Raw genomic sequence first — 54,649 nt, forward strand, 5'->3', positions numbered from 1 at the left:
CAGAGAGGACCCGGCCCCACCCGCCTGATGAGGTCCGATACGGAAGCCGTCTGTTTGGTCTCCAAACCGGCAGAGCGCAGGGTTACATACGTCACGCCCGGAATCCGTTGTGCTCCCCGTCGTATTGCCGCGCCGCTTTTCAAGTCCGCCTGGAGTCAACTGGTGACAAAGACCATTGAAGCGGAATCCATATGATCTTTTGCGTCTAGCTCCACAAGAAGGCCCAGCCGCTCAGGGACAGGGTTGAAGGTCACCATACCCGCCGCATCAGCGCCACGCCGAAGCTCAGCTGCTGGCCCAGCAGGGCAGGTGGCCGGTCAGAGGTCAACCCTTCTGTGACCCTCTGTGCGCTGCAAACAGCACCCGCGTAAAGGCGTAATACAGGCTCTCGCCAGGAAATGCCGCCTTCAGCCGGGCGCGGTAAGCCGCCAGAAAACGCTCGCCTGCCGCCTCATCCAGCCGCGACAGATACGGCACCAGCGCCGTGCCGCGCGTCCAGTCAATCAGCCCTTCGGCGCCGTCCAGCACCACTGGATAGACCTTGCTCAGGGCCGTGATGTGCTGCCCTCCCAGGGCGTCCAGCATCTCGGCGTAAGCGGCAGGCGTCAGCACCGGCGAGGCGCCGTGGGCAGTGCCAAACCGGCTGTAGCCGCCCAGCCCAGCGGCAAACTCGTCGGCCGTCTCGCCCAGCAGGCGGTGACTGGGGTGGTCATGGTTGGCCGGCACCTGCACCGCCAGCACGCCGCCTGGTCTCAAGTGGCTCCACAGCCGCGCCAGCAGGGCCGGGTGGTCCGGCAGCCACTGCAACGAGGCGTTGGCGTGAATCAGGTCAAAGTGGCCCTGCAACCCAGCGATATCGCCCTGCACGAACGTCAGATTTGGGGCGGCGCCGTGCGGTGCGCGCGCCAGCATCTCGGGGCTGCTGTCCAGCCCGGTCACCTGCGCCCCCGGAAAGCGCCGCGCCAGGGTCAGGGTGTGGTCGCCCGCGCCGCAGCCCAGGTCAATGATCTGCTCGTACGGCTGGTCTGGAATCAGCGCGTGGAGGTCGGCCACAGGAGCGCTGCGGGCCACTTTGAACTGGTCATAGGTCGCTGGATTCCAGGTCATAATCTCAGCGTAGGCTCGTCCAGAGCCGGGGTGTCAGTACCCTGGTAGTTACAAGGGATAGGCCATAAAAAATCCCGCGCAGAGGCGGGATTCGCAGGCTTAGATTTACAGCAGCCGGGCCAGGGTGCCGCCCAGCAGCATGAGCAGCAGCAGGGACGCCGTGAAGGTCAGCAGTTGGCGCGACCCTGGGGGACTCCGCTCATCGCTGCGCCGAATCATGCCGCGCGCCCTGTCTGGGGAGCGCTGGGGTGCAGGCTGCCCAGGGCGGCCTTCAGGTGCTTGTACACCTCGCGCTGGAGGTCCAGGTCCTCGGGCAGTTCGTAGCGCAGCTGCTCCATAGCCTGCATCAGGTGGGCGCCGCCGGGGGTGCGCTCGTGGTCAGGGCGGGCCCAGTCGGGCAGTTCGGGGGAACTGACGGGCGCGCGCTTCGTGTCGTCCCAGTCGGCCCAGGTTTTGGGCAGGTCGTACAGGTAACGGCCGATGCCAAAATGCACGGCGCAGCGCTTCAGGGCGTCACTGGCGGCGGCCTTCAGGGTGCCCAGGTCGCCTTCGGGCGCCTCGCCAATGTCCTCACGGGTGACGCCCAGCACGGTCAGGCGGCCCTTGACAGTGGGCAGGCGGGTGCCGGCCACCACTTCGACCTCAAAGCTCCAGGCGTCGGGGCAGATGGCGTCCAGGCGGTCCTGCACTGCGCGGGCATCGATATGGGCCAGGAGCATCGCCCGCGTGCGGTCTTTGCTGATGGCGCCCGGCTTCCACCCCACCAGGTGAGCGGGAAACGGGGCCTGAAGTCGTTTCTGAACATCGCTCAGTTTCATATATTTAGTTTATAACAGAATGGGATTACGGTCAAGACAGAACGGGACTCTGCTTCTTCTGCCGTTTGCCCGTCTGGATGTTCGACAGGTCCGTGCCTCTGGCCTCTAGCGCCGCTAGCATAGGCGGCATGAGCCGTGCGGCCACCGTGACCCGAACCACCAGTGAGACGGACATCAGCGTTCGTCTGGACCTTGACAGCGCCGCCTACAGCCACCCCGAGACGGGCCACGGCTTCTTTGACCATATGCTGGACGCCCTGGCCCGCCACGCCCGCCTGGGCCTTACAGTCAAGGCGACTGGGGACCTGCACATCGAGCCGCATCACCTGATCGAAGACACCGGCATCACGCTGGGGCAGGCGCTTACGCAGGCGCTGGGGGACCGCAGGGGTATAGAGCGTTACGGCAGCGCCTTTGTGCCCATGGACGAGACGCTGGCGCACGTGGTTGTGGACCTCTCGGGCCGGGCCCACCTGGCTTTTGAGCCGGAGACGCTGGACGTGTGGGGCACGGCGGGCGGCATGACCCACTACCACCTGCGCGAGTTTCTGCGGGGGCTGTGCAACCACGGCGGCGTGACGCTGCATGTGCGGTTGCTGGCTGGGCGCGAGGCCCACCACGTCATTGAGGCCGTCGTGAAAGCCTTGGCCCGCGCCCTGCGTGACGCGGTGGCGCTGACCTCAGATGCCCTGCCCAGCACCAAGGGCCGCCTGTGAGCGCGCCTGAAGTCCTGCTGCTGGATTACGGTGCAGGGAACGTGCGCAGTGCCGCCAAAGCCCTGGAGCGCGCGGGCATGGCCGTCAAGGTCAGTGCTGATCCGGCGGACGTGGCGGGGGCGCGCGCCGTGGTGGTGCCTGGTCAGGGCCATTTCCGGCAGGTGATGGAGGCGTTTGACGAAAGTGGCTTCCGCGCGCCGGTGCTGGCCGCCGCGCAGGCGGGTACGCCCCTGCTGGGCATCTGTGTGGGCATGCAGATGCTGCTCGAAGGTTCCGAGGAGGCTCCCGGCGTGGCGGGCCTGGGCCTGATTGGCGGCACGGTGCGCCGCTTTGAGCATGTGCCGGGGAAGGTGCCCCAGATGGGCTGGAACAGTCTGGACAAGGTGGGGGACAGCCCCCTGCTGCGCGACCTGGCCTGCCCGGCCTATGCCTACTTCGTTCACAGTTTTTACGTCCCCATCGAGACAGAGGTGGACGCTGGGGCCATCACAGAGTACGGCGTGCCCTTCTGGGCGGCGCTGAGCCAGGGCAACCTCCACGCCACGCAGTTTCACCCCGAGAAAAGCGGCGCGGTGGGGCTGGCGATTCTGGACCGGTTCCGGCGGTATGTGCTGGAGGAAAGAGAAGAAAGGGGGCGCGGCACCGTCGCGTTTTAACGGGTGCCTTAGCCCAGCCGCTGAGCCTGGGCTGAGGCAGTGTTCTCTTGCAGTTCCTCCTGCGGTGCTGCCGAGAAGACGCTGGGTGGTGCTCTGAGAGGGTGGGGAGTCCAGTAACAAAAGGGCTCGGCCTTGCCAGCTATGGCGATCTTCCACCACTGTCCGGCCTTCTCGCCTGCCCCCATTGGCCTGGCCCCCCACTCTGCGGGACAATGGCGCCATGACGAGCCAGACCCCCGCCGCCCGCCCGCCTGTGAATCTCGACTGGTCCACGCTGGGTTTCAGCTATATCCGCACCGATGAGCGGTATCTGTCACACTGGCGCGGCGGCGCCTGGGACAGTGGCACGCTCACCCTGGACAACGTGCTGCACATCAGCGAGGGGTCCACGGCGCTGCACTACGGCCAGCAGTGCTTCGAGGGCCTCAAGGCCTACCGCGCCGCCGACGGCAGCGTGAATCTGTTTCGGCCCGACCGCAACGCCGCGCGCATGCAGGAAAGCTGCCGCCGCGTCCTGATGCCCGAAGTCAGCACCGAGCAGTTTATTGAGGCCTGCCGCCAGGTGGTCAGGGCCAACGACCACTGGATTCCCCCCCACGGCACCGGCGGCGCGCTGTATCTGCGGCCCTACGTGATTGGCGTGGGTGACAACATCGGCGTGCGCTCGGCGCCCGAGTTCCTGTTCGGCGTGTTTGCTATTCCTGTCGGGGCCTACTTCAAGGGTGGGCTGACGCCCCACAACTTCATCACGTCCGGGTATGACCGCGCCGCGCCGCAGGGGACCGGCGCCGCCAAGGTGGGCGGCAACTACGCTGCCAGCCTGCTGCCGGGCCTGGAAGCCAAGCAGCGCCAGTTCGCCGACGCCATCTACCTGGACCCCGCCACCCACACCAAGATTGAAGAGGTGGGGGCGGCCAACTTCTTTGCCATTACCAGGGACGGGCAGAGCTTCGTGACCCCCCAGTCGCCCAGCATCCTGCCCAGCATCACCAAGTACAGCCTGCTGCACCTGGCGGAGCACCGCCTGGGCCTGAAGGTGGTTGAAGGCGACGTGCTCATTGACGACCTCGACCGGTACAGCGAGGCGGGGGCGTGTGGCACGGCCGCTGTCATCACGCCCATCGGCGGCATTCAGCACGGCGACGACTTTCACGTTTTCTACAGCGAAACCGAGGTTGGCCCGGTCACCCGCCGCCTGTACGACGAACTGACCGGCATCCAGTTTGGCGACCGCCCCGCGCCCGAAGGCTGGCTCGTCCAGGTGTAAAGCAGAGTGGGGGAGGTCGGGCGTGGGAGGGGAGACCTAACCGAGCCCTGTCTCTGGAAGAACGAGAGACCTGCCGTTCATGTCTGGCAGGTCTCTCGCGTCCTCTCTCCTGGCTTTTTACCTCACCTGCTCACGCGCCGTCGCCTCCGGGGCCAGGGCGCCGTGCATCAGGAGGCTAAAGCGCTCCTGCCAGTCACGCAGCACATCACGCTGATCGCGGTGGCCACCGTGTAACAGGGCCAGAATAAAGGCGTCCACCAGCAGGGCGCTCAGCATCTGCACGTTGGCTTCGGGGCGCAGGCGACCCTGGGCCTGCATGGCCAGCAGGACCGGTTGCACCAGCGCCGCTAGGGTGATGGCGGTGCGCAGGCCGTCGCCGGGGCGGGTGGTGGGGACGGTAGGGCCTTCGGGCGGGGCGCCCAGCACCGCCTGGCCCACCGCGCCCACCAGATGCCGGTAGCGCACCCCCAGGTCCGCCATGCGGGCGGTGACCTTGTCCCAGACGAGCTGGGGGTTGGCCCCGGCGGTGAGGCGCTCCAGGGCGTCGTCGCGGCTGGCCTGCACCGCCTTTTCAAAGTGGGCCAGGAGCATATGCACCTTGCTGGGAAAATAGCGGTAGAGGTTGGTGCGGCTGACATACGCCGCCTGCGCGATGTCCTGCGCGCTAATAGCGTCCAGGCCGCTGCGCGCAAACAGTTCAAAGGCCGCCCGCGCGATGCGCTCGCGCCGGGCCTCGTCCTGTTCCTGCCGGTCCACCTTCACAGGCCCAGTGTAGCGCTGCCCCCGGTCCTTGCCAGTGAGCAGGCCTTCACGCAGCCGGGGTACCGCCGGGGGAGGCGCACTCCACTCCGGAGCATACCCCGTCACCTGTGGCCAGCGCTGTAAGAGAACCGCATGACAGTCTCATGACCTTGGGCCTAGAGTGGGTCACCGGAGCCTACCCTTCCCTCCGGCAAAAGGACGAGGTGAAAGCCGTGCATATCTATAAGCTGTCGGGCCGGAACGTTGATGTCACTGACGCCATGCGGGACTACGTCGAGGAGAAGCTCTCTCGCCTAGACCGTTTCAATGACCAGATTACCGACGCCAGGGTCACCCTCACGGTGCGGGACGTGCGCGACGCCGCGCGGCGCAACCGGGTTGAGGTACAGCTGAACGTTCCACACGGCATTATCCGCGCCGAAGAACACCACGCCGACATGTACGCAGCCATTGACCGCGCCGGCGACGTGCTGGAGCGGCAACTGCGCAAGTTCAAGACCCGGTATCTCAAGCACCGCCACGACGCCGCGCCCCAGCCCGAGCCGGGCCCTGCCGAGGCCGATGTGGACGCGGGCCTGGACGACGTGACCGAGTTCGTGCCCGAAATTGTGCGCCAGAAGCGCTTTGACCTGCGCCCCATGAGCCCAGAGGACGCCGTGGCCCAGATGGAAGCCCTGGGCCACGACTTTTACGTGTTCATGCATATGGACACCGGCAGCTGCGGCGTGGTGTACCGCCGCAAAGACGGCCACTACGGCCTGATTGAACCCAATGCCTGATTGAACCGAGCGCCTGATTGAAAAGTGTCTGAGCGCGCCGGGCTGAGTGGGGGCACCTTTCGGGGGTGTCCCCGCCGCCCTGTGGCGAGTGCCTATCTGCTACGCTGCGGCGTTGTGATCGCCCACGTGATCAATCCCGGAACCAGCGGCGTGAAACTCGCGTGCGCAACCCTTAGGCCCAGTGTCAACCCAGCGCTGCCCGGCCAGCTGCACCTGGAGTTGACCCGCGCCGAGCTGCCGCTGGCCGCGCCCCCCAGCGCCGCCCAGGTGCCCGAACTGGCCCAGGCCATCCTGGCCCTGACGGCGGCCTGGCCGGCCCCGGACGCGGTGGTGGGCCGGGGCGGGTTTATTGGCCGGGTGCCCACCGGCACCTACCGCGTGACCGACGAACTGGCCGCCTACGCGGTGCGCGGTGAGGGCGCCTTTGATCCGCCCAACCTGGGCGGGCCGCTGGCGCTGGCGCTGGCGGGCCACTGGGGCGTGCCAGCATTTATCGTGGACCCGCAAAGCGCCGACGAACTGCTGCCCGAGGCCCGCGCCACCGGCCTGCGCGGCGTGACGCGGCGCGGTGAGTTTCACGCCCTGAACGCCCGCGCGGTGGCCCGGCGCGCGGCGCACGAGGTCGGGAAACGCTTTCACGAGGCCCGCGTGGTCGTGGCGCACCTGGGGGCCACGACCAGCGTGACCGCCTTTGACCAGGGCCGGGCGGTGGACACCACCGGCTCGGGGTCGGACGGCGGGCCGCTGGGCGCCATGCAAAGTGGCCCTGTGCCGCCACGCGCCCTGGTGCGCCTGGCCCAGACCCACGGCGACCGCACCCTGACCCACCTGGCCTGTGAGGGCGGCTTTCTGGCTCTGACTGGCAGCGCCAACCTGCGTGACCTGGAAGCCCGCGCCCCCGGCGACCCTGAAGTGCAGGCGGCGGCCGCCACCTTCGTGCATCAGGTGGCCAAGGCCATCGGCGAGCAGACCGGCGCCCTCAGTGGCCGCCCCGACGCCCTGGTGCTGACGGGCGGCATTGCCCGTTGGGACGACCTGGCTGACCGCATCGAGCGCCGGGTGGCCTGGATGGCCCCGGTGTTCATCATTCCCGGCGAACTGGAACTGGAAGCGCTGGCCGAGGGTGCCGGGCGCGTGTTGCTGGGGCTGGAAGCGGCGCGGGACTGGACGCCGCCTGCTGGGCCTGGGGAAAAGCCTGTGGTCGCTGGAGACAGCCGTGGCCCGGCGTAGACCCTCGCGCGCGCCAGACCCCATTCGGGCGACCAGCATGTGGCGCGTGGACCAGGTGTTTTTGACGCGGCGCGGTGTGCGCGTGGAGGTCATCTGTTCGCTGGTCAATGACCAGGGGGGGCTGCGCAACCTGTCGGTGACGGCGCCCACCGATGACCCGGTGACAGCCGTGCGCCACGCTGCGCGCTTTATCGCGGGCAAGGGCAACGTCAGCGGCGCGCGGCAAGCCCGCGTGCGCTGGGCGCGCGAGCAGGCCACCACCGAGCAGGACGCCCTGATCCGGGACCGGCTGCTGGAAGATGAATTTCTAGACGAGTTTGAAGAGACCCTGTCGGCAGTCCGCGACCAGCAGCGCTAACAACTGACAGCGAAACCTGCTTATGGTCTTGTTTCGATAAACGCTCATGGTGAGCGGGGGTCGTATGGATGCCGTCTGTTTCGTTGACAAACCAAGAGAGCGCTGGTCTGCTCGCTCCACGCCCGTCAGCCCGCCTTTGCTCCCACTCGCTCGCAAGTCCGCTCGGATTCAAGCGTTTCTGGCCTGGCTCTGGAACGTTGGTCATGCCGTTCATTGGACGAAGCGAGCAGAGTGGTTTTGCGGAGAAGCTGGAGTAATCGGCTGCTGTTTCAGGCCTGTTATGCAGAGAACTCCTTGGGTCCGTGGGGTGCCAGATCAGGAAAGGACGGCCGCTAGCCGCCTTGCTGATAAGGCTTTCGACCCCGGAGTTTGCAACATTGGTTCAATTCGAGTGATCCTAAAAAGCTAAGCAGCAGCTAGAGGTGAAGAAATCAAATCAACGGACGTGACGTTGGCAACCCCATTCCATTTCAAGGTCTGAACAGAACAGATGGAATCCGTCTAACGGCGCGGCCACACGCCTTACCATGCGCCTTGGCTTTCCCCTGCTACACTCCGCCGGTGACTGAGTTGTCCCTCGCCTCTGGCTCCCGGCTGATTCTGGGCATTGATACCTCCTGCGATGATACCGGCGTGGGAATAGTTGAACTGAAGCCAGGCGGCGGCGTGCAGGTACGGGCCAACCGCGTGTGGTCACAAACCGTTCACGCGCAGTACGGCGGCGTCATGCCCGAACTGGCCAGCCGCGAGCATGTCGAGCGCATTGACGGCATTCTGGGTGAGGCGCTGGGCGAGGCCGGCGTGACCCTGCGCGATCTGGACGCGGTGGCTGCCACCTCTGGCCCCGGCCTGGTGGGCGCGTTGCTGGTGGGGCTGATGTACGGCAAGGGGCTGGCGCAGGCGCTGGACGTGCCCTTTTTTGCCTCGCATCACCTGGAAGGCCACATCTATGCCGCCGCCAGCGAGGCCGAGCTGAGCGCGCCGTATCTGGCGCTGGTGGTGAGTGGAGGCCACACGCATCTGTTTGACGTACCGCAGGCCGGGCACTATGTCCTGATGGGCGCTACCCGAGATGACGCGGCGGGCGAGGCGTTTGACAAGGTGGCCCGCCTGGCCGGGCTGGGCTATCCCGGTGGCCCCGCCATCAGCGAGGCGGCCACGCGCGGCGACCCCGGCGCGGTGCCCTTCAAAGAGCCGCTCAAGGGCCAGACGGGCTTTGACTTCAGCTTTAGTGGCCTCAAGACCGCCGCCCTGCTGGCCCACCGTGCCGGGGCAGCGCCAGACGACCTGGCCGCCAGTTTTCAGCGGGCGGCGGTGCAGACCCTGGTGAAGACCACTGTGCGCGCCGCCCAGGCAGCGGGGCGTCAGACGGTCGTGGTGTCGGGCGGGGTAGCCGCCAACCGCGCCCTGCGCGAAGCTTTTGGCGCTACCAGCCTGCGCGTCGTCTTTCCCGGCCAGGGCCTGAACACCGACAACGGCGCCATGATCGCCCTGGCCGCCGCCGCCGCCATCGAAGCGGGCCGCGCGCCCAGCCCGCTGGGGGAAGGGGCGGTGGCCTACGCGCCGCTGGCACATGGGCAGTGGCCTGCGGCAAGTCCGAAGTAGAACAATCAGAGAGGTGGGGCGCGGCACTCAAGTTGCCGCGCCCCACCTTCAGCTGATCCCACTCACCACTGCCTACGCTCCACTTCCCGTTTACGCGCTCTTTGCCCCACTCTGCGCGTCCCGGGCTTCCTGGGCCAGCTGGCGGCGCAGAATCTTCATGGCGGCGGTTTTGGGCAGTTCACTGCGGAATTCCACGCTGCGGGGCACCTTGTAGGGGCTCAGCACCGCCTTGCAGTGGGCGATAATCTCGGCTTCGGTGGCGTTCTGGCCAGGCTTCAGGGCCACCACGGCGTGGACACTCTCGCCCCGGTAGGCGTCGGGCAGGCCCACGGCGGCCGCTTCTAGCACCGCCGGATGGCTCATCAGGACCTCTTCGACCTCGCGGGGGTAGATGTTGAAGCCGCCCGCGATAATCAGGTCCTTCTTGCGGTCCACAATCCGGAAATAGCCCTGGTCGTCGGCCGTGGCCATGTCGCCGGTCATCAGCCAGGTCTGCCCGAACGCCTCGCGCAGGGTCTTGGCGGTTTCGTCGGGGCGCTGCCAGTAGCCCTTCATCACCATCGGGCCGGCCACCCACAGCTCGCCCACCTCGCCCGCCGGGACCGGCTGGCCGTCGTCGCCCACCACCACCGCGTCCACACCGGGCATGGGCAGGCCGATGCTGCCTTCTTTCTGGTTGCCGAAAATGGGGTTGGTGTGGGTAATCGGGCTGGCCTCGGTCAGGCCGTAGCCTTCGACCAGATTGGCGCCGCCCGTGATTTCTTTGAACTTGCGCGCCGTTTCCAGCAGCAGCGGCGCCGATCCGCTGATACAGGCGCGGATAGAGGTCAGGTCATGCTTGGGGGTATCGGGGTGATTGTTGATGGCGTTGTACAGGGTGGGCACGCCGGGAAACAGGGTCGCCCCCGAGGCCGAGATCTGCGACAGCACCATCTTGATGTCGCGCGCATTGGGCACCAGGGCAATGGTCGCGCCAATCAGGATGCTCAGGTTCATGGCGACCGTCATGCCGTATACATGGAAAAACGGAATGGCCGCCAGCGTGATTTCGTGGCCCTCGCGCAGGTCGGTCATCCAGCCCCGGGCCTGCTCACAGTTGGCGACCAGATTGGCGTGGGTCAGCATGGCGCCCTTGGGCACGCCCGTCGTGCCGCCCGTGTACTGCAGCAGCGCCACGTCCTGCGCGCTGACGCTCACCGGCTGCGGGGTGGGCGCCTGCGAGGCCACCACCTTTTTCATGGACAGCACGCGCTCGCCGTAGGGAACAGCCACCCAGGTGCCCTCTTTGCGGGCCTTGACGGGATACAGCAGGTTTTTCGGGAAAGGCAGGGCGTCCTGAATACCGGCCACCAGCACGCGCTTGACCGGCACACGGCCCTGAATCTCGGCGTAACGCGGGTAAAAAGCGTCCATGATCACCAGCGTTTCGCTGCCGCTGTCCTTGAGCTGGTGTTCCAGTTCGGTTGCGGTGTACATGGGGCTGGTGTTGACGGCCACCGCGCCGGCCAGCAGGGCGCCGTAAAACGCCACCACAAACTGCGGCATGTTGGGCAGCATGATAGACACGCGGTCGCCCGGCTGCACGCCCATCTTTTGCAGCGCGCTGGCAAAGCGCCCGGCGTCCTGCCACAGCTGGCGGTAGGTGGTGTTGGCCCCCAGAAAGGTCAGGGCCACGCGGTCAGGGTATTTGCTGGCGGTGCGTTCCAGCAGGGCCGGCAAGGTCAGGCCGCTGGGGGTAAAGCTGCGGGGCACGCCGGCTTCGTAGCGGCCAAGCCAGGGACGGGACAGGGTGGGTTGGGTCATGAAGCGCTCCTTTGTGGGGGGACACACGGCCCCACGGGGGGTGCGTGCCGGGGGCACCGGGCGGGTGATTGCGGCCAATCAGGGCAGGTGAACCAGGAATGAAATTAGACTCAGTATAAGGTAAACTTATGCGGCCGCAAGGGTTTCCCCCGCCAGGGGAGGGGCGGCGGCCCTGGGCACCGCCGTCCCAGAAGGCGCGTCCACGTGGGGTAGAAGGGACAGCGGCGCCTCTGGGTTCGCAGCGGCAGATGAACAGATGCTCAGGCCATAGGCGGCGGCCGGCTGGCACACTTGGCCCATGGCTGTCTCCCTTCCCGACCTTGACCACGTCCGTTATCTGCGCGCTGCTCTGGCCCTGGCCCGCGAAGCCCAGGCGGCGGGCAGCGCCCCCGTGGGTGCCGTGCTGGTGGACGCCCAGGGGCAGGTCGTGGCCCGTGGGCGCAACCGCGTGGGCGAACCCCAGAGCGCCGACCATGTAGGCCAGGCCAGTGTGGCGCACGCCGAAATGGACCTATTTTTTCAGGTGGGCGAGGTGCAGAACCCTGAGACCCTGACCCTCTACACCAGCTTGGAACCGTGCCTGATGTGTGGCGGAGCCAGCGCGCTGCTGGGGGTCGGCCGCCTGGTCTGGGCGACGGCCGACCCCTGGGGTGGGTCCGGACGGCTGCTGCGCTGGGCCGATCACCCCGCCATGCAGCATACCGAGGTGGTGCCCACCCCCGACCCGGCGCTGGAACATGAGGGTGCCCTGCTGTTCGCCCCGGAAGCCCGGCGCGCCTTTCCAGACGAAGGCTGGGCCCTGTGGCGCCAGCATTACCCCGAAGAAACGGCAGGAGTCTGAGACGCGTGGGCGTGCTCGTGGTGGGCAGTATCAATGCAGACCTGACGGTGACCGCTCCTCATATTCCGGCCCCCGGAGAGACCGTGCTGGGCCGGGAACTGCGGGTCGGTCCTGGCGGCAAGGGGGCCAATCAGGCGGTGGCGGCGGCGCGGGCGGGTGCCAGGGTGAGCCTCGTGGGGGCTGTGGGCCAGGACAGCTTTCAGGCCAATGCACTGCGGCTCCTGCAAGCCGCTGGGGTCAACCTGAGCGGCGTGCAGGTGCGCCCAGAGGCGACGGGCGTGGCTCTGATTACCGTTTCGGCCGGCGGAGAAAACGCCATCACGGTGGCCAGCGGGGCCAATGCGGCCCTCACACCAGACGATCTGCCCGCCGACCTCAGCCTGTGGACCCACCTGCTGCTGCAACAGGAGCTGCCGCCGGACATCACTCTGGCGGCGGCGCAGCGGGCCCACGCGGCCGGCCTGCACGTTACCCTGAACGCCGCGCCCAGCCGGGAAAGGACCCCGGCGCTGCTGGCCTGCACCACCCATCTGATTGTCAATGAGCACGAACTGGCGGCACTGGCTGGAGAAGACAAAGACGTGGCCGAAGTGGCGCGCGCGCTGCTGACCGCAGGCCCCCACGCCGTGACCGTCACTCTGGGCGCGCAGGGCAGCCTGACGGTCACCGCCGACGGCGAAACGCACCGCCTGGCGGCGTTTCCCGTGACGGCTCTGGACACGACGGGCGCGGGCGATACCTTCTGCGGCGTCCTGGTCGCGCGGCTGGCCCAGGGCGAGGCGCTGCGCTCGGCGCTGCACTGGGCCGGGGTGGCCGCCGCCCTGACCTGCACCCGCCCCGGCGCGCAGGCGGCCATGCCGGATTGGGCCGAAGTTCAGCAGGCGGGCGCGAGCGACTAGCAGGGCCGTCTTGCTTGGTGCCACTGCCTTCTTCCACGCAGGCATCTGGAGGGCAAATGCTCTAGCCTGCCGCCATGCGGTACCGCACCTTTGGTGAACAGGATTACGTCTCCTTGCAAGCACTGGATTTGCTCGCCCAGCGGACTGCTGATCCAGCCTTTGACACCCTGCCTGCGCGTGAGCAGGAGGGCCGCCTGCACACCAGCCTGCCGGCCCTGAAGTTCTATGAGCGCAGCGAGCATTCTTTTGTGGCCGAGGAAGACGGTCAGCTGCACGGCGTCGTGCTGGCGCAGTCAGTTTGGCAGGGTGACCGGCCCACCGTGCTGGTCCGCACCCTGACCACCCGCCCCGGCGCGGCGCCCGAAGTGGCGGCCAGTCTGCTGCACGCCACCGTGAAAAGCGCCTATGACGCGGCTGTCTACGAGGTGCATTTTGCCCTGACCCCTGACCTGGCTGGGGCCGCCCTTCAAGAAGAGGCGGTGGTCACGGGCTGTTACGCGGTCTGCCATCTGGGCACCCGCGCGCAGACCGCGCCTGGCGTGCGGCTGGGCACGCCGGGGGTAGGTGACGCATAATGACGGGCATGACCCCGAAAGCCACCCGCGTGCTGCTGGGCGTGCGCGGCATGAGTCGCGACGCTGGAACCACTGTTTCTCAGGCGCTGGCCGCCCTCCCCGGCGTGGTGAAAGCCACCCCCGACGAAGGCCAGATTGAAGTGCATTACGACCCCTCGCAGCTGACCGTCATGGACCTCGTGCGCGCCGTGCGCCGTCAGGGTTTCCTGGCCGGGATGCTCTAGGCGCGGCCGTGGCCCTGGGCTACGTGGGCGTCCTGACCATCCGGGTCGAGATGCCCTGGGTTGGCAACCTGAAAGAAAAGCGGGCCCTGGTAAGGCCGGTCGTCGAGCGCCTGAAAAGCCGCTTTCCCCTGACGGTGGCCCGCCTGGACGGTCTGGATGCCCACGACTGGGAAGTGCTGGGGGTGGCGACCATCAGCAACGATTACGGCTGGGTCGAGGAAACCCTGAAAATGGCCGCCGACTACATCGCCAAGGAAGGGCCGTACCGCGTGACCAGCGAGCAGGTCGAGATCACGGTGCTGGGCGAAGCCGAAGACGCGGAAGACGAGGAGTAGTTAAGAGCCAGCAGCGGGCCGCAGAGGAACTGTCTCTGCGGCCCGCGCTGCGTCTGGGTTATTTGTTCAGGGCGTTTTGCAAGTCGGTGAAGGCGGCGGGGCGATTGAGTGCGCGCCAGTTCAGCTCGTCTTTGCCGCTCAGCTCCTTGACCGATTCCGAGGAGCAGTCATAGGTGGCAGTGGCCTTGCGCATAATCGGCCAGATCACGGCGGCGGCGCGGCCGGCGATGTCTCTTCGTGGCACCGGCCCAAACAGGCGAGAATCCTCGCTGCCCCGCTCTGTGCGGTTGTCACCCATCACAAAGTAGGTGCCAGCGGGCACCGTGATTTCCGGCTGGTCAGGCATCACGCCATTGGCGCTGCTGGTGGCCTGGGTGGCCAGGGAGCTTTCAGTGTCCCAGCAGCCCTGCTGCTGCCAGTAGGCGGTGGTCCAGCTGGAGTCCAGCTTCACCCCGTTGACTGTCACCTCGCCGGCCTCTACCCGAATGGTATCGCCGGGCAGACCGATCAGGCGCTTGATCAAGAAGGGCCGGTACGTCCACAGATTCAGAGGCGCCGACTTGGTGAGGTTGGGAATCTTGGCGCTCGCCTCGCGGGGGGGTTTGAAAATCAGGATGTCGCCGCGTTTAAACTCGCCCACGCCCGCCTTGTGCAGCCAGGTTTCGTACTTGGGCACAAAGACGCGCTCACGGTCACGCAGGTTGGGCATCATGCTCACGCCATCCACGCCCACCAGGGTGGCCACGAACTGCGTAATCACCACCGCGAACACGATGGGTTCCAGCAGTTCCTTCCACAGTTTCTGGAGAGGGGTTTGGGCGGGCTTCACAGGTTGGGTCATGCACCGCGCAGAATACCGGATGCCAGCGGCCAGCTTCTCTCATCTGCTGCGTGGGGGTGAGGTGCCCAGCGCCGCCGGGGCTCACCGTGGAGTTTGTGCGGGCGTTCCGCCGACGTCAGCATCAGCGTCTGGGGCTGGGGTCAGGGTCAGCAGACGCGGCAGCTGGGTCAGGGCGGCCTCACGTCCGGCGGCAATGGCCTGCTCGGTGCGGCCAAAGGTAATGAGGTCAATGTCCCCCAGCTGGGGACGCAGCTGCACGTCCGGACGGTAGAGGTTCACGCGGGCGTCGGTCAGCTGCGCCTGCATGATTTCCACAGCCCGGCGCAGGGCGCGCACCGGTCCCAGACTGGCCTCGCGCCGCCACAGCAGCACCCGCCGCTCCTGAAGTTCCAGGGGGTCGGGGGCCGTGACATTCACTGCCAGCACCTGCCGCGCGCCCAGAAACAGGGCGGCGTCCACTGGCAGCTGGTTCAGAATGCCGCCGTCCGACAGCAGCATGTCCTCGTAAGGCACCGGTTCCAGGGCGCCGGGATAGGCGGTGGTGGCCCGCAGCGCGTCGTGAAGGTTGCCGCGCGTGAGGTACACCGCGCGCCCGGACAGCAGGTCGGTGGCGGTGATGGCCAGCGGGGTGGACAGCTCTTCAAAGGTCTCGGGCAGATGATGGCTCAGCCAGGCCCTCAGCGCCGACTGCCGGAGCAATCCGGGGCTGGGCCGGAAATCCAGCAGGCGCCGCCAGGACACGCCGCGGGCGAGGCGTTCCAGGTCGGCGGCGCTGTACCCAGCGGCGATAAAGGCGCCGACCAGGCCGCCCATACTGGTGCCTGCCACCACGCCGGGGCGCAGCCCGTGAGCCTGCAGCACCTCCCACACCCCCACATGCGCCAGGCCCCGCGCGCCGCCGCCGCCCAGCACCAGGCCGTAGCCTTTCACGGGGCCCTCCGGGGAACGGGCGGCCAGCTGGGGGCCGGAAAGACGGCTGTCGTGGGCTGCGAGCAGGAGGGCATATTCGGATTGTAGGCACTTCTTGAACTGAGTTCAGGAGGCGTGCTCCCCCGCCGCAGGGGGCGGGGCCTCCCCCCAGGGGCTAGGCGCCGCCCCCCCTGCGTGGTGTAGTTTGAACAGGATGCCTCTGGCGGGACAGGTGGTGGGAAACGGCGTGCGGCTGGTCAGGCCGGTGGGCCGTGGCTCGCACAGCCTGGTGTATTTCGCCGTGGACAGGGGCGGGCAGCCGTGTGCGGTCAAGATTTTTCCGGCGCATCTGGAAGGCTACGCCGACCGCGAGTATCAGCATGGGCACGCCCTGGAGCACCCCCGGCTGGTGCGTGTGATGGCGCGCGCAACCGTTGACGAGCAGCCCGCGCTCATCAGTACCCTGGCCCGCGGCGAGGTGTTGTTTCAGCGGTATGCCCAGCGCCCGGCCGTCTCGACAGAGCGTCGCCCCTTCCTGCTGACGATGGTGCATTTGCTGGACGCCCTGGGGTATCTGCACGCCCTGGGTCTGGTTCACCGCGACATCAAGCCGGAAAACGTGATGGTCGAGGACGACGGCAGCGCCAAACTGGTGGATTACGACCTGTCTGGTCCCGCTTTCGAGACCTTCAGCACGCCCCTGCGCATGGGGACGGCCGCTTTTCAGAGCCCAGAGGCAGCGCGCGGTGAGGCCCTGGGGCCAGAAAGCGACCTGTATGGCGTGGGCATCCTGCTGGGCTGGGGGATTCACGGCGCCCTGCCCGACCCGGAAGAACCTTACCCGCTCAGCGCCGACCCGCTGGGCGCGCTGCATCTGGCCCTGACGAGTGCTGACCGGCACGCGCGCCCCAACGATGCCGCCCGCGTACGCCAGGAACTTCTCAGACTGGCAAGCCTGCCGTATTGAAGAAAGACCCAGCGTCAATCTCAAGCGAGCACGGCTTGTAGGAGGGCGGAGGACGACTGCTGAGCATGGTCTTCGGCGTCATGGCTCTCCATCAAGCGGGCAGAAGGCAGCTGTTCGCCTGTGACTATTCCAGTCTGATACGGAGGCCGTCTTTCTCTCCACACACAGGAGCAGAAACGCTGCGCTCCTGTGTGCTGCGTGCGCATCTACTCGGGCTGAACCTAAGTTTGCTTCTGCTGTAGCCGGAATCTGTCTAAGCCGGATTCAGATTCATGACGGCATAGCAGAGAAAGGTACCGTCTGCGTCTCTATAACAGCAGCATCCGGCTGTTCTCCTTCTCTCTCTGTTCGGCGTGAATCCAGCAGTCTACCTGGTTCAATCAGGACCTCTCTGAGGTGTGCGGCCCGGCCACCACGGCAAAAACCGTTCGGAGCCGAGGCGATGTTCTGCCCCGGCTCCAGCTGCTCCTTTCAGGTTTCAGCGCAGAATCCGGGCCTCGTGGGGGCGCAGGGGCGCGCCGCTTCCCGGCTGGTCGCCGTGACTGCTCAGGAGGGTCTGGCCTATGGTCAGTTCGGGCAGGTCGGCGCTGTCGCCCGTGAAGTTCAGCAGCACCGTCAGGCGCTCGCCGTCGCCCTCGCGGTAAAAGGCAAAGACACCAGGGGCCGCGTCCACGCTGCGGTAGGTGCCGCCCACCAGGGCCGGGTGGTCTGCGCGCAGCCGGGTCAGGGTGCGGAAGTAATGCAGGTCGCTGGCAGGGTCGGCTTCCTGCGCCTGCACATTGACCTGCGCGGCGTCACCGGCCAGGGGTAGCCAGGGCTGGGTGCCCGGCGCGCTAAAGCCTGCATTGGGCGTGGCGTCCCACTGCATGGGGGTGCGCTCGGGGTCGCGGCCAGCAGCGGGGCTGTCGGGTTGTTGCAGGCCCGCCGGGTCCACCATCTGCTCGTAGGGAATCGGCACGTTTTCCATGCCAATCTCGTCGCCGTAGTACACGGTGGGGGTGCCGCGCAGGGTCAGCAGCAGGGTCTGGGCCACGCGGTACTGCGCCGCGCCCACCCGCGTCTTAAAGCGGTGCTGGTCGTGGTTGCCCAGCACCCAGTTGGGCCAGCTGCGGGCGTCCAGACACGCCGCGTCGTAGCTGTCGGCAAAGGCGCGCACGCCCGATGCCTCCCAGGCCATCAGAATCAGGTGAAAGTTAAACGGCAGATGTACCATTTGAGCGTCTTCCCGGCCGGCGTAGGGCAGCAGGCGCTCTACGGGCAGGTAGATCTCGCCGACCATCATCCGGTCATCGAACTCGTCCAGAACGGCGCGCATCTCGCGGATGTACTCGTGGGTCTCGGGCTGGTCCTGGGTGTAGGGATGCAGCAGTCGCCAGTGTTCCGGCTGGCCGACCTGCCACTCCGGGTTTTCGGGTTCGTCCAAGTAGCGGTCGTCCTCGGCCAGCAGCCAGATCACGTCCACCCGGAAGCCGTCCACGCCCCGGCGCATCCAGAAGCGCAGGGCCTCGAACATGGCGGCCCGCACCGCCGGGTTGCGCCAGTTCAGATCTGGCTGGCTGGGCAGGAACTGGTGCAGGTAATACTGGCCGCTCGCTTCGTCCAGGGTCCAGGCAGGGCCGCCAAAAAAGGACCGCCAGTTGTTGGGCACGCCGCCGTCCGGGGCTGGGTCGCGCCACACGTACCAGTCGCGTTTCTCGCTGTCTCGGCCCTCCAGCGCCGCCTGAAACCACTTGTGGTCTGAGGAGCTGTGGTTGGGGACATAGTCCAGCATGACCTTCAGGCCCAGTCGGTGCGCTTCTTGCACCAGGGCGTCAAAGTCGGCCAAAGTACCGAACAGCGGGTCAATATCGCAGTAGTCGGCCACATCGTAGCCAAAGTCGCGCATGGGACTGGTAAAGATAGGCGAGAGCCATACCGCCCGCACGCCCAGGCTGGCCACATACGGCAGCCGCCGCGTGATGCCGCGCAGGTCGCCTACGCCGTCCCCGCTGTCATCCTGAAACGAGCGCGGGTAAATCTGGTAGATGATGCCGCTTTGCCACCATTTCAGCTCGCCAGTCAGTGGGGAAGAGGAAGTCATGTGAGCAGGGTAACAGGCAACGGCAAGGGACTAAATCGTTTCAGAAAAGTCTGTCTAGGCAAGGTGACTGACCCAAGCGAAACGTATGACGGCCTACTGCGCTAGTTGAGGGTGGTAGTCGTTTTCACAGCAAGGTTTCCTTACATTGAGGGTATGAAACGCCCCCTCCACCCTCAACAGCTCACGGCCAGGCTCATTCGTTTGAGGGCTACGCTCAGGCGCACGGCAACGCTGAGCGCCTCTTATTCCGCTGGTGTATCGCTGCCCAGACGCACAGTCACGTCGGCTCCAGACGCCCCCGAGGCCTGCGAGACGGCGCCATGCCCCACATCCTGTAACACTCGGGCGGCCGCCGCGCCAGTGGCTGTGGTCGTGGCGGGCCCGCGCGCCTCGTTGACAATCCAGACGTTGGTGTACCCCAGACCTTCCAGCCGAGCCTTGAGGCGCCGGGCGCTGCCGTCGGGGGCGTCGGTGTTCACGACAGCCACCCCCAGGCTGCGCGGGTCGTTGGGGTCGCGGAAGTGCTGAGCGATGGTAGCGTTCAGTCCGGCGCGGTCCACTTCCCAGATGCTGGCTGATCCCCGGAAGCTGGGACGGCCAGGCACGCTGTAAGTCATGAGTTTGGCGCCGCCCAGGCCAGCGCCCGTCAGGGCCGCCACCTGCGTGCGCGTCAGGTTGCTTTTCATGTTGCGGTCAGCAGCGCCGATCATGCCCGGCAGGCGCCACCAATTCAGCGGGCTTTTGGCCTGTGCCGTCAGTGCGGAAAGAAATTGCTGCTGCCGGGCAATGCGGCCAATGTCGCCCAGATTGTCTTTGCGAAAGCGCAGGAAGCCCACCGCCTGTTCTCCCTTCAGGCGCTGCGTTCCCGCCTTCAGGTCAATGTGGAGGTTGCCGGCATTGTCGTCGTACTTCATGGCCTGCTCGATGTTGACAGTCACGCCTCCCGCCGCGTCGGTCAGGGCGGGGAGGGCGTTGAGGCTGAGCAGCACGTAGGCGTCCACCGGCACGCCGGTCAGGGCCTGGACTGCTCCCATCAGCATCTCGGGGCCGCCGTGGACATTGGCGCCGTTGATTTTCCCCCAGCCGTAGTCCGGCATATTCACCCAGGAATCGCGCGGAATGCTCAGCAGATTCACGCGGCCGTCCGGCCACGCCTGCGCCAGCATGATGGTGTCGGTGCGGCCATCATAGTTTTCTGGCTTGGCGGGCCAGGGCCAGACCGGCAGCTTGTCGTTGTATTCCACATCCACGCCGGCCAGCAGCACGGTTACAGGACCGTCCGTCTTAGCTGGAAGCGCCGCGTACCGGGACAGAAAGGGGACAGCGGGAGAGAGCAGGGCGCCTGCCCCTGCCAAAGCGACCAGAACGAAAACAGCGGCGCGCACGCGGCGAGCATAGCGCCCTGGGCGGGGCGGGTGAATCATTCTGAAGGTGCAGTGGGGGGCAGGTCGCGCGTCAGGTGGGTGTAGTGGCCACCAGCCAGGGTGCGGTGGCCTGCCGCCACAAACCCGCTGCGTTCGTACAGCCGCGCGGCCGGGTTGCCGTCCTGGGCGAGCAGGCCCAGCCGGGGCAAGCCCAGTTCACATGCCCAGACAGCGGCCGCCGCCAGCAGCTGCGCCCCGATGCCCTGATTGCGCGCCGCCTCACTGACGGCCAGCGTGTCCAGATACAGCTCGCCGGGTGTACCCTCTGGCTCAATGTGGTCTGGCTGGCCCAGAGCCCGCAGACGCGCCCGCAGCGGCTGGTCCAGGAGTTCGGCGGCGGCGCCCGGATAGGCCAGCAGCAGGCCCAAGGGCTGCCCATCGCGCTCGGCCACCCGCACCCTCTCGAAACTGAGGCGGTGGCCGCTGAGAGGGAACAGCTGCTCGATAACCTCCGCTGCTTCTGCGTCAGAAGGCGTGCCTGTCAGCGCCCAGCCAATGGGGCCGATGGTCGCCTGGATCAGCGGCGCAGCAAAGGGTGCGTCGGTGGGTGTGGCCGGGCGGATGGTCACAGGGGCAGGCCTCATCGGCTCAGGATAGGCAAAAGAGTCTTGGCAGACACAAGACAAATCAAAGAAGCCACCTGGCTTGAAGGGCCACGTAGGATCATTAGGGAAAGGCCTATCGCCCTCAGCGCTTAGCGCCTGCTCTAGGACCAGACTTCACAGACACAGTGAAGGCCAAACCTGGCTATAGGGTGGGGGACCTGTAGAAAAGGGGGCGAGGCTTCAAGCCCACATTTCCGAACTGAGGAGTGGACGACGGCGCCTTCCCACCATCAGGAGAAGGAAAGACGCCTCCTTAGAGCAGATTCTCGAAGGCCAAAGGCAGAACTGGTGTGGTGTAGCACGTTCATAGCCTTGACCGCCCAATAAGGCGGCAAGCTAGCGGCGACCCGATTCAAAAGCAAAAGAGCCGCGCCGGGTCTCCATCTGAAGACCCGGCGCGGAAGGACACCTGAACGTTAGTTCAGGGTGATTTTGGTGGCGTTCAGGGTGCTGGCGGCCTCGTCAATATCGCCTTCCACAGCCACGTTGGCGTCCGCGCGGTCGGTGCCGAAGAACTCGTCTGCGCTGGTGGCGGCGCCCTCAAACACGGTATCGGGGCCAACCGTCACGGCGTAGTTGGCGTCGTTCTCGTTAAGGGTAAAAGTCTGTGCGGTGCCGTCAAAGTCGGTCACGCTACCTTCTAGACCGTCACCGGCCGCCATATCCAGTTCTTCGCTGGTGTTGGCGTCATCGTTGTTGGTCAGGGTGCTGTCGGCGCCGGGGTCGGCCGCGTCATCGGCAACTTCACCAGTATCGGTGGTGTCCGTGGTGGTATCAGCCGTCGTATCGGTGCTGGTGGTATCGGTCGTTTCCGTCGTGGTGGTGTCGGTGGTCGTATCGGTCGTGGCGTCGTCCTGGGGGGCGCAAGAAGCGAGCAGGGCGGCAGTAATGAGGGCCAGCAGGGTGGGTTTCATGCCTGCTATCTTCTCGGCTCTCCCTGGGGCGCGGCATGAGGAAAGATGCAGGGAACCTTTACATCCCACCACTTGCCTTAAGTAAAGGTGAACTCGCCGTTCTGGACATCGGCTGTGACTGCTCCCCCACCCTTAAGTGGGCCAAACAGCAGTTCGTCGGCTAAGGGCCGGCCCAGACGGGCTTCAATGACTCTGGCCAGGGGGCGGGCGCCCAGCGCGGGGTCGTGGCCCAGCTCCGCCAGGCGGGCGCGGGCGGCGGGCGTGACAGTCAAGGTTACGCCGCGCTCTTTCAGCTGGGCTTGGAGCCCCCGCAGGAACTTGTCCACAACGCCGCCCATGACGTCCGGGGACAGGGGAGCAAAGTGCAGCACCGCGTCCAGCCGGTTGCGGAATTCGGGGGTAAAGGTGCGTTTGACCGCCTCGTTTTCCTCACCGGGGCGGCCCACACGTGAAAAGCCCAGCGCCGGGCGCGCGGCGTCGGCAGCCCCCGCATTAGTGGTGAACATCAGCAGCAGGCCGCGTCCATCTACCTTCTTGCCGGTGTGGTCGGTCAGGGTGCCGTGGTCCATCAGTTGCAAAAAGAGGTTGTACACGTCGGGGTGCGCCTTCTCAATCTCGTCCAGCAGCACGACGGCGTGGGGGTGCTTGGCCACGGCGTCGGTCAGCAGGCCGCCCTGGTCAAAGCCCACATAGCCGGGAGGCGCGCCGATCAGCCGCGCCACGGTGTGGGCCTCCTGGTACTCACTCATGTCAAAGCGGGCCAGGTGGATGCCCAGCCGCTCGGCCAGGGCGCGGGCCAGTTCGGTTTTGCCCACGCCCGTGGGCCCCGCCAGCAGGAACATGCCCTGCGGTTTCTGGGGGTCGCGCAGCCCGGCGCGGGCCAGTTTGACGGCACTGGCGACGGCCGACACCGCCGCGTCCTGCCCAAACACGCGCGCCTTGAGGTCGGCTTCCAGGGTGGCCAGCGAGGTCACTTCCTCGGCCTTGACGGTGCCCAGCGGCACGCGGGCCATGCGGGCCACGGTGGCCTCTATGTCGGGCACGTCCAGGGTGCCGCCCTGCCCAGCGCTGGACCGCGCGGCCCCGGCTTCATCCAGCACGTCAATGGCCTTGTCGGGCAGAAAGCGGTCACGCAGGTGGCGCACCGACAGGCGTACCGCCGCGTCCAGCGCCGCTGGGGTGTAGGTGACTCCGTGGTGCGCGGCGTAGCGTCCCGCGAGGCCCTGCACGATGCTCAGGGCGTCCTCCTCGCTGGGTTCGGGGACCTCCACGGTCTGAAACCGCCGCCACAGGGCGCGGTCTTTTTCCAGGTGGCGCACCTCGGCGGGGGTGGTGGCCCCCAGCACCCGCAGCCCTCCCCGCGCCAGCGCGGGTTTCAGGAGGTTAGCGGCGTCCACGCTGCCGCCTTCGGTGGCCCCGGCGCCGACCAGGGTGTGCAGCTCATCAATAAACAGCACGGCGTTCTGTCCGTCCAGGGCAGCCAGCACGGCCTTCAGGCGGGCCTCAAAATCTCCCCGGTAACGGGTGCCGGCCAGCAGGGCGCCCAGGTCCAGGGCGTACACGGCGGCGCCGCGCAGGAATCCGGGGGCCTGCCCACCCACCACGCGCTGCGCCAGTCCCTCGGCCAGCGCGGTTTTGCCCACGCCGGGTTCGCCCACCAGGACGGGGTTGTTCTTGGTGCGCCGCGCCAGGATGTGTGTCACGCGCTCCAGTTCCGGCGTGCGGCCAATCACTGGGTCAAAGGCGCCGGCACGGGCCTGAGCGGTCAGGTCGCTGGCATAGGCGGCCAGCGGGTCCGGCTCGGTCTCGGCGGGCTGGTCGGGGCCGACGGCGTCCACACCGGCCACCCGGCGCTCCCGTTCGCGGCCCGGCACCTTGGCTGCGCCGTGGGACAGGTAGCTCAGGACGTCCAGGCGCGTCACACCCTGCGCTTCCAGGACGGTGCGGGCAGCGCTGTCTTCTTCTTCCAGCAACTCGGCCAGCACCCGCGCGCCGTCGGCCTGCTCGCGGCCCTTGCCGCTGGCGTGCAGTTGCAGCACGGCGCCTTCCACGACCCGGTGAACGCCCAGGGTGAAGTCCGGCTCGGCGTCCTCCAGCTGCTCCAGGGTGTCCAGATGGAGGCTGAGGTCACCGCGCAGCCGCTCGACATCCACCGCCAGGGCCAGCAGAGCTTCCAGCGCTTCAGGGTCGTGGGTCAGGGCCAGCAGCAGATGTTCCTGGGTCACGTATTCGTGTCCGGCCTCGCGGGCGTAGTCAGCGGCCCGTCCAATCGTGACTTGTAAGTGGTCGCCAATCATAAATACCTCTGCACACGGAAGCGCACGCCTCCACGGTCCTGTGAGGCCGTGTGGCTGGGCTGAAAAGAGGGAGGTAAGCAGCTGTCTTGCCTCATTCGCTCGCCTCTGGCTCGGCCACCACCCGCAGCGGGTGGCCCTCTCGCTGGGCGTGGCCCATGACCTGCGCGACCTTCGTTTCGGCCACGTCGCGCGGGTAGACGCCTGCCACCCCCTGCCCCTTGTGGTGAACCGCCAGCATAATCAGCTGCGCGTCCTGCTCGGCTTTGCGGAAATAGCGGCGCAGCACCAGCACCACAAAGTCCATTGGCGTGTAATCGTCATTGAGCAGCAGCACCCGGAACAGCCGGGGCCGCTCGGTCTCCGTGCGCTCCAGCGTCTGGGTGCTGTGCTGTTCGTCCCGGCGCGTCATGGGGCCGAGTGTAGCGGGCAGGGCGCCAGGCGGCAGGAACGTGCCTTACGGTCAAGGTTAACCCCCCTCCATAGGGGAAGGGGGGCTCCAGGGGAAAACTGGGTGGTCAGGCTTTGGGGTTGGGCTGCCCGCCGGGCCGGGTGGTGTCCTGGGCGGCTGTTTTGAGATCAGCGGCGGCCTGGGCGGCTGTGGTTTTCGCCTCAGCGCCGGCCTGTTTGGCCGCGTCCTTGAGGTCATTGCCAGCCTGCTTGGCGTCGGCGGCCGCCTGGCCAGCGTTCTGTTTCACTTCGGTCTTGACGTCGGCCGCCTTGTCGCTGGCGGTGTTCGCCACGTCGCGGGCAGCAGCGCCGGCCTGGGTGGTTGCCCCGCTGACGGCCGTTTTCACGTCGCCGGCCACCTCTTTGGCCTTGTCCAGCGCCGCCTGCGTGCCGCCCGAGGCGGCGTCTTTGACCTCGCCGGCCTTCTCGGCAATGACGGCGCCCGCGTCCTTGGCGGCGTCCTTGGTCTTCTCCCAGCCCTTGGTGACGCTCTGGCCCACGTCATGGGCGGCGTCTTTCAGGCCCAGTTCGGCCAGCTTGGCGTCCAGGGCGCGGCGGTTTTGCTCACGGCTGAAGTAGTACGCGCCGGCGCCCACCAGGGCACCCAACACCAGCAGCCGTTTCAGGGGAAAGTGATGACTCATGAGAAGCAGCCTACGCCCCCCTCATCTGTGCAGGATGAGCTGCAATTTACGCGCAGTTCACGCCGTTGCTGGCTGATCCCGATTCCGAACATTCCTCAGGGTAGGCGGGCATTGGTCCGTCTGGCGCTGCAAAGCGGCACCGTCCAGGGTGGAGGAGAGGGTACGGGACTCCGAGCATTGGACTTGCAAAGCACCGAAGGGGGCCATCTCCGGTGCCTTCCTGACTCTTCCGAAAACGGATGAATTCCCTACAGCCCGCCCAGCCCCAGGCGCCGGGCCAGCCCTTCGCTGAAGATCCAGTCCTCGGGCTCGTCCAGGCCCTGCACCTCGACCAGCACGCAGCCACGCGCCAGGTAAAACGCGGTAATTGTGCTCCAGGCCTCGTCTTCGGTGGCGGCCGTTTCTTCGATGTCGTCCAGCGTTCCCCACAGGTCACCGTCCACCTCGGCGCTGCGCAGGGCCTCGGCATGGGCGCTCAGGGCCCAGGCGTCCACCGCCTCGTCTGGGGCGTAGGTTTCGCCGGGCTGGCGCACGTCCAGGCGGTCATCACGCTCGTACAGGGACGCCAGGAAGGTGGCCCAGGCATCTGGGGTCAGGACAAAGGGAGAGGGGCGCTCGCTCACGCTGGCCAGTGTACGGGCCGCTGCCGCAGGCCGTGAAGAAACGGTGCAGGCGCGCCCAGGGCAGGCCGGTACACTTGCGCTATGACCGCGTTTACGCCGCGCCGCGCGCCCCTGCTGCTGACTGTGCTTCTGACCTGCCTGCTGGTGCCTCTGCTGGCTGGCTGGGCCGGCGCCCAGTCCGGTGGGGGCTTTGGCGGGCGCAGTTCGGGCAGCTCGGGGGGGAGCTCCGGCGGCAGTTCGGGGGGGTACAGCAGTCCGTCGCGCGGGGGGGGGTACAGCGGCGGCTACGGGGGCGGGTACAGCGGCCCCATCATTATCAATAATGGCGGCTACGGCGGTGGGTACGGCTACAGCAGCGGCGGGGGCGGCCTGATTGGCCTGCTGGTGCTGGGCGTGGTGATTTTCCTGGTGGTGGGCGCCCTGCGCCGGGGTCTGGGCAGCGGCGGCGCACGCGGCTTGGGGGCGGTCAGTGGCACTGCGCAGGCCCTGAGCGTGCAGCTGCTGCTGGCTGAGGGAGACGAGGTCAAGCGCGCCCTGGGCCGCGTGGCCCAGAGCGGCGATCCCGACACCAACGAGGGCCTGACCCGCATGTTGCAGGAAGCGGCGCTGGTGGTGCTGCGCCACCCCGAGCGCTGGGTCTACGGCAATGTGGAACGCGCCCAGGGCTCGGCCTCCACCGCCGACAGCCAGGTGGGCGCCTGGGCCACCCAGGCCCGCGCCGCCTTTACCGAGCAGACCACCAGCAACTACCAGAACCGTGACCCCCACAGCGGCTATCAGCGCCGCGACGACTACACCTTTCAGGCTGACGCCGGCGACCAGTACCTGGCGGTCACGATTGCGGTGGCCGCCCACACGTTGGCAGGGCTGCCCCCTGCCGGCGCCACCAACGCCGCCGAGGCCCGCGCCGCCCTGAGCGCCCTGAGCAGCGTGACCCCCGGCGACCTCATTCGGGCCGAAGTGGTCTGGAGTCCCGACGCACCGGGCGAATTCCTAAGCGAGGACGAGGCCATTCAGAAGTATCCCGAGCTGACCAGGTTGTAGGGAGAGATAGGGGCCTGGTGTCCCGCGCTGAACGGGTGAGGGAGTCCTGTAGCGAGAAGGCCAGGCTGGCGCTCTCTCAGCTGTGTATGCGCTCTGTGACCTGGCTGGACGGACTTCAGGCTTTGCTCGCTGGAATTAGCCCCTCATCAAGTTCGCTGCCTGGGCCTTTCTCTGAAGCACAGTTTTGACCCGTTTCTCCTGCAACTCTGGGCACGGTCTGGGGTCGCGTTGGCACCCTATGCTGCTTCCGATGGCCCGCCGCCGCGCTCCCTCTGCCTGGCCTCCGCCGCCCCGGCCGCCTGAATGCTGCGCCCTGTGTGAGCGTGAGGTGCCGCAGCTGACAGAGCACCACCTGCTGCCCCGTTCTCAGGGCCGGCGGCAGGGGCTGAAGGCCGCTGAACTGCCGACCACGCTCCTGTGCCCGGCCTGCCACAAGTTCCTGCACCGCACCCTGACGAATGCGGAACTGGCCCGCGACTACCGCGACCTGCCTGCGCTGCGTGCCCAGGAGGACGTGGCCCGCTTCGTGGCCTGGATTCGCCGCCAGCCGCCCACCAAAGCGGTGCGGGTGAAATAATGCGAACTCCGATTGAGCCGTTTGCAAAAACAATTCAATCCGAGCGGACTGGCAAAGCTGCGCAGCAGAGCGAGTAGGAGAAAAAGGGGACTGAAGAGCGTGGAGTTTAACGAATCGGTTCTTTCCTGATGTGTTAACGAAATAGCCGGAATCCGTCTAAAAGTCAGGCGCGCTGAGGGTGTGTCTCAGCGCGCCTGACCTGCCAACGGCTTTATTTCAGCGTGCCCACATAGGCGGCCACGGCGGCCAGGTCGCTGTCCGTCATGGGTTGGAGGGCAATACGCATGGCGTCGGGGTAAGCGATTCCCACAGGCGGCAGGGCGCGGTACTCCTTCAAGGCCGCCAGAACAGCGGTTTCACCCAGGCGAACCAGACTGGGAATGCCCAGGGCGTCAGCCCCCTGCCCGTCTTCGCCGTGGCAGACCACGCAGGCCATGACATTGCGGGCCGGGTCGCCTTCCAGATACAGGGCCGTGCCCTGGGCCAAGCGGGCAGCAGCCGTGGCGGCGGGTGGGGTGGAGGCCGGGCTGACCGGCGACGTGGCGGGAGCCGCTGGGGTGGATGGCGCCGGGGTGCTGGGTGCGGGGGCCGCCGGCGTGGCGCCGGCCTGGGCGTAGTGCGCCGCCAAGTCCACGATGTCCTGGTCCGACAGCTGAGAGGCCACCCCCTGCATGACAGGGTTGCGCCGCGTGCCGGCCCGGAAGGCCACCAGCGCTTCCTGAATTCGGGCCGCACTCTGGCCTTCCAGCACAGGCGCGCGTCCTCCGGCGCGGTGGCAGCCAGCGCAGGAACTGGCCGCCAGGGTTGCGCCGCGCGCCGCATTCGCGGTGGCGCTCAGGGCGCCGGCAGCGGAGGGGGTGGTCTGGGCCAGCACGGCGCCCGCCAGCATCAGGGCGGGCAGTCCGGCGGCAAGAAGACGAACAGACAGGCGGTGACGTGTGCCCATAACAACCTCCCAAAAGCCTGCGGGTGAACTGCTGCTTAGTGTACGGCCTGCGGCGCCGGGACCGTCACCCCGGTCTGTGCAGGCAGCCAGCGGCGCAGCACGGCGGGCACCACCTCGGCCGCGACGACCACCAGCAGGGCGTAGCGCAGCACGCGCACAACGGTCAGGTCTTTGAGGGCGTCGGGCAGGGCGCTCAGGCCAAAGTAGACGGCAAACACCATCACCAGGCCGGCGACAGCCACGATCAGGCGGCCCGCCAGGTCACGCGGCGGGGCGAAGGTGGGGCGGGTCACCCAGAAGCCGGCCAGCAGGCCCAGGCCCGCCCCCACCTCGCGCGGGGTGTTCGCCGGCAGCACAGCGGCCACCACCAGCACCAGTGCCGGAGGCAGCCAGCGGCCCAGGTCGTGTTCCGGGAAATGGCTCCGGGCAGCGGCGTAGGCGAACAGCCCGCCCAGCAGCAGCCCCACCACCACGTCGCTGGGATAGTGCACCCCCAGCGCCAAGCGGGAGACCGCCACCACCGCCACCAGCAGCGCCGCCGCCACCCACAGCCAGCGCCGGCCCAGCTGCGCGGCTATCCCGAACCACAGGGTCGCGCTCATCTGGGTGTGGCCACTGGGCAGCCCCGGCCCGCCGGCCGTCGCCTTGGCCGCCTCAGAGGCCACCGAGGGATCACTGAAAAAGGGGCGTGGCAGGTCCAGGCCGTATTTCAGGGCCGAATTGACCAGGTAGCTCAGGGCAAAGGCCACGCCTAGGTTGCGCCCGCCACTGGGCCACACCAGCCAGGTGTACAGCGCCAGTGCCACGATAAAGACCTCGTCACGCCCCAGGTTCGTGACCGCCATCCAGAAACTGTCCATGTGCTGCCTATTGTGACTTATTTTTCACATGGTCGGGTGCCGCGTGGCCGCTGCGGCGCGGTAAACTGCGGGGTATGACTCTTGCTCAGCCTGACGTTTTGCAGGCCACCACTCATAAGGCGCCCAACGCCCTGGAACTGCGCGGAATCACCAAGCGCTTTCCGCTGGTGCTGGCCAACGACGATATTTCCATGCAGGTGCGGTGGGGCAGCGTGCACGCCCTGTGCGGTGAAAACGGCGCCGGCAAAAGCACCCTGATGAAAATCGTGTACGGCATCCAGCCGCCCACCAGCGGCCAGATTGTCGTGGACGGCGAGGTCGTGGACCTGACCAACCCCAGCGAGGCCATCCGGCGCGGCATCGGCATGGTGTTTCAGCACTTCATGCTGGTCGAGACCCTGACCGTGACCGAGAACGTGATTCTGGGCGCCGAGCCGACCAGCGGCGGGGCCATCAATTACGCCGCCGCGCGCAAGCGGGTGGCCGAGCTGATCAAGCAGTTCAACTTTGACCTGAACCCCGACGCCACCGTAGGCGAGTTGCCAGTGGGCCTCCAGCAGAAGGTCGAGATTCTCAAGACCCTGTACCGGGGCGCGCGCATCCTGATTCTGGACGAGCCAACGGCGGTGCTCACCCCCAGTGAAACCGACGAACTGTTCGACTTTCTCAAGAACCAGTACGCCGCCAGCGGCAACGCCGTTATCTTCATCAGCCACAAGCTGCATGAGGTGCTGCACATCAGTGACACCATCAGCGTGATCCGCGACGGCCGGATGATCGGCACCATTTCGGCCCAGGGGGCCACCACCGAGCTGCTGGCCCGCATGATGGTGGGCCGCGAGGTGACCCTGAAGGTGCAGAAAAAAGCGGCCCAGCCGGGCGCCGCCGCCCTGGACGTGCAGAACGTGGTCGTGAAGGGCGAACACCGCAACGCCGTGGACAACGTGAGTTTTCAGGTGCGCGCGGGCGAGGTCGTGGGCATTGCCGGCGTGGAGGGCAACGGCCAGAGCGAGCTGATCGAGGCGATTACGGGCCTGAGAACCTACAGTGGCCAGATCACCTATCTGGGCAAATCCGCCAAGGGCGTGCGAGAGGTTGAGGCGTCGGGCCTGTCCCACGTGCCCGAGGACCGCAACGAACGCGGCCTGGTGCTGGAGATGACCACCGCCGAGAACTACATTCTGGGCGAACACGACCGGGCGCCGTTTGCTGGGCCCTTTGGTTTTCTCAAGCGCGACGTGATTGAAGACAACGCCCGTAAGCTCAGCGAGCAGTACGACGTGCGCCCCCGCAGCGCCAGCCTGCAGGCCGGGCGCTATTCGGGCGGTAACGCGCAGAAACTCATCGTGGCGCGCGAGATGCGCAAAGGCCCCAAGATTCTGGTGGCCAGTCAGCCCACGCGCGGGGTGGACATCGGCGCCATCGAGTTTATTCACAGCCGGATCGTGGAGGCGCGTGATCAGGGTCTCGCCGTGCTGCTGGTCAGTGCTGACCTGGGCGAAGTGATGAACCTGGCCGACCGCATTCTGGTGATGTACGAGGGCAAGGTGGTGGGCGAGGTGGACGCGGCCAACGCCACGGAAACGCAGCTGGGGCTGCTGATGACGGGCAGCGGTGAGGACACGACGACGACGAAGGCGGGCTGGTAAGGCTCGGGTATAGGGGCGCCTCCGGTGTGGGGGCGCTTTTTTTGTTTTTCGGCGGGGGTGCCCCACCCCCCAGCCCCCATCCCCAGAGGGGACGGGGGAGCGGGCGTTGGCACTGGGCAAGAGTTTTGACTGGCGTTGGCGAGGCCGCACAGTTCGCCAACGGGTCTGGCCTCGACGCCATCCTGCCGCCCACCGGAAGGGCCTGCGCGCTGCGCGCACAATGGCCTCGCCTGGACTTGGGCGCTGAGGGGGCAAGGTGTGTCGGTGCGGCCCAGAGGTTCGACTTTTGAAAAAACAAAAGAAAGGCGCGTCTGCTTAAGCGCCTTTCAAAAGTAGACCCTCGTGTTTTAAGCGTCCCCACCTTGCCCCGTTACGGGGAGAGCAACGGAAGCCGTCGTGCGCGCAGCGCGCGGGCGTGGGGCGCTGGGCGGCAGGTGGGCCACGGCGTCCACCGCACAGAAAGACAGCACTTTTCCGCCGCGCCAGTCAACCCCTGCCCAGTGCCAACGTCCGTTCCCCCTGCCCCTCTGGGGGAGGGGGCTGGGGGGTGGGGCAAGTCAGTTCAGACGCTCTCTATCCATAGGGCAGAACATTACCCCTCCCCACCCCCCTTCTTCCCCGTCAAACTGATCCCCGCACTCGCCGCAATCACACATCCCATCGCCAGCCACTGCACCAGCGTCAGGCGTTCATGCAGAAACAGGAACCCGCTCAGGGCCGCAATCGCCGGTTCCAGGCTCATCATGACGCCAAAGATGCGGGCCGGAATGGCGCGTAGGGCGCGCATTTCCAGGGTGTAGGGCAGGGCGCTGGAGAGGGCCGCCACCGCCAGGCCCAGCAGCAGGGCGTGCGGCGAGAGCAGGGCGGGTCCGGCCTGCACGGCGCCGAAGGGAAGCACCATCAGGGCCGCCACCCACATGCCCCCCACCACGCCGGTGGTGCCGGGAACGCGGCGGCCCACGGCGCCCCCCGCCAGGATGTACCCGGCCCACAGGGCGCCGGCGGTCAGGGCCAGAACGACGCCCTGGGCCGACACCTGCTGCGCGGCCTCGCCGCCCACCGGGGCAATCAGGGCGATGCCCAGGCCAGCCAGCGCCACCCAGGCAATATCCAGGGCGCGGCGCGACAGGGCCAGGGCCAGCAGCAGAGGCCCGACGAATTCCAGCGTGACGGCCAGCCCCAAGGGCAAGTAGCGCAGCGACTCGTAGAACACCAGGTTCATCAGGCCCAGGGCGGCGCCGTAGGGCACGATGACCAGCCACTGCGCGCGGGTCAGCTGGCGCAGGTTGGGGCGCAGCACCAGGGTCAGCAGCAGGGCCGCCAGCACCACCCGCAGGGCCGTGGTGCCGGCGGCGCCCAGCGTGGGAAACAGCGTTTTGGCAAAGGCGGCCCCACCCTGAATGCTCAGCATGGCCAGCAGCACCGCCGGGATAGGGGGCAGCGAAAAGCGGGACCGGGAGGCGCTAACGGCGTTCGCCAGCGCTGCCTCAGTCGGCACCGGTTCAGTCGGCACTGAGGGCCACCGGGTTGTCGTTTTCGCTTTGCTCGGGCAGGTGGCGCCGGACCTCGCGCATGGCCGAGTGGATGACGGCCATCGCCAGGCTCATGGTCAGCAGACTGGAAAAGCCGTAGCTGACCAGGGGAAGGGGCACGCCCGTGACCGGAAAGATGCCGGCCGCCACGCACAGATTCACGAAGGCCTGACCCACGATCATGAACATGGCGCCGATGGCCATCACGCTGGCCCCGTGAATCTCGGGCGTCATGGGGCGCACGCGGCTGGCCAGGTGGGCCACGTCCAGCGCGGTGGCCACGATCAGCCAGTAGGCAAAGAGCAGCATCGCCACCCCCAGCAGCCCCGAGGTAAAGCCCACCGACGCCACAATCATGTCGGTGTGCTCGCCAAAGTAGTTGTAGCGCGGGCCGTCGGGTCCCTGGCCAGGAATACCGCCCATGCGCAGGTCGCGGTGGGCCATGCCAATCTGGTCCAGGCCCTGAGCCGTCACGTCGTCGCGGGTCTGGTAGCCGATCAGGCGCTCTTTGATATAGGGGTGTTGTTCCAGGTAAATCCCCGCCACCGGAATGGCCATCAGCCCCAGTGCCAGCATGAAGCCGCTGATATTACTGATGCGCACGCCCGCCGCGTACATCAGGATGATGCCCAGGGCAAACATCAGCACGCTGCTGCCCAGGTCCGGCTCCCAGAAGATGAGGCCGGTGGTGAGCAGAATCATGCCCGTGGCGCTGATCAGCTTGTTCTGTACGCCCCTGCGGGCAAAAAAGGACGCCAGCATCAGCACCAGGCCCAGCTTGGCCATCTCGGACGGCTGAAACCGGATGACCCCAAAGTTCAGCCAGCGCTTGGTGCCGGCACTCTCGGCGGTGCCCACCCCGATAAAATGCACCAGCACCAGCAGCACCAGGGTGACTACCCAGACCCACGGCCCGACCTTCAAGAAGGCGCGGGGCCGCAGCCGGGCCACCACCAGCGTCAGGCCCAGCGCCAGCAGCGCCTTGGGCCCGTGGTCGAGAATCTTGTCCGGGTCGGCCGCCGCAATCCCCAGCATTCCCAGGCTCAGCAGCAGCACCTGGGCGATGAGCAGTTGAACACTCATGCCTCTGCCTGCCCGGCGGCCAGCGCCTGCGCCGCGCGGCGGAAGCTCTCGCCGCGCGCCTTGTAGTCGCGGAACTGGTCAAAACTGGTGCCCACCGGGGCCAGCAGAACGGTGCCGCCGTCCGGCAGGGCCTCCAGGCCGGCCTGCACCGCCGCCCGCATGGTGGCCTCGCCGTCCTCGCCGGTCACCACGCGGTAGGGCAGCCCCAGGCTGCGGGCCAGCGCCTCGCCGTCCTCGCCAAAAGCGATGACCTGCGTGACCCGGCCCTGCGCGGCCTGTCGCAGCGGCGCCAGCTCGGCGCCCTTATCCCGGCCGCCCACCAACCAGGCCACCGGGGGGTGGGCCCGGTCCAGGGCCGCCTGCACCGCCAGGGTGCGGGTGGCAATCGAGTCCTCGATAAAGGTCACCCCAGCCACCTGCGCCACCGTTTCAAAGCGGCCCGCGACGGGCTGCGCACTCTGGAGGGCGGCGGCCAGCAGGCCAGGGTCAGCGGCGCGGCCCAGGTGAACCAGCAGCGCCTCGGCGGCCAGCAGGGCGGCGGCGGCGTTGGCGGGGTGAATGCCGGCCGGGAGGTCGGCTGGGGAGAGAACGGAAGTCCCATCGGCCAGGGCCAGCCTCGCCGGGTCAAAGCGCCGCACCTGGGCGCGGGTCGGCACGGTCAGGTCAGCGGGCAGCACGAGCACGTCGCTCTCTTGCTGCGCCGCCGTGATGTTCAGCTTGGCGGCGTGGTAGGCCGCCGGGGTGCCGTGCCGGTCCAGATGGTCAAGGCCCAGGTTCGTGATCACGGCCACCGGCAGCCGCAGGCCCGGCACCCGTTCCAGCTGAAAACTGGACAGTTCTGCCACCGCCACCTCGGCGCGGTCCACCACGTCCAGCAGCGGCGGGTCAATGTTGCCCCCCTCCAGGGCATTCAGGCCGCAGGCGCGCAGCAGGTGGGCAATCAGGACGGTGGTGCTGCCCTTACCTGCCGTGCCGGTGACGCCCACCATCGGCAGGGTCGGGCGGGCGCGGGCGGCCAGGGTGACCTCGCCAATGACCTCGGCGCCCACCGCGCGCAGCCGCTCCAGGTCAGGGTGGTCAATAGGCACGCCCGGCGCGGCGACCACCGTGCTGTACGCCTGGGTCACGTCGCCGCGTGTCCAGCCCAGTTCGGCCATCAGCGCCTCGTCTTCGGGGGCAGGCCGCGCGTCGGTCCAGTCGGCCTGCTTGCCCTCTCGGGCCAGAAAGCGGGCCACGCCCCGCCCGCTGCGGCCCAGTCCATATACCAGCACCCCGTCACGCTTCACGCCCTCAACCATAGAGCAGCGCAGGCCGCCCTTGTGAAGCGCCCATCTGGTGGGAAACAATCGCAGGGCATCTTCCGGAGGTTTGTTCATGAAGCGACCAGCTGCTCTGTCTGTTCTGACGCTCTTGCCCCTGGCCCTGGCTGGCGGCGCGCCGCCCCCGGCCCCCGTGGTCCTGGCGGCGCCCACCCTGGCCGCCCCCGTGCGGGAGGTCACGCTGGCGGCGGCTCCCGACGGCACCCTGCACCTGGGGGCGGCGGTGGACAGCGGACGCTTTAACAGCGGGCGCGGCACCTTTACCGGGCGCGTGGTGCGGGTGTGGCGCGCCTCTGGCCAGGGCTGGGCACCCCTGGGTGACGTGCTGAATTACCGCCAGCCCCGCCCGGCCTCTAACCTGAATCTGGTGCTGGACCAGCGCGGCGCGCCGGCCATCGTCTGGAACGAGAACTACGGCGACAACGATGTCGTAGAGCTGCGGGCCTGGCGTGAGGAGGCGGGCTGGACCGACTGGGGCGCACGCTACCTGGGGGACGACCTGCCGTATGCCGCCCGCACCCGCGCTGTGGCGGCCTGGGACGGCGAGATCGTCTTGGCCTGGGGCGAGTATCTGCGGAAGCCCGACGGCAGCCAGCTGACGGTGCGGCGCTGGAATGCAGAGCAAAAAAGCTGGGTGCGTGGCCCGGCGTTTAACGACATTCGGGCCTTTTCCCGCACGCCTGCCCTGGCCCTGACCCGGACGGGGGCGCCCGTCGTGGCGTGGTTGCAGGGTGAGGTCACCGGGAGTCAGGTGCTGGCTGCCCGCTGGACAGGGCAGGCGTGGCAACCGCTGGGCGGGCCCCTGAACCGTGCCCCGGCCTACGTGGCCTCAACTCGACTGGCCCTGGACGGGCAAGACCGGCCCACCGCCGCGTGGCTGGAACAGGTCGGCGGGCAGGACACCCTGCTGGCCGCCCGCTGGACAGGGCAGGGGTGGCAGCCGCTGGGCGGGCCGGTCAGCCGCCTGTACGCCTCGTCGCCGTCGCTGGCGGTGGCCCCAGATGGGCAGGCGGTGCTGGCCTGGATTGAGGAGCGGCTCAGTGACGGCCTGGGGCAGATGCGCGCCGCCCGCTGGGACGGCCGGGCGTGGGTGACCTGGCCTGTGCTCAACCGTGACCCGCGCCGGGACGCCCGCTCGGCCTCGGTGGCAGTGGACGCAAAAGGCCACATCACCGCCGCGTGGCGCGAGGATGTGGCCGGGAAGTATGCAGTGCAACTAAGGCGGTTGCAGTAAGGCTGTCGGGCACGTTGTTTGGGACCGGTGGAGGCACGCCTTATACGGACTCCGATTGAATCGTTTGCAAAAACGATGAAATCCGAGCAGACTTGCAAAGCTGCGCAGCAGAGCGAGAAGGAGAAAAACGGGTTCCGAGCGTAGAGCAGACACATCGGCTCTTTCCCAATGTGTCCGCGAAACAGACGGAATCCGTATGATGCGCGCCAGCCCCACCGGTTGCACAACAAGTCTGATCCGAATGGGCTCTGGGTCTGATGCAGGCGAATTGACGCTGTCCCAGTGCATGGACGCGACAGGCGGCGTTCGTCTGAGCCGCGTCGCTCTGGAAGAGGTTAACCGCTGCCAGGACTCTGGGCCAAGCGGCGGTCTACTGACTGCATCCAAAGCCCGCTCTGCTGCCCAGGCCTCTTGCTCTAGAGGCCCTTGGGCTCTAGTTCTACTCTCAGCGCGTGGCGGGAGCAGCCAGCGCCGCTTCGGTCTCGCCGTCGTGGGGCACGGGGGGCGGCGTGACTTTCAGGCCCGCCTCCTGCTGCGCCCAGGTCATAAAGGCCGCCAGGCCCCGGCGGAACATCACCGGGCGCTTTTCGCGTTTGCCCAGTTTGCGGGGCTTGCCTGTCCTGGGGTTTACCTCGGCCGGAAGTTCAGGGACCAGCGCCCAGTTGACGTTCATGGGCTGGAAGCCCTTGGGGTTGGCGCTGGCCAGGTAGCGCACCAGGCCGCCCAGCATGGACTCGGCTGGCGGGGTCAGCGGGGGCAGACCCAGGGCCAGGCGCGCGGCGTTGGTGCCGGCCAGCCAGCCGGTCGCGGCGCTTTCCAGGTAGCCCTCGGTGCCGGCCAGCACCCCGGCCACAAACTTGGTCGGGTCGGCCCGCAGCCCCAGCGTGGCGTCCAGTACCTGCGGCGCATTCAGGTAGGTGTTGCGGTGCATGACGCCATAGCGCACGATCTCGGCCTGCTCCAGGCCCGGAATCAGGTTCACGACGGCCTTCTGGTCGCCCCACTTCAGCCCGGTTTGAAAGCCGACCAGCGACCACATCCGGCCCTCGCGGTCTTCTTGCCGCAGCTGGGCCACCGCGTAGGGCCAGCGCCCGGTGCGTGGGTCGTCCAGGCCCTTGGGCGACATGGGGCCAAAGCGCGGCGTGTCCACGCCCCGGCGCGCAATTTCTTCGATGGGCATGCAGCCCTCGAAAAACTCCAGCTTTTCCCAGTCGTGGGGCGTGTGGGCGCGGGCCTGTTCCAGCGCGGCAAAAAACGCCAGATACTCCTCTTTGGTAAAGGGGCAGTTGATGTAGTCGGCGCTCTGGTCGTAGCGCCCGGCGCGCCAAGCGACATCCATGTTGATGCTGTCAAATGCCAGGACCGGCGCGGCGGCGTCGTAAAAGCTCAGGCGCTCGCTGCCCGTCAGCCGCGCCACATCGGCGGCCAATGCGTCCGAGGTCAGTGGCCCGGAGGCAATCACGGCAATGCCGTCCGGCACGGCGGTGACTTCCTCGCCCAGCACCTCGATCAGAGGGTGCTCACGCACGGCGCGGGTCACGCGCGCACTGAATTCGTCGCGTTCCACGGCCAGGGCGTTGCCAGCGGGCAGCTTGGCGGCGTCGGCGGCGCCCACAATCGCGCCGCCCACGCTGCGCAGTTCGGCCTGCAAGAGCCCCTTGCTCTGCATCTCGCCCTCGCCGCCCAGCGAATTGCTGCACACCAGCTCGGCAAAGTTGCCGCTGCGGTGGGCTGGGGTCATCTTGACAGGGCGCATTTCATACAGGCGCACCCGCACGCCCAGCCCGGCGGCGGCCAGCGCCGCTTCCGAACCGGCCAGGCCCGCGCCTATGACGGTGATTGTCGGCTCATTCATCAACCGGCCAGTGTAGGCGATAGGGGAGGGGGCGTTTGTGGGGTGGGGGCTACGCGTGCGGCGTAGTACGGCGGCGCCAGAGCAGCAGTGCCGCGAGCACTCCTTCCCAGACAGCGCTGATGGTCAGGGACAGCAGGAGCCAGAGCGGCAGCAAAAACACCAGATACAGAACTGCCTCGCCCAACATCAGATAAATAGAGGGTGACAGGAGCAGCACATAAAGGATGAAAGGCGGGAGAATCAGAAGCGCGGTTCGGCTCCAGGCGCGGCCCACCAGTCTGCGGCCAAAGTGTGCAGGTTCACTGGACCGCCGATATTTATATGACAGGCGCCCTGTGGGGATGGGCGGTGCCGGTGTTTCTCTGGCGCGCCACACTGGCAACCACAGCGCCAGAGCCAGCATGACCAACCCCAGAGGCAGAGCGGCCAGCGGTTCACTCAGCAGGATGCTCATGGCTATAGCCTAGAGCAGGCTGCGTGTGCACTCCGCAGAACTTGCGTCCTACCGCTCTGGCGTGCCGCCCAACATCGCCTTCACGCGCGACAGCCCCTCATACACCAGAATCCGCGTGGCGTACAGGCGGTCATGTGGAAAGGGCAGGGTCAGATCAAAGCGCGTTTCGGGCGCCGGCACGCTGGTCACCGTCACCCCTTGCGCCCGGAACAGCGCGGCGGCCCGGCGGGAGTGGCTGGGGGTGGTCACCAGCAGGACCCGCCGCCACTGCCGGGCACGAGCCAGGTCGCGCACCCGCGCCGCCTCGTCCCGCGTGGTGGTCACGTTGGCCAGGGTGAAGACCTGTGGCCCGGCGGCTCCGTACAGCGCGCGAATGTGCGCCTGTTCAATGGCGCTCATCTTGGGGCACCCCCGCGGCCCAAGCCGCCCCGACTGCTCTGAGACGGTCACTACGGGCGCGTACCCCGCCCGCCACAACTCCAGGCCGCGCACCAAGCGCGCCAGACTGCTGGGCTCCAGAACCGCCGAGCCGCACTGCACGCCGCCGCCCAGAATCACGATGGCGTCGGCCTGTACGGGCGACTGCGCCAGCGTCAGGGCGTTGAGGGGTGCGCGCAGGATGGGGGTAAGCAGGCACAGGGCCAGCGCAAAGGCCAGGGCCGCCGCCCCCACGCGCAGACCTCGCCAGGTCGGTGCCCACGCGCCCGCTGCGCCGCACAGTCCCACAAGTGTCAGCATCAGCGGGGCAGGCGCCCGCACCTCGCCAAAAAAAGCGGCCAGGACACCCAGGGCGGCCCCCAGGGCCACGCCACCCACCACCGACGGCCACCGCACGAAACGCTGCATCCGGGGCAGTTTACCCAGGCGCCCCTTTCTATACTCCGGGGATGCGCCGCGCTGCTGTTCCTGCCCTGCTGGTTCTGGTCACCCTGGTGGCGGCCGCCCTGCTGCTCACCCCCCGCCTGATGCCGCCCACAGAACACAGCCGCGAGGTGCGCTTTGTCCGCGAGATGATTCAGCACCACACGCAGGCGGTGGACATGGCCCTGCAGGTCCGTGAGCAGAGTGCCGACGCCACCTTGCGGACTGTGGCACTGGACATCCTGCTTTCGCAGCAGGAGCAGATTGGGCAGATGCGCGGCTGGCTGACCCTATGGCACCGGCCCTGGGGCGGCCCAGGCATGAGCGCCGACCACGCCCGCATGATGGGCATGGCGACCCAGGCCGAGGTGAACCGCATTGGCACCCTGCTGCCCGCGCAGGCTGAGGTGCAGTTTCTCCAGCTGATGACCCGGCATCATCAGGGCGCCCTGACGATGGTGGCTCCGGTGCTGGAGGGCCGCGTGCAGCCCGCCGTGGAGGCCCTGGCCCGCCAGATTCAGTCCACCCAGGCCGCCGAGATTCGTCTGATGACTACTCTGCTGGCAGACCGCGGGGCTAAACCGTTACCAGCCCCGGCAGGAATGGGCGCAGGTGAGCATCAACATTAAAGAGCCGCGCGACGCTTGTTGAACTGGGCAGCCCTAGCTTCTCCTTTCATACGAGACTGCTCTGACGGCAAGTCTTGTTGGACAGGCACTGTTCCGCCTTGCTAGCCAATCATCACAACTCCGAAGGATCTGCCCGCCTGATGACTGGACTCCGTGCGGCCTGGCTGCTGGGTGCACTGCTCTACACAGGCGCCGCCTCTGCCGTCTTTCACTCTTGACGCCGATGCCCAGCAGTAGCCAGCACAGCTCGGCCGGCCTCCCCACTTACGCCGCTTGACCAGGTACTCCTGACCCTATCCCAGTTCTTCGTCCCAGTCGTCCTGTTTCCCCACTCGTCTGGCCCTGCGGCGTTCCTCTTTGCCAGCTTTGCGTTTGGGGCGCGGCGGCAGGGCCAGAATGTAGGGCCGCTCGGGCTGGCACGGCGCCGGCACCTCGCCCAGCGTCTCGCCGGGGTCAGCGGTGCGGAGGTTGCCCGCCACATGCAGGTGGCGCTCGCCGCAGTAAGGGCAGGCGTCCACCACCCAGAACATCACGCGGGTGCCGGGCATATCGCGCAGGGTCACGTAAGCCATCTGGGGGGTCCGCCGCTCCTTCTTGCCCATAGGGGCGCAGCCTAACCTGGGCACCCACACCTGTCTGTGGCCAGGGCAAGGTTTAGCGGCCCTGCGCTCTGCTCAGCTACACGTCTTCGTCACCCTCTTTCATGTAGGTCACCACGCTGCGGCAGTGGGTCAGGCCGGCGCGCGCATACAGGGCGCGGGCTGGTTTCATGTGGTCGTGGGCGCGCGCGCGCAGCGTACGGACTTCGGGGTGGGTCTCGGCCTCGGCGGCGGCCAGGGCCAGCAGGGTCAGGCCGTAGCCCTGGCCGCGCTCGGCGGGATGCACCGCCACATAGGTCACGTCGGCTCGCCCATCGTCAGGGCTGAATTCCAGTTCGGCAAAGCCCACCGGCTGCTCGCCGCGCATCAGGGCCACCAGGCGCACGTCGTCACGGGCAAAGTGGCTGTCCATCTGTTCCGGGGTCCAGGTCAGCCGCTCGGCCCAGGTGTCCTCGCTGGCCCGGAACAGCTCGCGGTACGCCGCCAGCGGCAGCTGCCGCGAAATGCGGTGGCCGGCAGGCGCGCAGGCGTGGGGGGTCAGGCGGGACAGGGGCGCGTCGTAAAAGGCCGTGGTGTGCATGGGCGAAAAGCCCTCGTCTTCCAGTGCCGAGCGCACCGGCAGGTTGTCGCGCGCCGCGAAGGCGTACACCGGCAGTCCGTCGGCGTGGGCCAGGGCGCGGCGCAGCAGGGTGCTCAGGTGGGCGTCTCCTTCACCCACCGGGCCTTCCATCACCAGGCCGTCATGAAACGGTGAGAGGGCGCAGTACGCCACCACGCCCTCCTCGCCCGCCTCGACCAGGCAGGTGCTGTCTTCACACTCGGCCCGTAAGTCCCGCTCGGTGCGCGCGCCCGGCGAGAACACCTCACGTTCGGGCGCGTCGTCCATCCAGTTCAGCAGGGCAAGCACATCGGGAACATCGGCGGCCAGCATGGGACGAATCATCGTGGTCTTACCTCCAGAGAGAAGGTGAGCGAAGAAGCCGGGTGTAACACCGAACACCTTCAGGGTAGACACCCGCCGCCGGGCCTGTCTGCCCCGCAGCTCACGCCGCGCCGGGCCGGGCGCGTGGTATGCTGCCCGCATGCCCTGAACAGGGTACGCCGCCTGCCTCCCCACAGACACGAAGCCGTGTTTGAGGGGCCTTTTCTTTTTCAGAAGAGGGCGGCCGACGCGCCGCTGGGCAGGAGGGTTTCTTCCGGAGGTGAAGGTCGCCGTGACGAAACAGACTGCCCAGAAAATGGCCGCGCCCCTGGGGCGCCGCTCGCAGGAGCCTCAGGCCGCCCGGCCGCGTGAGGTCCAGGCCAGCACGGATCTGCTGTCGCTGCGCGCGCAGCTGGCCCGCGCTGAAAAGGCCGCCCGCCGCACCCCGGCGCCGCCGCCCCCACGGCCCGCCGCCCTGCAAACCCCCCTCAAGCCGCAGCGTCAGGCCGAATTACTGGGCGTGACCACCGATGATTTCAGCCTGGCCCGCGCCCACGCTCAGCTGCGGGACGCGGTGTATGACAGCCGCTATCACCTGTGTCCCCACGCCATCAGCCACGCCCGCGCCGAGGGCTTTCTGGAACACGACGTGCTCAACGTCCTGCTCACCGGGCGCGTTCGGGCGGTGTACACCGACGACCGTCGCTGGCTGGTGTGCGGCTACTTCGCAGCCTGTGGGGTGGCGCTGCCGCTGCATGTGGTGGCCCAGCCGCAGCGGGACGGCTTTGTGGACATCGTGACGGCCTTTGTGCCCAAGCACCCGCACCACATCATCAGTCGGGCACGCCTGGCCGTCATGCTGCGCTACGACGACCAAACGGTGCGGGCGCGCACTGCCCACGCTGGGAACCGCGTGGGCCACCGGGGCAAAGGTCGCTGGAAAAAGAGCGCATAAGACGGGTGGCACCAGCCCAGAAGAGGAGGGCGCCGAATTGCCTTCAGAGGAGAGGCGCCCCTTCGCATTCGGCCTGGTGGGGATATTTCACGGCGGACCCAGAGCAGCTGAGGGAAGAGACCTTAACCGCTCTGGAGCAAAAAAAGCTCAACAGACAGCGGTGTGGGCGGCATAGAGAGGCGCCCTCTGACCCCAGGGGGAGCTGGGAGCCTACTCTGCGGTGCCTTGGCTGGTCATGTGGAGAAAACACTCAGGCTCACCCGTTTTAACAGGCCTTCGTCAGAAGGGGTTTTCATGGCTGGGCAGGCTCCACAACCGCGTTTACTCGACATCGTGCAGGTTGTGCTAGAGCGCCCACTGATGTATACGGCGTGCGGCTCATACAACGAGGTCGTCGCGTTCATTGAGGGGTACCACATCGGACATCGTCCAGCCGGAACCCTGTGGTTCGAGTTCCTCAACTGGTTGCGTGAACACCTTGGAGAAGGCGAAGGGAGACTCATACTCTGATTCCGCCAGACATTCCAAGATGACACTACGGCTCTTCAGGAATTGAGGTCGCTGTACAACCGATTTATTCAGCATCAAGCGGAATCACGAGTAGCCCTGGTTGAACAATGACAAAGTCCTGTTAAACGGGTGAGCCTGACTGGTGGAACAGCATCAAAGGAGAGGGTGACGGGGAAAGCCTGAAGAGCTGGATGGCTCGGCCATGTGGATCAGCTGACGGGCTCCAGCTTCAGGCCCCGTCGCAGGGCGTCCAGACTGCGGGCCACAAAGTTTCTGGAGACCGGAGCAGCTGGGGCAAAGCGTTCGCTGGCATGGTAAGCCCCTTCGACCTCGTCCCACTCGCAGGGCACCCCGGCCGCCCGCAGGCGCTGGGCGTACAGGCGGGCTTCGTCGTAAAACAGGTCAAGTGTGCCTGCGCCGATCCAGGCCGGAGCCAGACCAGCCAGGTGTTCGCGGCGGGCTGGGGCGGCGTACTCGGGGGCGCTCTCCCACTGCGGGGCACGGCCCAGATACGCTGTCCAGCCCAGCTGGTTTGAAGCGGGCGTCCAGACGAACTCGCCGCGTCCACCGTGGTCGGTTCTCAGCACCGTGCGGTCGTCCAGCATGGGGTACAGCAACAGCTGAAAGGCCAGCGGCACGCCCTCGTCGTGGGCCAGTTGAGCCAGCGCGGCGGCCAGGCCGGCGCCGGCGCTGTCTCCAGCCACGGCAATTTGCGCGGGGTCCAGCCCGAGCGCGGGGGCCTGCGCCGTCAGCCAGGTCAGGGCCGCAAAGCAGTCGTTCAGCGGTCCCGGAAACGGGGTCTGCGGAGCCAGGCGGTAGTCCACATTGACCACCAGTAGCCCCAACTCGGTGGCGTAGCGCGCGCACTGGGCGTGGTAGGCCGCCGCCGAGCCGGTGACAAACCCCCCGCCGTGGATGTACAGCAGGGCGGCCGTGGGTGGTCTGCCCTGGCCTGGCCGGTACAGCAACACGGGCACGTCTGGGTCGCCGGAGCGGCCAGGCACCGTCCGGGCCTCGACCTGCACGCCGCTGGGCAGCGGAAAGCGCGCGGGGAGGCGCCGCATGACCGCCACCAGGGGCCGCGTGAACGAGGGGGTCCGGAGCCGCAGCAGCGGCGTTCGCAGCTCTGGGTGCAGGTGCCCGTAGGTGCGGGCCCGCCGGCCCGTCAGCCAGAGCCCCAGGGCAGCGGCGGCCCCCCAGCTCAGCCAGCGGCGCCGCTGCCCCGTCTTCACGAGGAGGCGCACGTCAGGACGCGGCAACGGGCTGCGCCGCCGGTCCCAGCGCCACGCGCATGCCGCGCAGTTCGTAGCCCTTAACCACCTCGTTAAACGTCACCGTGGGCGGCGTCACCAGGCGCAGGTCATTCCAGACCAGCAGGCGGCGCAGGAAGGTGTCACTTTCCTTAATGGCCAGGAAGGCGCCGGGGCAGCGGTGGTGGCCGTCCCCGAAAGCCAGCACCGGCGCCTGGACCCCGCGCGGCAGCGGCCGGGCCGGGCACAGCTGGTCAGCGTGGTCGCCGGCCACCGCCGGGTCGGCGTTGGTGTCGTAGATGTGCATGGCCACCAGACTGCCCCCCGGAATGTGCTGCCCGGCCACCGTCAGGTCGCCCTGGGTGCGGCGGTACAGCATGGACACCACTGGCTCGGCGCGCAGAATCTCGTGCAGGATGGCGTGCCGCTCGGGTTCAGTGCCGTGAACGTAGGCGCGGCGCAGCTCTGGCTCGCGCAGCATGTGCCACGCCGCCACCGTAATGAACTCGCGGGTGGTCACCATGCCGGCGGTGCCGTAGGTCAGGCATTCGGTCAGGATTTCCAGGTCGGTGTAGTCCTGGCCAATGAGGTGGCTGATGAGGTCGTCTTTGGGCTGGCGCCGCCGCGCCTGAATGGCGGGTTTCACGTCCAGCAGGTAAAAGGCCAGTAGCTGCCGCTGGTTCCAGAGCCCCTGGAGGTGGGCCAGCGGCCCGGCAGGCTTGGCCTCTGCCGTCTCGTCTCGGCTGGGCCGCTCGCCCTCCACAAAGGAAGTGACGCGGCGGTCAAGGCCCGGCAGCAGGCTGTCGGTCAGGCCCACCACCTGCGCGGCCACCCGCACGGCCATCGTCAGGCTCAGGTCGTCCACGTTGGCCTGCCCCCTGCGCACCAGTTGCCCCATCAGGTCGTCGGCCAGGGCCGCAATCATGGGCTGATAGGTTGCCACGGCCGCAGGCGTAAAATACCGGGCGGTGTCGCGCCGCATTTCGTGGTGCGGCTGGCCCTCGGTGTACAGCACCGGCTTGTTGCGCATGATGCTGGCGCTCTGCACCTGCTCGGCACCGAAGCCGGCCTGAATCACCTGTTCGCTGCGCAGCACCTCGCGCGCGGCCTGAAAGCCGTGCACCTGATAAACACCCTGGGGGTCAGGCTGCACAGGGGCGCTGGGGCGGGTGGGCAGGTCGGCCTGGCGGGTCAGGCCACCGTGGCCAAAAGGGCACTGGGGTTCAGGAGTGGTCATGGGCGGGCCTCCAGGGGCGTGGCAGCCAGTGTTTCCAGGCTGGCCGTCAGGATGTCGAGGGGAGTGGGAGATAGGGCATGCAGGGCGGGGGTGGTGACGGTCTCCACGGTGTGCAGGGCGGCCTGCCACAGCGCGCGGCCTGCCGGTGTGGCGCAGAGCCGATGAGACCGGGCATCGTGAGGCGCCGGGTGCCGGTCAATGGCCTGCCGGCTTTCCAGATGCCGCAGCACGCGGGTGACCTCGTAGCGGGGGACCCGCAGGTGGCTGGCCAGTTCGGCGGGGGTGAGCGGCGCGGCCTGCACGTAGCTCAGGGCGATGAAACTGCGAACGTCCAGCCCGTGCCCCTGCTCCAGCGCCGTCTGGAGGTGGCCGCTCAGGTGCTGCCAGACGGCCCAGTACGCCGCCAGAAACCGCAGCGGCTGTGTGGTCAGGTCGGGGGCAGGCGGGGCCTGAGCAGGAGAGGTGAAGCCAGGACGCATAGTTGCATTCTGCAACTATCTGGAATGAAGTGGCTGAGAAGCAGACTGTCTCAAGATTGAGACAGAGCAGGTTAAGGGCGCTGATGATAATGGAATGCCGACGAGACAAAGCCGGTGAGCCCAATAAAGCAAGTGATACGGACTCCGATTGAATTGAGCAGAATGCTGGGTGGACTCCGAGCGGACTTGGACAGCCGCGCATCAGACTTGAAAAGCTCCGCAGGAGAGCGAGCAAGAACAGACGCGGATGGCGCGATCTGGAAGCGCAGACGGTGCCTGTCTTTGCGGTGCGGCAATGAAGCGCAATCCGTATGAGAGGACCGCCGAAGTAGCACCCTCTCGCCGGGGCTTGAGTGGCTCAGGCGTCGGCACCTTGCTCAAGCAAAGGGAGTATCAGGCAATAAAAAGCCGCTTGGCTGGGCTTGTTCTGAACCGCAGGCAAGGCGGCGGGAAGTCAGTAGTAACTCCGAAGGGAGGGCGCTGCTCTGGTTCCCCTACGTGTAGGCCGCAGCCGTGGCGCCTATGGTCAGCCGCAGGCACCAGCGCCCAACAACAAAGGCGGCGGGGCTTGAGAACCCGCCGCCTCCTTCTCCTTCTGTCAGTGCCGGAAGTGGCGCGACCCGGTGAACACCATGCTCAGGCCCAGTTCGTTGCAGGCGGCCACGACTTCGGGGTCCCGTTTGGCGCCGCCGGGTTGCAGAATGGCACTGACCCCTGCGCGGGCGGCCAGGCGCACGACATCATCGAAGGGGAAGAAGGCTTCGCTGGCCAGCACGGCGCCCTGCGCCCGCTCGCCCGCGTTGGCCACAGCGCGCTCGGCGGCCCAGATGCGGCTGACGGCTCCGGCCCCCAGGCCCACAGTCACGCCCGCGCGCGCCAGCACCACGGCGTTGCTGCGGGCCTGCTTGACGGTGGCCCAGGCAAAGCGCAGGTCAAGCCACTCCTGCTCGGTGGGCTGGCGCTCCGTGACCACCTCAGGGCACAGGTCATCCCAGGGGCGGGTGTCACGCTCCTGCACGGCAAAGCCGCCAGTTAGGGGGCGCACGTCCAGCACACTGACGCCCTGCGCCTGCGCGGCCACCAGTACGCGCAGGTCTGGTTTCTTCTCGGCCAACCAGGCCACGGCTTCGGGCGTAACTTCTGGGGCAATCAGCACTTCCAGAAAAGTGCCGCGCATGGCCTGGGCGGCCTCCAGGGTGACCGGGGCGCTGACGGCCACCACGCCTCCAAAGACACTCAGGGTGTCGGCGTCGCGGGCGCGTTCCCAGGCCACCTTCACGTCTGGGGCCAGGGCCACGCCGCAGGGGTTGGCGTGCTTGACCGCCACACATACCGCTGCGTGGTCCGGCACCGCCGCTTCCTGCGCCGCCAGCTCCTGACACAGCGTCCAGGCGGCGTCGGCGTCGGCGTAATTGTTAAAACTCATGGGCTTGCCGCTGAGCACCTGGGCGTCCAGCACGGGGCCGCGCGCCTCGCCCAGCCGGTAGATTGCGCCGGGCTGGTGAGGATTCTCGCCGTACCGCACCTGCGCCGCGCGGGTCAGGTTCAGCGTCAGCCGTTCGGGCAGGGCCGTGGGCAGCTCATCTGCCGCGCCTTCCAGATACGCAGTGATGGCCGCGTCATACTCGCTGGTGTGGCGGTAGGCTTTGGCCGCCAGGCGCTGACGGTCGGCGCTGCTCACCTCATCTTGCAGGGCCAGCGCGTAGTCAGCGGGGTCCACCAGCACCAGGACGCCTGCGTGGTTCTTGGCTGCCGAGCGGATCATGGCGGGGCCGCCAATATCAATGTTCTCAATGACCTCGTCGAACGCGGCCCCGCGCGCCACGGTCTCGCGGAAGGGATAGAGGTTGACGCAGACCAGGTCAATGGTGCCAATGTCGTGCTCGTCCAGCTGGGCCAGGTGAGCCTGCTCGCGCCGGGCCAGAATGCCGCCGTGGATGGCCGGGTGCAGGGTCTTGACGCGGCCGTCCAGCATCTCGGGAAAGCCAGTCACGTCGCTGACCTGCCGCGCCGGCACGCCCGCGTCCACGATGCTGCGGTAGGTGCCGCCGGTGCTCAGAATTTCCCAGCCCCGCGCCGCGAGTTGCTGCGCGAACTCGGTGACGCCCGTCTTGTCGCTGACCGAAAGAAGTGCGCGCCGCCTGCCTGTCTGCTTGGCCCCGTCTGTCACTGTGTCCCCCTGTGGCCACTGCCCAGAAAAAGGCAGGGCATGACCCAGGCGCGCGGTCAGCTGGCGTGTGCTTTCAGGGGCTTCCCCGTGGTCTGTCCACGTTGTGCGCCAGTCGCCCCCACGCCGGTACGGGCCGCAGCATACCGCCGGCCTGGGACCAGCCTGCTCGGCTGGGCTGGACAGTGCGGGCCGCATGGCAGCCAAAAAGGTGGCTATTAGGCGGTGTTCAGGTCAGCCGAGACAGATTTCGTCTGTTCCTTTAAGCCGCAGCGCGGGCGCATGAGATGATATGTGCCCGCTCCCTTTAGGGCTGGAGGAAGCTCTGCACGCAGTTGGAACTAGATGCGGCTCAGTTGCTGTTGCCGCTGCCGTCGGGTGAAGGAGACAGGAGGGGGCTGGGAGCCGGCTCGGTGCCCAGCAGGCGGCGCAGTTCGTCCAGCACGGCGCGTTCGCGGTCATTGACCTGCTCTCCGCCAATGCCCAGAAAGCCTCCTTCCTTGGCGGCGTTCGCCACCTCGTCGGCCACTTTCAGGAGCAGATGGCGGTAGGCGGCGGCGTCTTCCGGGCTGGTCTTGGCACTGACCAGCCACGCGGCTTGCCGCACCCCTTGCAGGCTCTGGTCGCGGGCGTCGTCCATGCTGGTGGCCGATTCCTGCCGGGCCGCGCGCTCTGGGGCTGGACCCAGCAGGTCAGCGGCCATCGCCTCCAGCAGTGGCGTGCGGCCCGGCGCGCTCAGGCCAGCGCGCACGGCCAGGGCCAGGGCCCGCCCCTCGGCCAGCAGGCCGGTGATGCCGCTGGGGCTGGCGGCCACCACAGCCGCGCCCGCCCGGCCAGGGCCGTTCATGACCGTGGTCCATTCCTCGGGGCTGAAATTATCCTTGATGCTCATGCGTTCAGGGTAAACGCGGGGCTGGCTGCGGCGACTTGCGACTTCATTGACCGATGCCGTCCATGTCAGTGCTGGGCCCTCCTGCCCCTGAGGCTGCCTCAGAGCCTCACTCGGTGTGAAGAGATCAGAGTGAAGCTGTCCTTAGCGGGGTCAGGCCGCACCCATGACCCAGACAAACCGCCGACCCTGATGGAGTCGGCGGAAGTGTCAGCCACAGCGCAGAAGTCCTGCCCAGCCTAGCAGGGCGCCGTTTCCGCCCCATGTTCCTGAGGCCCAGGCACCTCCAGGTGCAGCTGCGCCCAGTGGCCAATGGCGTCAATGACGCTTTGCAACTCCAGGCCAGCGGGGGTCAGGCTGTAAACGCTGCGCGCCAGCTTGCCGTGGCTGTCCTCGGTGCGCTTGTCGATCAGGCTCAGCTGTTCCAGGTGTTCCAGGCGCTGCGTCAGGGTTGCGCTGTTGCAGCCGCCAACGGCGCGGGCCAGTTCGTTAAACCCCTTTTCCCCGCTCAGCAGGGCGCGCACGATATGCAGCACCCATTTTTCCTGCAACACCCCGATGGCCCGGTAAATCGGGCAAAAACCAGTGTGTTCCGTGCTCATGCCTAAAGTTTACACGCCAGCACTGACCGAATCATGACGGAAGACACACCGCTTGACTTTTCAAAGCACTCGGAATAACCTCCTGCCTATGACCGCAACCGCCACCAGAGCCCTGAGCGTCCAAGAAGCCATCGAAACCCGCCGCAGCATCCGCAAGTACGTGCAAGAGCCCCTGAACCAGGACGACCTGCGCGAAATCCTGCGCCTCGCCAGCCTGGCCCCCAGCGCCTGGAACGCCCAGACCTGGCGCTTTGCCGTGGTGCAGAACCCCGAACTCCAGGCCAAGCTGCAAGACGCCGCCTACGGCCAGGGCCAGGTCACGAACGCGCCCGCCGTCATCGTGGTGTACAGCGACATGGAAGACACCCTGAACACCGTGGAAGACACCGCGCACCCCGGCATGGGTGAGCAGGGCCGCACCGGCCAGCGCGCCACCTTTGACAACGTGTTCGGCAGCCAGCCCGTCGCGCAGCGCGGCGCCTGGGGCCTGAGCCAGGCCAACATCGCCTTTGGCTTCCTGATGCTGGCCGCCCGCAGCCTGGGCTACGACACCGTGCCCATGCTGGGCTTCCAGCCCGACAAGGTCAAAGAAATCCTGGGCCTGCCCGAGCACGTTCAGTTTGCCGGCCTGCTGCCCCTGGGCAAGCGCGCTGAAGACGGCTTTCCCCACCACCGCCACAGCGTCGAGCGCATCACCAAGTTCTACTAACCCCACACGGGAGGTCCGGGCCCACGCTCGTGGGCGCCTCCCAGCCAGTGACAGCCCGTTCCCACCTGTGGGGGCGGGTTTTGCTGTTTGCTGTCCTCATGAGTCATGCCATCACGGTGCAGGTCCACGGCGGCCCCGAAGTCCTGACCTGGCAGGAGCGCCCGTTGCCGCAGCCGGGTCCAGGGCAGGTGCGGGTGCGGGTCGAGGCCACAGGCGTCAATTACGCCGATGTTCTGGCCCGCCGGGGCGGGTATGGGCCAGGTGGACGGCTCCCCTTTGTGCCGGGCCTTGACGCGGCTGGGGTGGTGGACGCCCTGGCTGAAGAGGTCACGGGCCTGGCGGTGGGGCAGCGGGTGGCGTGCTTCGCCACGGGCGGCAGCTACGCCACCGAGGTACTGGCCCCGGCCACCTTCTGTTTTCCTCTGGCTGATGAAGTGGCTGCCGAGTAGGGCGCGGCACTGGTGCCTCTTTCGACCGCTTACGGGGTCTTGCAGGCTGCCGACCTTCAGCCCGGCGAAACGGTGCTGATTCACGCAGCGGGGGGAGGGGTCGGCCACCTGGCGGTGCAACTGGCCCTGGGCCAGGGCGCGCAGGTGCTGGCGGTGGTGGGCGACGAGGGCCGCGCCGAGTTCGTGCAGGGACTGGGGGCAGCGGTGGTGATTCACCGCCACCGTCAGGATTTCGCGGCCGAGGTGCTGGCCCATACCGAGGGACGCGGCGCCGACGTGATTCTGGATTCCATCGGAGGCGACACCGCCGAGCGGGGCCTGACCTGCCTGGCCCGGTTTGGCCGCCTGGTGACGTTCGGGCACTCGGGCGGTCGCCCTGGCCTGCTGCCCACGGCGCCGCTGCACCGCGAAGGCCGCTCGGTCATCGGGTACTCAAACGGCACCCTGCGCCAGCACCGCCCTGACCAGGCCCGCCGCGTGGCCCAGGCGGCGCTGGACACCCTGGCGCGGGGCGAGGTGCGTGTTCACAGCGGACTGCGGTTGCCACTGGCCCAGGCCGCCGAGGCCCACCGGCAAGCCGAGGCCGGCAGCATAAGCGGCCGGATAACGCTGCTGGCCTGAGTGCAGTCTTGCGTGCGATTGAGGCTCTTCCTGGGTCGCAAGTGGACAGGTGGGAAGGCAGAGCGGCTCCGACGAACGAAGAGTCGTTATAGCCAGCAGCCGCTTGGAAGAGACGGGTCGGCTCTTGCCTCAGGAGGCAACCAAACAACCATCCAAGGCGCAGAGGGTCACCCCCGGCCAGCGCTTGAGCCGTCCTTGAGCTTTGGCGGGCACCGGCGCCTGTCCACCTATGCTGGCAGGATGACCCTCAGACATCCTGTGCGGAGCCTGCTGGTGGGCGCCGTTGCTGGCCTGATCGGCGCGGCTGTGAAAGCCAAGGTTGAGCCTGCGCTGCAAACGCTGGCCGAACAGGCTTTTCCGCCCACGCCTGCCGAGAAAAAGATGGTGGGCGCTGATCCCACCGGACGCCAGGACCACATGCCGCCCGCCGAAATGGTGGAGGCTCTGGGCGAGCAGCTGACGGGCAAGACCCCGACTAAAGAAGAAAAGTTAGAGGGCCAGCAGGTCATTCACTACGCGGTGGGCGCGGCGCTGGGGGCCACCTACAGCGCCCTGGCGGCGACCCAGCCTGCCGTGACGCGCGGCCTGGGCGTGCCGGCTGGGGCAGTGATGTACGCCATGACCCACGCCAGCGCTGTGCCGGCCACCGGATTCCAGGCCTGGCCCTGGCAACTGCCTCGCTCGGCGGTGGTCTGGGAGGCCGCGTCGCATCTCGTGTTCAGCCTGACCACCGAACTGGTTCGCCGCTCGCTGGAAGCGGCGCTGGACCGGCTGGACTGAAGGGGAGGCATTGAGGTGTCTTGAGTGAAGTGCCGTAGGTCTTCACTTTCAGGGCAGCAGCGGTTGTGTCTGATACGGATTTCGATGGAATTGAGCAGCGTGCTTGATGAAATCCGAGTGGACTTGGAAAGCTGCGCAGCAGAGCGAGAGGGAAAAACGACGGATTGTGCGATCTGGAGGCCCAGACGGTACTTCTCAGCTGTGCCGTCGTGAAGAGGAGTGCGGATAAGGCCCCAGCAGGACTGGAGAGATAGGGACTCAGGCTGACTGTTCTGAGCTTTCCAGGCGAGACCTTGCAGCGCAGGTCAGCCGTCAGAGAGCGCGTCACCCGCTTGAAGGGCAGCAGAGGTGACGCCCTTTCCCTTCTTGCAGGGAACTCATGGCATGCCTCAAGCGCTGCAAGCGCTCAGGTGACAGCCCACTTCCGTTTCTTTGGCCGGCATTGAAGAGCCCTTCTGCCTGCTGCGCCGATGATTCATGACTTATCCGGGGTCCAGGTGCCCACCGACGACCACCTCAAGTTCCTTGACCTGGCCGCTCTCCACTTGCCAGCGGCGGGTCGCTACACGGCGGGTCAGCGCCCGGTCATGGGTGGCCAGCAGCACGGTACCGGGATAGTCGGCCAGCAGGCCTTCCAGCGCTTCAATGGCGCGCACGTCCAGATGGTTGGTGGGTTCGTCCAGCACCAGCACCTGGGCCCGCGTAACCCTCAGGCGCGCGAGGCTCAGGCGCGTGCGTTGCCCGCCGGACAGCGTGGACAGCGGAAACTGCGGGCCACCAGGGACCTGCAGCCCGGCCGCGACCTCATGCAGCTGATGAGGGGTCAGGGCCGGATTGGTCGCCAGCAGGGCGTCTCCCACTGTGGCCAGCCCGTACAATTCCTCGCCGCCTTGCCCGGCCACATACAGGGTCAGGCCCTGGCCCCAGCGCACTGTTCCACTGTGGGGAAGCTCGCCCAGCAGGGCGCGCAGCAGGGTGCTCTTGCCGCCGCCGTTGGGGCCGGTCAGGGCCACGCGGTCACCCCGGCGGACATGCAGGGTCACGCCCGACAGCACTTCCTTGTCACCGCGTGCCACGCTCAGGTGCTGTGCGGTCAGCACCTCGGCCGGGCCGGGAGGAGCGGGGGGCAAGTCCAGGCGCACGGCCCGGTGGTCGGCGTAGGGCTTGTCGACGGCGGCGTCCTCCAGGCGGTCCAGTTGACGCTCCAGCGCCCGCGAGCGGCCTGCCAGGGTCTTAGATACCTGGGACGCCTTGTTCTTGGCCGCAATCAGGGGCACGTTGCCCGCCCGGCGCAAGTTGAAGTGCCCGGCACTCTCGCCCGCCGCGCGCAGCCGTCCCTGTTCCTGGCGCAGTGCGGCCCGCTTGCGCTGGTAGGCGGCGTAGTCGCGCGCCTGGGCTTCACGCAGGGCCGCTTTCAGGGCCATCGCCTCGCTGTAGCCGCCGGGATACTCGTGCAGTTCGCCGCGTTCCAGTTCGGCGGTGCGGGTCGCCACGGCGTCCAGAAAGGCGCGGTCATGGCTGGCGAGCACAAACGCCGCCCCGGACGCCCGGAGCCAGCCTTCCAGCCAGGCGGCGCCGTCCGCGTCGAGGTGGTTGGTGGGTTCGTCCAGCAGATAGACCTCGGCGGGGTCCAGCAGCAGCCGCGCCAGCAGGGCCCGCCGGGTCTGGCCGCCCGACAGCTGGGTGGCCCGCGCCGCCCCGTCCAGGTTCAGGCCAGCCAGCACCGCGCCGGCCCGCGCTTCAAAGTCGTAGCCGCCGCACAGGCGGTAGTGTTCCTCGGCCTCGGCGAAAGCCTGAAAGGCTTCATCCGTTGCGGTGCCTAGGTCCGCCGAAGTGCGCTCGAAGGCGGCGCGCGCCTGCCGCAGGGCGGTGGGGGTGACGGCGTCCAGCATGGTGCCTTCTGCGGGGGTCTCATCCTGGGCCAGCAGCGCCACTCGGCCAGTGCGCGTCACTGTGCCTGCGTCGGGCGCGTCCAGGCCAGCCAGCAGCCGCAGCAGCGTGCTCTTGCCACTGCCGTTTTCTCCAATTAAGGCCAGGCAGTCGCCTGCACCCACGTCAAGCGTGACGTCCTCAAAAATCGTGCGGTCGGCGTACACACGCGCCGCTCCGGTGACTCTTAACATGCTTGTCTCCCTGCCAGAACAGGCCAGCCCGCGCAGGGCGGGCGGCAACGTGAACCGTGAATGCAGGGGTTACAGACGCAAGGGCAGGGCAGTCCTTTGAGTGGGCGGTGGGCCAAGCCTCTGCCACCAGTTTCCAGGGGAACAGGTCAGAGTGCTGCACCCAGGATACCGGTCGGCCGGGCGGGGCCGAATGCGCCAGTCTGCCTAGCGGCAAGTGTGGTGAGACGGATTCTGTCTGCTGTGCTAATAAGCCGGAACAGCACTGGATGGCCAACTGTAAGTCCGGGAGCCGTTTCACTGCCTCTCTATGGCCGGAGTGAATCGTTTACGCAGCACTGTTCACTCGGAGTTCCTCTTGTACAGCTTCCGAATGAATTGAGCACAAGGCCAGATGGAATCCGAGCAGACTTGAGAAGCGGCGCAGGAGAGCGGGAAGGAAAAGGTACGGATTTCGCGGTATAGAGGCGCAGACAGTGCCTTAAATAAGCGCAGTCCCTCTTACTCGCGCCGCCTGAGGAGCAGGGCCAGCAGAAAGACCGCCGTGTTCACCAATACGATGGTGGCGCCCGGCGCCGTATCAAGGCTGTA

Annotated in this window: 55 protein-coding genes and 1 riboswitch (1 of these 56 cut by a window edge); of the genes, 23 read left to right on the forward strand and 32 right to left on the reverse strand. The window is 67.4% G+C overall.

The features are described 5' to 3' along the window. Window positions 1–324 precede the first annotated feature (324 nt). A complete protein-coding gene (locus GO986_RS13575; protein ID WP_157459843.1) occupies window positions 325–1,107 on the reverse strand; it encodes a methyltransferase domain-containing protein in 783 nt (260 codons plus the stop codon). Window positions 1,108–1,322: 215 nt separating this feature from the next. After that, window positions 1,323–1,925, reverse strand: a complete 603-nt coding sequence (locus GO986_RS13580; RefSeq protein WP_157459844.1) for a Rad52/Rad22 family DNA repair protein — start codon at window positions 1,923–1,925, stop codon at window positions 1,323–1,325. A 128-nt stretch (window positions 1,926–2,053) separates the two neighbouring features. Here GO986_RS13580 and hisB point away from each other — a divergent pair, with 128 nt between their 5' ends. The 3 genes from hisB (at window position 2,054) to GO986_RS13595 (ending at window position 4,564) form a co-directional block, all read left to right on the forward strand. Then, on the forward strand, window positions 2,054–2,641 hold the full coding sequence (gene hisB / locus GO986_RS13585; protein WP_157459845.1) for an imidazoleglycerol-phosphate dehydratase HisB: 588 nt from the start codon (window positions 2,054–2,056) through the stop codon (window positions 2,639–2,641). Continuing rightward, the gene (gene hisH / locus GO986_RS13590) at window positions 2,638–3,297 is read left to right on the forward strand and encodes an imidazole glycerol phosphate synthase subunit HisH (RefSeq protein ID WP_369409365.1); all 660 of its coding nucleotides are present in this window, start codon (window positions 2,638–2,640) and stop codon (window positions 3,295–3,297) included. Before hisB ends, hisH begins: the two co-directional genes overlap by 4 nt. Window positions 3,298–3,517: 220 nt before the next feature. Then, window positions 3,518–4,564 (forward strand): branched-chain amino acid aminotransferase, encoded by a 1,047-nt coding sequence (locus tag GO986_RS13595; RefSeq protein ID WP_157459846.1) that lies wholly within the window; start codon window positions 3,518–3,520, stop codon window positions 4,562–4,564. A 117-nt stretch (window positions 4,565–4,681) separates the two neighbouring features. Here GO986_RS13595 and GO986_RS13600 read toward each other — a convergent pair whose 3' ends face one another. Further along, a complete protein-coding gene (locus GO986_RS13600; protein WP_369409366.1) occupies window positions 4,682–5,326 on the reverse strand; it encodes a TetR/AcrR family transcriptional regulator in 645 nt (214 codons plus the stop codon). Window positions 5,327–5,538: 212 nt separating this feature from the next. Here GO986_RS13600 and hpf point away from each other — a divergent pair, with 212 nt between their 5' ends. The 4 genes from hpf (at window position 5,539) to tsaD (ending at window position 9,298) form a co-directional block, all read left to right on the forward strand. Continuing rightward, window positions 5,539–6,105, forward strand: a complete 567-nt coding sequence (hpf, locus tag GO986_RS13605) for a ribosome hibernation-promoting factor, HPF/YfiA family (protein ID WP_224575540.1) — start codon at window positions 5,539–5,541, stop codon at window positions 6,103–6,105. 114 nt (window positions 6,106–6,219) lie between these two features. After that, window positions 6,220–7,335, forward strand: coding sequence for a butyrate kinase (locus GO986_RS13610; protein WP_369409367.1), 1,116 nt, complete (start codon window positions 6,220–6,222; stop codon window positions 7,333–7,335). Then, on the forward strand, window positions 7,322–7,693 hold the full coding sequence (locus GO986_RS13615; protein ID WP_224575485.1) for a hypothetical protein: 372 nt from the start codon (window positions 7,322–7,324) through the stop codon (window positions 7,691–7,693). The genes GO986_RS13610 and GO986_RS13615 overlap by 14 nt, the downstream gene beginning before the upstream one ends. A 561-nt stretch (window positions 7,694–8,254) precedes the next feature. Continuing rightward, complete coding sequence (gene tsaD / locus GO986_RS13620; protein WP_369409368.1) at window positions 8,255–9,298, forward strand: tRNA (adenosine(37)-N6)-threonylcarbamoyltransferase complex transferase subunit TsaD; 1,044 nt, start codon at window positions 8,255–8,257, stop codon at window positions 9,296–9,298. Between the two features lie 90 nt (window positions 9,299–9,388). Here the strand turns inward: tsaD and GO986_RS13625 are convergent, their stop codons facing one another. Further along, window positions 9,389–11,101: a long-chain-fatty-acid--CoA ligase gene (locus tag GO986_RS13625; RefSeq protein WP_157459848.1), complete on the reverse strand. Its 1,713-nt coding sequence runs from the start codon at window positions 11,099–11,101 to the stop codon at window positions 9,389–9,391. Between the two features lie 298 nt (window positions 11,102–11,399). On the opposite strand from GO986_RS13625, the gene GO986_RS13630 reads away from it, so the two are divergent. The 5 genes from GO986_RS13630 to GO986_RS13650 all read left to right on the forward strand — a co-directional run bounded on the left by GO986_RS13630 (window position 11,400) and on the right by GO986_RS13650 (window position 13,975). Then, window positions 11,400–11,942 carry a nucleoside deaminase gene (locus GO986_RS13630; protein WP_157459849.1) on the forward strand — a complete coding sequence of 181 codons (543 nt, stop codon included), beginning with the start codon at window positions 11,400–11,402 and terminating at the stop codon, window positions 11,940–11,942. 5 nt (window positions 11,943–11,947) lie between these two features. Continuing rightward, complete coding sequence (locus GO986_RS13635; RefSeq protein ID WP_369409369.1) at window positions 11,948–12,841, forward strand: ribokinase; 894 nt, start codon at window positions 11,948–11,950, stop codon at window positions 12,839–12,841. A gap of 74 nt (window positions 12,842–12,915) precedes the next feature. Then, window positions 12,916–13,416: a DUF1999 domain-containing protein gene (locus tag GO986_RS13640; protein ID WP_157459850.1), complete on the forward strand. Its 501-nt coding sequence runs from the start codon at window positions 12,916–12,918 to the stop codon at window positions 13,414–13,416. Beyond that, on the forward strand, window positions 13,416–13,640 hold the full coding sequence (locus tag GO986_RS13645; RefSeq protein ID WP_157459851.1) for a heavy-metal-associated domain-containing protein: 225 nt from the start codon (window positions 13,416–13,418) through the stop codon (window positions 13,638–13,640). The genes GO986_RS13640 and GO986_RS13645 overlap by 1 nt, the downstream gene beginning before the upstream one ends. A gap of 8 nt (window positions 13,641–13,648) precedes the next feature. After that, the gene (locus tag GO986_RS13650; RefSeq protein WP_369409370.1) at window positions 13,649–13,975 is read left to right on the forward strand and encodes a DUF503 domain-containing protein; all 327 of its coding nucleotides are present in this window, start codon (window positions 13,649–13,651) and stop codon (window positions 13,973–13,975) included. A 58-nt stretch (window positions 13,976–14,033) separates the two neighbouring features. Here GO986_RS13650 and lepB read toward each other — a convergent pair whose 3' ends face one another. Then, window positions 14,034–14,816 carry a signal peptidase I gene (gene lepB / locus GO986_RS13655; RefSeq protein WP_157459852.1) on the reverse strand — a complete coding sequence of 261 codons (783 nt, stop codon included), beginning with the start codon at window positions 14,814–14,816 and terminating at the stop codon, window positions 14,034–14,036. A gap of 81 nt (window positions 14,817–14,897) precedes the next feature. Next, window positions 14,898–15,746 carry a patatin-like phospholipase family protein gene (locus GO986_RS13660; RefSeq protein WP_369409371.1) on the reverse strand — a complete coding sequence of 283 codons (849 nt, stop codon included), beginning with the start codon at window positions 15,744–15,746 and terminating at the stop codon, window positions 14,898–14,900. Window positions 15,747–15,939: 193 nt separating this feature from the next. On the opposite strand from GO986_RS13660, the gene GO986_RS13665 reads away from it, so the two are divergent. Further along, window positions 15,940–16,692, forward strand: coding sequence for a serine/threonine-protein kinase (locus tag GO986_RS13665; protein ID WP_157459854.1), 753 nt, complete (start codon window positions 15,940–15,942; stop codon window positions 16,690–16,692). Window positions 16,693–17,170: 478 nt separating this feature from the next. Here GO986_RS13665 and GO986_RS13670 read toward each other — a convergent pair whose 3' ends face one another. From GO986_RS13670 to GO986_RS13705, 8 genes are all read right to left on the reverse strand, one after another. Beyond that, a complete protein-coding gene (locus GO986_RS13670) occupies window positions 17,171–18,772 on the reverse strand; it encodes an alpha-amylase family glycosyl hydrolase (RefSeq protein WP_157459855.1) in 1,602 nt (533 codons plus the stop codon). Between the two features lie 242 nt (window positions 18,773–19,014). Next, window positions 19,015–20,157, reverse strand: coding sequence for an LCP family protein (locus GO986_RS13675; RefSeq protein ID WP_369409372.1), 1,143 nt, complete (start codon window positions 20,155–20,157; stop codon window positions 19,015–19,017). 35 nt (window positions 20,158–20,192) lie between these two features. Then, entirely contained in the window at window positions 20,193–20,780 is a 588-nt protein-coding gene (locus GO986_RS13680) for a GNAT family N-acetyltransferase (RefSeq protein ID WP_157459857.1), read from the reverse strand. Window positions 20,781–21,217: 437 nt separating this feature from the next. Then, a complete protein-coding gene (locus GO986_RS13685) occupies window positions 21,218–21,715 on the reverse strand; it encodes a hypothetical protein (protein ID WP_157459858.1) in 498 nt (165 codons plus the stop codon). A 77-nt stretch (window positions 21,716–21,792) separates the two neighbouring features. Further along, window positions 21,793–24,012, reverse strand: coding sequence for an AAA family ATPase (locus tag GO986_RS13690; RefSeq protein WP_157459859.1), 2,220 nt, complete (start codon window positions 24,010–24,012; stop codon window positions 21,793–21,795). Between the two features lie 91 nt (window positions 24,013–24,103). Then, window positions 24,104–24,421, reverse strand: coding sequence for an ATP-dependent Clp protease adapter ClpS (clpS, locus tag GO986_RS13695; protein ID WP_157459860.1), 318 nt, complete (start codon window positions 24,419–24,421; stop codon window positions 24,104–24,106). Between the two features lie 106 nt (window positions 24,422–24,527). Further along, window positions 24,528–25,103 (reverse strand): desiccation-associated late embryogenesis abundant protein, encoded by a 576-nt coding sequence (locus GO986_RS13700; protein WP_157459861.1) that lies wholly within the window; start codon window positions 25,101–25,103, stop codon window positions 24,528–24,530. Between the two features lie 248 nt (window positions 25,104–25,351). Further along, window positions 25,352–25,726, reverse strand: a complete 375-nt coding sequence (locus GO986_RS13705; RefSeq protein WP_369409373.1) for a hypothetical protein — start codon at window positions 25,724–25,726, stop codon at window positions 25,352–25,354. Between the two features lie 81 nt (window positions 25,727–25,807). Between GO986_RS13705 and GO986_RS13710 the strand changes: the two genes are divergently transcribed. Beyond that, the gene (locus GO986_RS13710; protein ID WP_157459862.1) at window positions 25,808–26,770 is read left to right on the forward strand and encodes a DUF1517 domain-containing protein; all 963 of its coding nucleotides are present in this window, start codon (window positions 25,808–25,810) and stop codon (window positions 26,768–26,770) included. Window positions 26,771–27,020: 250 nt separating this feature from the next. Then, window positions 27,021–27,347 (forward strand): HNH endonuclease, encoded by a 327-nt coding sequence (locus GO986_RS13715; RefSeq protein WP_157459863.1) that lies wholly within the window; start codon window positions 27,021–27,023, stop codon window positions 27,345–27,347. A gap of 211 nt (window positions 27,348–27,558) precedes the next feature. Here GO986_RS13715 and GO986_RS13720 read toward each other — a convergent pair whose 3' ends face one another. Together GO986_RS13720 and GO986_RS13725 are read right to left on the reverse strand one after the other, a co-directional pair. Then, on the reverse strand, window positions 27,559–28,293 hold the full coding sequence (locus GO986_RS13720) for a c-type cytochrome (protein ID WP_157459864.1): 735 nt from the start codon (window positions 28,291–28,293) through the stop codon (window positions 27,559–27,561). 35 nt (window positions 28,294–28,328) lie between these two features. After that, window positions 28,329–29,153 (reverse strand): phosphatase PAP2 family protein, encoded by an 825-nt coding sequence (locus GO986_RS13725; RefSeq protein WP_157459865.1) that lies wholly within the window; start codon window positions 29,151–29,153, stop codon window positions 28,329–28,331. Window positions 29,154–29,227: 74 nt separating this feature from the next. Here GO986_RS13725 and GO986_RS13730 point away from each other — a divergent pair, with 74 nt between their 5' ends. Continuing rightward, window positions 29,228–30,802, forward strand: coding sequence for an ABC transporter ATP-binding protein (locus tag GO986_RS13730; protein WP_157459866.1), 1,575 nt, complete (start codon window positions 29,228–29,230; stop codon window positions 30,800–30,802). A 592-nt stretch (window positions 30,803–31,394) separates the two neighbouring features. Here GO986_RS13730 and GO986_RS13735 read toward each other — a convergent pair. The 3 genes from GO986_RS13735 to murD all read right to left on the reverse strand — a co-directional run bounded on the left by GO986_RS13735 (window position 31,395) and on the right by murD (window position 34,715). Further along, window positions 31,395–32,213: an EamA family transporter gene (locus GO986_RS13735; RefSeq protein ID WP_157459930.1), complete on the reverse strand. Its 819-nt coding sequence runs from the start codon at window positions 32,211–32,213 to the stop codon at window positions 31,395–31,397. A 91-nt stretch (window positions 32,214–32,304) separates the two neighbouring features. Beyond that, complete coding sequence (locus GO986_RS13740; protein ID WP_157459867.1) at window positions 32,305–33,417, reverse strand: FtsW/RodA/SpoVE family cell cycle protein; 1,113 nt, start codon at window positions 33,415–33,417, stop codon at window positions 32,305–32,307. Further along, window positions 33,414–34,715 (reverse strand): UDP-N-acetylmuramoyl-L-alanine--D-glutamate ligase, encoded by a 1,302-nt coding sequence (gene murD / locus GO986_RS13745; protein WP_157459931.1) that lies wholly within the window; start codon window positions 34,713–34,715, stop codon window positions 33,414–33,416. Before murD ends, GO986_RS13740 begins: the two co-directional genes overlap by 4 nt. Window positions 34,716–34,791: 76 nt before the next feature. On the opposite strand from murD, the gene GO986_RS13750 reads away from it, so the two are divergent. Beyond that, window positions 34,792–35,970 carry a hypothetical protein gene (locus GO986_RS13750; RefSeq protein WP_157459868.1) on the forward strand — a complete coding sequence of 393 codons (1,179 nt, stop codon included), beginning with the start codon at window positions 34,792–34,794 and terminating at the stop codon, window positions 35,968–35,970. A gap of 445 nt (window positions 35,971–36,415) precedes the next feature. On the opposite strand, the gene trmFO is transcribed toward GO986_RS13750, so the two are convergent. Genes trmFO through GO986_RS13765 form a run of 3 tightly spaced genes read right to left on the reverse strand, consistent with a single transcriptional unit; the run spans window position 36,416 to window position 39,125 of the window. Beyond that, window positions 36,416–37,825 (reverse strand): methylenetetrahydrofolate--tRNA-(uracil(54)-C(5))-methyltransferase (FADH(2)-oxidizing) TrmFO, encoded by a 1,410-nt coding sequence (gene trmFO, locus GO986_RS13755; protein ID WP_157459869.1) that lies wholly within the window; start codon window positions 37,823–37,825, stop codon window positions 36,416–36,418. A gap of 49 nt (window positions 37,826–37,874) precedes the next feature. Next, window positions 37,875–38,279, reverse strand: a complete 405-nt coding sequence (locus GO986_RS13760; RefSeq protein WP_157459870.1) for a hypothetical protein — start codon at window positions 38,277–38,279, stop codon at window positions 37,875–37,877. 48 nt (window positions 38,280–38,327) lie between these two features. Then, the gene (locus tag GO986_RS13765) at window positions 38,328–39,125 is read right to left on the reverse strand and encodes a YdcF family protein (protein ID WP_157459871.1); all 798 of its coding nucleotides are present in this window, start codon (window positions 39,123–39,125) and stop codon (window positions 38,328–38,330) included. Window positions 39,126–39,166: 41 nt separating this feature from the next. Between GO986_RS13765 and GO986_RS13770 the strand changes: the two genes are divergently transcribed. Continuing rightward, a complete protein-coding gene (locus tag GO986_RS13770) occupies window positions 39,167–39,769 on the forward strand; it encodes a DUF305 domain-containing protein (RefSeq protein ID WP_157459872.1) in 603 nt (200 codons plus the stop codon). 293 nt (window positions 39,770–40,062) lie between these two features. On the opposite strand, the gene GO986_RS13775 is transcribed toward GO986_RS13770, so the two are convergent. Beyond that, window positions 40,063–40,371: a hypothetical protein gene (locus GO986_RS13775; RefSeq protein ID WP_157459873.1), complete on the reverse strand. Its 309-nt coding sequence runs from the start codon at window positions 40,369–40,371 to the stop codon at window positions 40,063–40,065. Between the two features lie 76 nt (window positions 40,372–40,447). Beyond that, a complete protein-coding gene (locus tag GO986_RS13780) occupies window positions 40,448–41,452 on the reverse strand; it encodes a GNAT family N-acetyltransferase (protein ID WP_369409375.1) in 1,005 nt (334 codons plus the stop codon). A 154-nt stretch (window positions 41,453–41,606) separates the two neighbouring features. On the opposite strand from GO986_RS13780, the gene GO986_RS13785 reads away from it, so the two are divergent. Beyond that, window positions 41,607–42,245: a DUF4258 domain-containing protein gene (locus GO986_RS13785; RefSeq protein ID WP_157459933.1), complete on the forward strand. Its 639-nt coding sequence runs from the start codon at window positions 41,607–41,609 to the stop codon at window positions 42,243–42,245. 719 nt (window positions 42,246–42,964) lie between these two features. On the opposite strand, the gene GO986_RS13790 is transcribed toward GO986_RS13785, so the two are convergent. The 6 genes from GO986_RS13790 to GO986_RS13815 form a co-directional block, all read right to left on the reverse strand. Next, window positions 42,965–44,014 carry an alpha/beta hydrolase gene (locus GO986_RS13790; protein ID WP_232337798.1) on the reverse strand — a complete coding sequence of 350 codons (1,050 nt, stop codon included), beginning with the start codon at window positions 44,012–44,014 and terminating at the stop codon, window positions 42,965–42,967. Then, a complete protein-coding gene (locus tag GO986_RS13795) occupies window positions 44,001–45,242 on the reverse strand; it encodes a cytochrome P450 (protein WP_157459874.1) in 1,242 nt (413 codons plus the stop codon). The genes GO986_RS13790 and GO986_RS13795 overlap by 14 nt, the downstream gene beginning before the upstream one ends. Next, the gene (locus GO986_RS13800) at window positions 45,239–45,721 is read right to left on the reverse strand and encodes a MarR family winged helix-turn-helix transcriptional regulator (RefSeq protein ID WP_157459875.1); all 483 of its coding nucleotides are present in this window, start codon (window positions 45,719–45,721) and stop codon (window positions 45,239–45,241) included. The genes GO986_RS13795 and GO986_RS13800 overlap by 4 nt, the downstream gene beginning before the upstream one ends. 598 nt (window positions 45,722–46,319) lie before the next feature. Next, the gene (purH, locus tag GO986_RS13805) at window positions 46,320–47,891 is read right to left on the reverse strand and encodes a bifunctional phosphoribosylaminoimidazolecarboxamide formyltransferase/IMP cyclohydrolase (protein ID WP_369409376.1); all 1,572 of its coding nucleotides are present in this window, start codon (window positions 47,889–47,891) and stop codon (window positions 46,320–46,322) included. Between the two features lie 35 nt (window positions 47,892–47,926). Further along, window positions 47,927–48,017, reverse strand: a riboswitch (ZMP/ZTP riboswitch). Between the two features lie 223 nt (window positions 48,018–48,240). After that, the gene (locus GO986_RS13810) at window positions 48,241–48,780 is read right to left on the reverse strand and encodes a hypothetical protein (protein WP_157459876.1); all 540 of its coding nucleotides are present in this window, start codon (window positions 48,778–48,780) and stop codon (window positions 48,241–48,243) included. A 236-nt stretch (window positions 48,781–49,016) separates the two neighbouring features. Continuing rightward, window positions 49,017–49,379 carry a winged helix-turn-helix transcriptional regulator gene (locus GO986_RS13815; protein ID WP_157459877.1) on the reverse strand — a complete coding sequence of 121 codons (363 nt, stop codon included), beginning with the start codon at window positions 49,377–49,379 and terminating at the stop codon, window positions 49,017–49,019. A gap of 88 nt (window positions 49,380–49,467) precedes the next feature. On the opposite strand from GO986_RS13815, the gene GO986_RS13820 reads away from it, so the two are divergent. From GO986_RS13820 to GO986_RS13830, 4 genes are all read left to right on the forward strand, one after another. Then, complete coding sequence (locus GO986_RS13820; RefSeq protein WP_157459878.1) at window positions 49,468–50,088, forward strand: nitroreductase family protein; 621 nt, start codon at window positions 49,468–49,470, stop codon at window positions 50,086–50,088. A gap of 98 nt (window positions 50,089–50,186) precedes the next feature. Beyond that, window positions 50,187–50,537, forward strand: coding sequence for an alcohol dehydrogenase catalytic domain-containing protein (locus tag GO986_RS22980; RefSeq protein WP_232337799.1), 351 nt, complete (start codon window positions 50,187–50,189; stop codon window positions 50,535–50,537). Window positions 50,538–50,549: 12 nt separating this feature from the next. Further along, on the forward strand, window positions 50,550–51,158 hold the full coding sequence (locus GO986_RS22985) for a quinone oxidoreductase family protein (protein WP_369409377.1): 609 nt from the start codon (window positions 50,550–50,552) through the stop codon (window positions 51,156–51,158). A gap of 240 nt (window positions 51,159–51,398) precedes the next feature. Continuing rightward, window positions 51,399–51,938, forward strand: coding sequence for a DUF1440 domain-containing protein (locus tag GO986_RS13830; RefSeq protein ID WP_157459879.1), 540 nt, complete (start codon window positions 51,399–51,401; stop codon window positions 51,936–51,938). 482 nt (window positions 51,939–52,420) lie between these two features. Here the strand turns inward: GO986_RS13830 and GO986_RS13835 are convergent, their stop codons facing one another. After that, window positions 52,421–54,061, reverse strand: coding sequence for an ABC-F family ATP-binding cassette domain-containing protein (locus tag GO986_RS13835; protein ID WP_198170688.1), 1,641 nt, complete (start codon window positions 54,059–54,061; stop codon window positions 52,421–52,423). 498 nt (window positions 54,062–54,559) lie between these two features. Continuing rightward, window positions 54,560–54,649: the end of a manganese ABC transporter permease MntB gene (gene mntB / locus GO986_RS13840; protein ID WP_157459880.1), read on the reverse strand. It continues 720 nt past the right edge of the window; the window shows 90 of its 810 coding nt (coding positions 721–810); its start codon lies off the right edge, out of view — the gene reads right to left on this strand; the stop codon is at window positions 54,560–54,562.

The organism is Deinococcus arboris (assembly GCF_009755355.1).
Lineage (GTDB): Bacteria > Deinococcota > Deinococci > Deinococcales > Deinococcaceae > Deinococcus > Deinococcus betulae.

What these genes read in the sequence shown, in the direction of transcription:
- lepB (WP_157459852.1), bottom strand. Translation starts at nt 14,816, where the DNA reads ATGACCCAACCTGTGAAGCCCGCCCAAACCCCTCTCCAGAAACTGTGG.
- GO986_RS13775 (WP_157459873.1), bottom strand. Translation starts at nt 40,371, where the DNA reads ATGGGCAAGAAGGAGCGGCGGACCCCCCAGATGGCTTACGTGACCCTG.
- GO986_RS13645 (WP_157459851.1), top strand. Translation starts at nt 13,416, where the DNA reads ATGACGGGCATGACCCCGAAAGCCACCCGCGTGCTGCTGGGCGTGCGC.
- GO986_RS13730 (WP_157459866.1), top strand. Translation starts at nt 29,228, where the DNA reads ATGACTCTTGCTCAGCCTGACGTTTTGCAGGCCACCACTCATAAGGCG.
- GO986_RS13795 (WP_157459874.1), bottom strand. Translation starts at nt 45,242, where the DNA reads ATGACCACTCCTGAACCCCAGTGCCCTTTTGGCCACGGTGGCCTGACC.
- GO986_RS13665 (WP_157459854.1), top strand. Translation starts at nt 15,940, where the DNA reads ATGCCTCTGGCGGGACAGGTGGTGGGAAACGGCGTGCGGCTGGTCAGG.
- hisB (WP_157459845.1), top strand. Translation starts at nt 2,054, where the DNA reads ATGAGCCGTGCGGCCACCGTGACCCGAACCACCAGTGAGACGGACATC.
- GO986_RS22980 (WP_232337799.1), top strand. Translation starts at nt 50,187, where the DNA reads ATGAGTCATGCCATCACGGTGCAGGTCCACGGCGGCCCCGAAGTCCTG.
- GO986_RS13735 (WP_157459930.1), bottom strand. Translation starts at nt 32,213, where the DNA reads ATGCTGAGCATTCAGGGTGGGGCCGCCTTTGCCAAAACGCTGTTTCCC.
- GO986_RS13820 (WP_157459878.1), top strand. Translation starts at nt 49,468, where the DNA reads ATGACCGCAACCGCCACCAGAGCCCTGAGCGTCCAAGAAGCCATCGAA.
- GO986_RS13785 (WP_157459933.1), top strand. Translation starts at nt 41,607, where the DNA reads ATGGCCGCGCCCCTGGGGCGCCGCTCGCAGGAGCCTCAGGCCGCCCGG.
- GO986_RS13595 (WP_157459846.1), top strand. Translation starts at nt 3,518, where the DNA reads ATGACGAGCCAGACCCCCGCCGCCCGCCCGCCTGTGAATCTCGACTGG.
- clpS (WP_157459860.1), bottom strand. Translation starts at nt 24,421, where the DNA reads ATGACGCGCCGGGACGAACAGCACAGCACCCAGACGCTGGAGCGCACG.
- GO986_RS13720 (WP_157459864.1), bottom strand. Translation starts at nt 28,293, where the DNA reads ATGGGCACACGTCACCGCCTGTCTGTTCGTCTTCTTGCCGCCGGACTG.
- GO986_RS13750 (WP_157459868.1), top strand. Translation starts at nt 34,792, where the DNA reads ATGAAGCGACCAGCTGCTCTGTCTGTTCTGACGCTCTTGCCCCTGGCC.
- GO986_RS13810 (WP_157459876.1), bottom strand. Translation starts at nt 48,780, where the DNA reads ATGAGCATCAAGGATAATTTCAGCCCCGAGGAATGGACCACGGTCATG.
- GO986_RS13800 (WP_157459875.1), bottom strand. Translation starts at nt 45,721, where the DNA reads ATGCGTCCTGGCTTCACCTCTCCTGCTCAGGCCCCGCCTGCCCCCGAC.
- GO986_RS13630 (WP_157459849.1), top strand. Translation starts at nt 11,400, where the DNA reads ATGGCTGTCTCCCTTCCCGACCTTGACCACGTCCGTTATCTGCGCGCT.
- GO986_RS13700 (WP_157459861.1), bottom strand. Translation starts at nt 25,103, where the DNA reads ATGAGTCATCACTTTCCCCTGAAACGGCTGCTGGTGTTGGGTGCCCTG.
- GO986_RS13725 (WP_157459865.1), bottom strand. Translation starts at nt 29,153, where the DNA reads ATGGACAGTTTCTGGATGGCGGTCACGAACCTGGGGCGTGACGAGGTC.
- GO986_RS13830 (WP_157459879.1), top strand. Translation starts at nt 51,399, where the DNA reads ATGACCCTCAGACATCCTGTGCGGAGCCTGCTGGTGGGCGCCGTTGCT.
- GO986_RS13685 (WP_157459858.1), bottom strand. Translation starts at nt 21,715, where the DNA reads ATGAAACCCACCCTGCTGGCCCTCATTACTGCCGCCCTGCTCGCTTCT.
- murD (WP_157459931.1), bottom strand. Translation starts at nt 34,715, where the DNA reads ATGGTTGAGGGCGTGAAGCGTGACGGGGTGCTGGTATATGGACTGGGC.
- GO986_RS13780 (WP_369409375.1), bottom strand. Translation starts at nt 41,452, where the DNA reads ATGCGGGCAGCATACCACGCGCCCGGCCCGGCGCGGCGTGAGCTGCGG.
- GO986_RS13640 (WP_157459850.1), top strand. Translation starts at nt 12,916, where the DNA reads ATGCGGTACCGCACCTTTGGTGAACAGGATTACGTCTCCTTGCAAGCA.
- GO986_RS13690 (WP_157459859.1), bottom strand. Translation starts at nt 24,012, where the DNA reads ATGATTGGCGACCACTTACAAGTCACGATTGGACGGGCCGCTGACTAC.
- GO986_RS13770 (WP_157459872.1), top strand. Translation starts at nt 39,167, where the DNA reads ATGCGCCGCGCTGCTGTTCCTGCCCTGCTGGTTCTGGTCACCCTGGTG.
- GO986_RS13680 (WP_157459857.1), bottom strand. Translation starts at nt 20,780, where the DNA reads ATGAGGCCTGCCCCTGTGACCATCCGCCCGGCCACACCCACCGACGCA.
- GO986_RS13740 (WP_157459867.1), bottom strand. Translation starts at nt 33,417, where the DNA reads ATGAGTGTTCAACTGCTCATCGCCCAGGTGCTGCTGCTGAGCCTGGGA.
- GO986_RS13760 (WP_157459870.1), bottom strand. Translation starts at nt 38,279, where the DNA reads ATGAGCATCCTGCTGAGTGAACCGCTGGCCGCTCTGCCTCTGGGGTTG.
- GO986_RS13580 (WP_157459844.1), bottom strand. Translation starts at nt 1,925, where the DNA reads ATGAAACTGAGCGATGTTCAGAAACGACTTCAGGCCCCGTTTCCCGCT.
- GO986_RS13670 (WP_157459855.1), bottom strand. Translation starts at nt 18,772, where the DNA reads ATGACTTCCTCTTCCCCACTGACTGGCGAGCTGAAATGGTGGCAAAGC.
- GO986_RS13815 (WP_157459877.1), bottom strand. Translation starts at nt 49,379, where the DNA reads ATGAGCACGGAACACACTGGTTTTTGCCCGATTTACCGGGCCATCGGG.
- GO986_RS13625 (WP_157459848.1), bottom strand. Translation starts at nt 11,101, where the DNA reads ATGACCCAACCCACCCTGTCCCGTCCCTGGCTTGGCCGCTACGAAGCC.
- GO986_RS13835 (WP_198170688.1), bottom strand. Translation starts at nt 54,061, where the DNA reads ATGTTAAGAGTCACCGGAGCGGCGCGTGTGTACGCCGACCGCACGATT.
- GO986_RS13715 (WP_157459863.1), top strand. Translation starts at nt 27,021, where the DNA reads ATGGCCCGCCGCCGCGCTCCCTCTGCCTGGCCTCCGCCGCCCCGGCCG.
- trmFO (WP_157459869.1), bottom strand. Translation starts at nt 37,825, where the DNA reads ATGAATGAGCCGACAATCACCGTCATAGGCGCGGGCCTGGCCGGTTCG.
- GO986_RS13710 (WP_157459862.1), top strand. Translation starts at nt 25,808, where the DNA reads ATGACCGCGTTTACGCCGCGCCGCGCGCCCCTGCTGCTGACTGTGCTT.
- GO986_RS13575 (WP_157459843.1), bottom strand. Translation starts at nt 1,107, where the DNA reads ATGACCTGGAATCCAGCGACCTATGACCAGTTCAAAGTGGCCCGCAGC.
- GO986_RS13765 (WP_157459871.1), bottom strand. Translation starts at nt 39,125, where the DNA reads ATGCAGCGTTTCGTGCGGTGGCCGTCGGTGGTGGGTGGCGTGGCCCTG.